Annotated in this window: 30 protein-coding genes and 1 tRNA gene (1 of these 31 cut by a window edge); 24 read left to right on the forward strand and 7 right to left on the reverse strand. The window is 35.4% G+C overall.

Annotated features, from left to right (window positions below):
- From B6A10_RS02915 to B6A10_RS02965, 11 genes are all read left to right on the forward strand, one after another.
- On the forward strand, positions 1 to 1,440 hold the 3' end of the coding sequence (locus tag B6A10_RS02915) for a glycosyl hydrolase 115 family protein (RefSeq protein WP_188219644.1). The gene continues 1,524 nt to the left of window position 1, outside the view; 1,440 of the gene's 2,964 nt are visible here — the last part of the coding sequence; the start codon falls outside the window, past its left edge; its stop codon occupies positions 1,438 to 1,440.
- A 21-nt stretch (positions 1,441 to 1,461) separates the two neighbouring features.
- Complete coding sequence (locus B6A10_RS02920; RefSeq protein WP_188219645.1) at positions 1,462 to 3,297, forward strand: metallophosphoesterase family protein; 1,836 nt, start codon at positions 1,462 to 1,464, stop codon at positions 3,295 to 3,297.
- A gap of 22 nt (positions 3,298 to 3,319) precedes the next feature.
- The gene (locus tag B6A10_RS02925; protein WP_188219646.1) at positions 3,320 to 7,351 is read left to right on the forward strand and encodes a two-component regulator propeller domain-containing protein; all 4,032 of its coding nucleotides are present in this window, start codon (positions 3,320 to 3,322) and stop codon (positions 7,349 to 7,351) included.
- 440 nt (positions 7,352 to 7,791) lie between these two features.
- Complete coding sequence (locus B6A10_RS02930) at positions 7,792 to 9,237, forward strand: MFS transporter (RefSeq protein WP_188219647.1); 1,446 nt, start codon at positions 7,792 to 7,794, stop codon at positions 9,235 to 9,237.
- Between the two features lie 141 nt (positions 9,238 to 9,378).
- Complete coding sequence (gene kduI / locus B6A10_RS02935) at positions 9,379 to 10,218, forward strand: 5-dehydro-4-deoxy-D-glucuronate isomerase (RefSeq protein ID WP_188219648.1); 840 nt, start codon at positions 9,379 to 9,381, stop codon at positions 10,216 to 10,218.
- A gap of 6 nt (positions 10,219 to 10,224) precedes the next feature.
- Positions 10,225 to 11,016, forward strand: a complete 792-nt coding sequence (locus tag B6A10_RS02940; RefSeq protein WP_055093854.1) for a gluconate 5-dehydrogenase — start codon at positions 10,225 to 10,227, stop codon at positions 11,014 to 11,016.
- A gap of 18 nt (positions 11,017 to 11,034) precedes the next feature.
- Positions 11,035 to 12,444: a glucuronate isomerase gene (gene uxaC, locus B6A10_RS02945; RefSeq protein WP_188219649.1), complete on the forward strand. Its 1,410-nt coding sequence runs from the start codon at positions 11,035 to 11,037 to the stop codon at positions 12,442 to 12,444.
- Between the two features lie 112 nt (positions 12,445 to 12,556).
- The gene (locus B6A10_RS02950) at positions 12,557 to 13,579 is read left to right on the forward strand and encodes a sugar kinase (protein ID WP_188219650.1); all 1,023 of its coding nucleotides are present in this window, start codon (positions 12,557 to 12,559) and stop codon (positions 13,577 to 13,579) included.
- An 11-nt stretch (positions 13,580 to 13,590) separates the two neighbouring features.
- On the forward strand, positions 13,591 to 14,262 hold the full coding sequence (locus B6A10_RS02955; RefSeq protein WP_055093860.1) for a bifunctional 4-hydroxy-2-oxoglutarate aldolase/2-dehydro-3-deoxy-phosphogluconate aldolase: 672 nt from the start codon (positions 13,591 to 13,593) through the stop codon (positions 14,260 to 14,262).
- Positions 14,263 to 14,293: 31 nt separating this feature from the next.
- Positions 14,294 to 15,736, forward strand: a complete 1,443-nt coding sequence (locus B6A10_RS02960) for a tagaturonate reductase (RefSeq protein ID WP_188219671.1) — start codon at positions 14,294 to 14,296, stop codon at positions 15,734 to 15,736.
- A 25-nt stretch (positions 15,737 to 15,761) separates the two neighbouring features.
- On the forward strand, positions 15,762 to 17,378 hold the full coding sequence (locus tag B6A10_RS02965) for a UxaA family hydrolase (RefSeq protein WP_188219651.1): 1,617 nt from the start codon (positions 15,762 to 15,764) through the stop codon (positions 17,376 to 17,378).
- A gap of 188 nt (positions 17,379 to 17,566) precedes the next feature.
- Here the strand turns inward: B6A10_RS02965 and B6A10_RS02970 are convergent, their stop codons facing one another.
- On the reverse strand, positions 17,567 to 18,592 hold the full coding sequence (locus B6A10_RS02970) for a LacI family DNA-binding transcriptional regulator (RefSeq protein WP_188219652.1): 1,026 nt from the start codon (positions 18,590 to 18,592) through the stop codon (positions 17,567 to 17,569).
- Positions 18,593 to 18,926: 334 nt separating this feature from the next.
- Here B6A10_RS02970 and B6A10_RS02975 point away from each other — a divergent pair, with 334 nt between their 5' ends.
- From B6A10_RS02975 to B6A10_RS02995, 5 genes are all read left to right on the forward strand, one after another.
- The gene (locus tag B6A10_RS02975) at positions 18,927 to 20,363 is read left to right on the forward strand and encodes a glycoside hydrolase family 28 protein (protein WP_188219653.1); all 1,437 of its coding nucleotides are present in this window, start codon (positions 18,927 to 18,929) and stop codon (positions 20,361 to 20,363) included.
- Positions 20,364 to 20,430: 67 nt separating this feature from the next.
- Positions 20,431 to 21,648: a glycoside hydrolase family 88/105 protein gene (locus B6A10_RS02980; RefSeq protein WP_188219654.1), complete on the forward strand. Its 1,218-nt coding sequence runs from the start codon at positions 20,431 to 20,433 to the stop codon at positions 21,646 to 21,648.
- 31 nt (positions 21,649 to 21,679) lie between these two features.
- Positions 21,680 to 22,729 (forward strand): pectinesterase family protein, encoded by a 1,050-nt coding sequence (locus B6A10_RS02985; protein WP_188219655.1) that lies wholly within the window; start codon positions 21,680 to 21,682, stop codon positions 22,727 to 22,729.
- Positions 22,730 to 22,735: 6 nt separating this feature from the next.
- Complete coding sequence (locus B6A10_RS02990; protein WP_188219656.1) at positions 22,736 to 23,467, forward strand: rhamnogalacturonan acetylesterase; 732 nt, start codon at positions 22,736 to 22,738, stop codon at positions 23,465 to 23,467.
- A gap of 9 nt (positions 23,468 to 23,476) precedes the next feature.
- The gene (locus B6A10_RS02995; protein ID WP_188219657.1) at positions 23,477 to 24,835 is read left to right on the forward strand and encodes a glycoside hydrolase family 28 protein; all 1,359 of its coding nucleotides are present in this window, start codon (positions 23,477 to 23,479) and stop codon (positions 24,833 to 24,835) included.
- 15 nt (positions 24,836 to 24,850) lie between these two features.
- On the opposite strand, the gene B6A10_RS03000 is transcribed toward B6A10_RS02995, so the two are convergent.
- On the reverse strand, positions 24,851 to 25,390 hold the full coding sequence (locus B6A10_RS03000; RefSeq protein WP_188219658.1) for a sigma-70 family RNA polymerase sigma factor: 540 nt from the start codon (positions 25,388 to 25,390) through the stop codon (positions 24,851 to 24,853).
- A 435-nt stretch (positions 25,391 to 25,825) separates the two neighbouring features.
- Here B6A10_RS03000 and B6A10_RS03005 point away from each other — a divergent pair, with 435 nt between their 5' ends.
- The 8 genes from B6A10_RS03005 (at position 25,826) to B6A10_RS03040 (ending at position 45,856) form a co-directional block, all read left to right on the forward strand.
- Positions 25,826 to 33,736 carry a pectate lyase family protein gene (locus tag B6A10_RS03005; RefSeq protein WP_188219659.1) on the forward strand — a complete coding sequence of 2,637 codons (7,911 nt, stop codon included), beginning with the start codon at positions 25,826 to 25,828 and terminating at the stop codon, positions 33,734 to 33,736.
- The gene (locus tag B6A10_RS03010) at positions 33,733 to 34,446 is read left to right on the forward strand and encodes a hypothetical protein (protein ID WP_188219660.1); all 714 of its coding nucleotides are present in this window, start codon (positions 33,733 to 33,735) and stop codon (positions 34,444 to 34,446) included. The genes B6A10_RS03005 and B6A10_RS03010 overlap by 4 nt, the downstream gene beginning before the upstream one ends.
- A gap of 246 nt (positions 34,447 to 34,692) precedes the next feature.
- Positions 34,693 to 35,832 (forward strand): FecR family protein, encoded by a 1,140-nt coding sequence (locus B6A10_RS03015; RefSeq protein ID WP_188219661.1) that lies wholly within the window; start codon positions 34,693 to 34,695, stop codon positions 35,830 to 35,832.
- Between the two features lie 168 nt (positions 35,833 to 36,000).
- On the forward strand, positions 36,001 to 39,540 hold the full coding sequence (locus tag B6A10_RS03020; RefSeq protein ID WP_238929354.1) for a TonB-dependent receptor: 3,540 nt from the start codon (positions 36,001 to 36,003) through the stop codon (positions 39,538 to 39,540).
- A gap of 17 nt (positions 39,541 to 39,557) precedes the next feature.
- The gene (locus B6A10_RS03025; protein WP_055093880.1) at positions 39,558 to 41,387 is read left to right on the forward strand and encodes a RagB/SusD family nutrient uptake outer membrane protein; all 1,830 of its coding nucleotides are present in this window, start codon (positions 39,558 to 39,560) and stop codon (positions 41,385 to 41,387) included.
- A gap of 16 nt (positions 41,388 to 41,403) precedes the next feature.
- Complete coding sequence (locus B6A10_RS03030; RefSeq protein ID WP_055093959.1) at positions 41,404 to 42,960, forward strand: DUF4957 domain-containing protein; 1,557 nt, start codon at positions 41,404 to 41,406, stop codon at positions 42,958 to 42,960.
- Between the two features lie 126 nt (positions 42,961 to 43,086).
- The gene (locus B6A10_RS03035; RefSeq protein ID WP_188219662.1) at positions 43,087 to 44,571 is read left to right on the forward strand and encodes a right-handed parallel beta-helix repeat-containing protein; all 1,485 of its coding nucleotides are present in this window, start codon (positions 43,087 to 43,089) and stop codon (positions 44,569 to 44,571) included.
- Between the two features lie 286 nt (positions 44,572 to 44,857).
- The gene (locus B6A10_RS03040; protein ID WP_084817143.1) at positions 44,858 to 45,856 is read left to right on the forward strand and encodes an alpha/beta hydrolase; all 999 of its coding nucleotides are present in this window, start codon (positions 44,858 to 44,860) and stop codon (positions 45,854 to 45,856) included.
- Between the two features lie 488 nt (positions 45,857 to 46,344).
- Here B6A10_RS03040 and B6A10_RS03045 read toward each other — a convergent pair.
- The 5 genes from B6A10_RS03045 to B6A10_RS03065 form a co-directional block, all read right to left on the reverse strand.
- Positions 46,345 to 46,418 (reverse strand) — tRNA-Trp (locus tag B6A10_RS03045).
- A gap of 365 nt (positions 46,419 to 46,783) precedes the next feature.
- Complete coding sequence (locus tag B6A10_RS03050) at positions 46,784 to 47,305, reverse strand: GNAT family N-acetyltransferase (RefSeq protein WP_188219663.1); 522 nt, start codon at positions 47,303 to 47,305, stop codon at positions 46,784 to 46,786.
- Between the two features lie 11 nt (positions 47,306 to 47,316).
- On the reverse strand, positions 47,317 to 47,784 hold the full coding sequence (locus B6A10_RS03055; protein ID WP_188219664.1) for a GNAT family N-acetyltransferase: 468 nt from the start codon (positions 47,782 to 47,784) through the stop codon (positions 47,317 to 47,319).
- 18 nt (positions 47,785 to 47,802) lie between these two features.
- On the reverse strand, positions 47,803 to 48,132 hold the full coding sequence (locus B6A10_RS03060) for a DMT family transporter (protein WP_188219665.1): 330 nt from the start codon (positions 48,130 to 48,132) through the stop codon (positions 47,803 to 47,805).
- A gap of 71 nt (positions 48,133 to 48,203) precedes the next feature.
- Entirely contained in the window at positions 48,204 to 48,767 is a 564-nt protein-coding gene (locus B6A10_RS03065) for a Crp/Fnr family transcriptional regulator (RefSeq protein ID WP_188219666.1), read from the reverse strand.
- Between the last annotated feature and the right edge of the window lie 702 nt (positions 48,768 to 49,469).

A 49,469-nucleotide genomic window follows, 5' to 3' on the forward strand; every position in this document is an offset into this window, starting at 1 on the left:
GATTATTATCATTTGGCTTTTCAGCGTCGTCCTGAGTTTATGGCTTGGAATCAGGTAGAACCGGAAACCAAATCAAAACCAACTGCGTTGACGCAAATTCATTACGGAGATGAGGTTTCCAAAAGAATTGAGGCTTACCAAAAATTAATGGATAGAGCTGAAAAATTAAAAACTGCTATTCCGGCGAATCGTCAAAATGCGTTTTATGAATTAGTTGAATATCCGGTTATTGGCGCAGCAAGTTTAAATCATAAATGGTTGTATTCGTATAAAAATAAATTTGTTGCCGAACAGGGAAGGGGAAGCGCAGCATTTTTTGCAAAAAAATCAGCAGAAGCTTTTGAAAGAATTCAGAAAGAAACGCGCTATTTTAATAACGAATTGGCCGGCGGAAAGTGGAAAAATATCATGAGTATGTCGCCACGCTTTTTGCCCGTTTTTGATCAGGCTACGTCAACAAATGCTGTTGCAGGGAAAAAGCCGGAAATGAAACTGGCTTTGGAAAGTTATGAAATGGAAGTCAACCACAAAACGGAGAATTCCTATGCTGATGTGCTGCCGGTTTTTAATGCTTATGTGAAGAATCAGTATTATATTGATGTTTTTATGAAAGGTGAGGGAACCGTAAATTGGCAGGCAAAACCGAAGGCGGATTGGATAAAAATTTCCCAACAACAAGGAACTTTAGATAATAAAGAACGTAGTCAACAACGTATTTGGGTAAGTATCGATTGGGCAAAAGTACCAAAAGGAGTAAATAAAAAAGAAGCTCCTTTAGGACACGATTACCAATTGATTCCGCCAAGTTATAAGGTGAATTCGGCAATAGAATTTGTTAGTAAAGATACTTTGATTACGATTGGTGTGAGTGTATTTAATCCTAAATTTTCTGAATTAGAAAATTACAAAGGATTTGTGGAAGACAAAGGATATGTTTCTATAAATGCGGTGAATTATTCAAATAAAAAAGAGGGAAAAGGTGCCAAATGGGAAAGTTTTGAAGGCATGGGTTATGCCGGAAAAGTGAGTGTGGCTTTGCCTCGAACAGCTGATTCTGAAGTAGATTTAAAAACGATAAAAGTTAATAGTCCCGTAATGGAATATGATTTTTATACTTTTAATTTTGGTGATGCCAAAATAAATGTACAAATCGTTCCTACCCATGCTTTTTACGAAGGCAAAGGGGTGCGATGTGCGGTAGCCATTGATGATGCTGAGCCGGTTATTTTGGATTTTCAGACTTTTGGACGTAGTGATGAATGGATGCAAAATGTGTTGAAAAATGCTGCTGTAAAATCGGCGAAACAAATTGTTAATAAGGCTGGGAAACACACTTTGAAAGTTTGGATGGTCGATCCGGGAGTAATGATTGATCAAGTTTTAATTGATTTAGGCGGATGGAAAGATTCTTATGCTTTTCCACCGGAAACGAAGATGTAAATTTTAAAAGTAAATTGGAGAATGAACTGTTTTAAGAATGTAATTTTATTGTTAGTTGCTTTTTTTGCTGTTGTTTCCTGTACTTCGGTCGGGAAATTTACACCTAAAAACGAACAAATTGCATTTTTATCCGATGTTCATTTGTTGGATATTTATGGCGAATTTTCAGATACTGATTATAAAGGAATCCTAAATCCTGCTGATGGGAAATATACTTTAGTACGAACTATGAAATCCCAACTGCAATCAACAAGATTGTTCAACGAAAATTATTTTGCTTTTATTGCTGCTTTGGATGATGTAGTGAAACGAAATATTAAAATTGTGGCTTTACCCGGTGATTTTAGTGATGATGGTCAGCCAATAAACATTAGAGGGTTAAAAAAGATTTTAAATAATTATACTAATAAATACGGTATTCAATTTATAATTACAACGGGAAATCACGACGTGGCCAAACCTTTTTTAACTGATTCCGGAAAAACGGATTTTTTGGGAAAGGAGGGAAAAAATCAGGTGATTATGAGCAAAGCGGGAATGTATGTTCCTAAAAGTTCGGACGAACTTCCGGCTGTAATTACAAAAGATATTGGAACGATAGGTTATGCTGAGGTTTTGGATGAATTAAAAGATTTTGGGTTTTATCCTAAAGCAACCGATTTGTATTGGGAAACGCCTTTTACGGATTATAAGCCTGAAAATTATAGTTTTCAATTGGCTTTGGAAAATGCAACAATTGAAAAAAGAAAATATGCTATTCCGCCTTATCAAAATCCAATTCCGGATTTAAGTTATTTGGTAGAACCTCAAAAAGGGATTTGGCTGTTAGCTATTGATGGAAATGTTTATGTGCCAAAAGCAGCAGCTCAGAATCATCCTGAAAACCCCACTAATTATAACAGCCCGAATGTTGGCTACAATCAGGTTTTAACCCATAAAAAACACTTGATAGATTGGGTAGCAAAGGTCGCTCAGGAAGCGAAAAAAAGAGGGAAAACGCTCATTGCTTTTAGTCATTATCCGATGGTGGATTTTAATGACGATGCTTCGCCAATGATGAGAAAATTATTTGGAGAAGAGAAAATGCAATTGCACAGAGTTCCTGTTGAAGAAGTGAGTGCTCTTTTTGCAAAAGCGGGAATCCAACTTCATTTTGCGGGACACATGCACATTAATGATACCGGAATCAGAAAATACAAAGATGGAAAAGCATTGTTTAATATCCAGATTCCGTCATTAGCGGCTTACATTCCGGGATATAAAATTTTGACTATTCGGAGTAGAAATAAAATGCAAATCAGTACGGTTACGATTGATTCGGTACCTGATTTTAAAACGCTTTTTCCTTTGTACGAACAGGAATATGCTTATTTGCAAAATAAAAACGATCCCAATATTTGGGACAAAAAGATTTTGGAAGCCAAAAATTATCATGAATTTACCAATTGGCATCTTAAGGAATTAGTCAGAACCCGTTTTCTTAAAAACGACTGGCCAACAGATTTCAAGAACTTTTTGTTACAAGCATCTGCAAAAAAATTGTTTGCTTTTGCAAAAGTTCCTCAGTCCAAACAGCAAAAGTACAAGAATGTATCATGGAGCGGTTATGATATGATAGTCGATTTTTACCGTCTGCATTCGGCGGATGAATTGGCTCTGAAAGATATAGGGAAAGAGCGAATTCATCAGTACGAAATACTGATTGATTCTTGTTTGGCGCATTATAAAAGTGGGCTTCATGCGTCAGAAACGGAAACTTCTTTTTATGAATTTTGTTCTATTTTTAAAAGTTCTCTAAATGGAGCGCCATCCGATAATTTTATTATAAATTTGAGGAGAAATACCATCCGAAACTAATTTTTAAAACTGATTTTTTATCATGAAATCTAAATTCATTATAGTTTTCATTCTGTTGATTTTGATGTCTCCGCTTATGGGGCAGAATATAAAATTTGAACATTATAGTGAAAATAACGGCTTGTCTTATAATTCGGTGCGACATATTGTTCAGGACAAAAATGGATTTTTGTGGTTGGGAACTTTTTTTGGACTCAATCGTTTTGATGGTTATCAGTTTAAGGCTTACATGAGTTCGGAATTGGGAAAAAATAAAATTTTCAATGACGATATTACTGCTTTAGAATTGGATAAAGCTTCTAATAATTTATGGATAGGAACCCGAAAAGGGCTTACTTTGTATAATATGGATACCCATGTTTTTAGTACTTTTTTTAACCAAAAAACAAATCCGAATAGTTTACCCGAAGACGAAATCCGCGCAGTGCATGTTGATAAATTTAAAAGAGTCTGGGTAGGAACAATGACTAAAGGATTGTCGGTTTTTAATCCCAACGAAAGGCGTTTTACTAAAATAAACATTAAGGGTTTTGAATACATCAAAGCCATTTTTCAGGATAAAAAAGGAAATATTTGGGTAGGAAGTTTTGGTAGGGGGTCAGTCGCCAAAATTATTTTGGGAGCTAATGGAGAGATTTTAAAAATAAACACTTATACCTTGTCGGTTCCAAATTCGAATCAAAAAAATCCCTATATCAATTTTATTTACGAAGACGTTAAATCGGATGTTTTTGTGGGAACGCGGGAAGGTTTATATAAATTAAACAAATCGCAAAATATTTTTGAGAATCTTTATATCAAAGATGTAGTTTTAAGGAACAAATTAGGACCTTATTTTATTGCAATAGCTCATGCGCCAGATGGTAAATATTGGCTGGGAACCTTAGGAGGGATTTTGGTTTGTGATCAGTTAGAAGATGTTGCTATTGGTAAATTTCAAAGGTATTTTTCTAAACTAACTGATGATAATTCCTTAGTTGGGAATATTGTTAATTCGCTTTATTTTGATAAGTCCGGGGTTTTATGGATTGGTACTGAAGATGGTTTGGATAAATACGATCCTTATGGGAATCAGTTTAAAATTAGTAAGGATATTTCGTTTTATAATGATAATCAAAAACCCAGTATAAGAGGTTTTTCCAAAACTTACGACGGAAAAGTTATTGTAGCCACTAGATATAACGGACTTTTTATTTCGCGGGATAAGGATTTTGTGCCATTGTATAATGATACGAATGATATTGCCAGTATTTATTCTAATGACGGAAAACTTTTTTATTGCGGTTTGTGGAACGGGAAAATATTGGTTTATAATTATTTGACGAACAGTTCCCGGTTAGTCGATATTGGAGTGAAAAGTTCTCCTTTGATTTCTTTTTTAGTAGCCGATGAGAATACTTTGGTGGCAGGTTCTTTTGGAGAAGGTGCTGTGATTTTAGATGCTAAAACACTTCAGGTTAAAATTCCCAAAGGTGTTTTGTTGCCTGATTTTCAAATTAATAAAATAAAGGTGGATCGTTTTAAAAATTTATGGTTTGCCACCGAAACCGGAGTTGCGAAGTATAATTTAAAAACCAAAAAGGTCAAATTGTATTTAGAAGCACCACATAATAAAGTTGGTTTACCGGCCAATCATGTGAGTGATATTTTGATTGATGATAATGGTGATATTTGGGTCGCAACAGTAAAAGGACTCGGGTTTTATAATGCGAAGAAAGATGCTTTTATTCCTGTTTTAGAACCAAAAGAGCTTCATGGAAAATGGATTACCGATTTGGAAATGGATAATGATGGTTATTTGTGGCTGAATATTAATAATAATAGCGTTGCCAGATATAAGAAAAAATCAAAGAAAATAAATATTTATTATGTTGACAGCGGTAACCGTTTAGATGTTTTTAGTTCCAAAGGTTTTTATAGTTTAAATAATTCGACAATTTATTTAGGAGGAAAAAATGGTGTAATTTATTTTTCGGCAGATAAAATTAAGGAGAATAAAGTCGCTCCTTCACCCATTATCACGGAGTTTAAAGTGCAAAACGAAGAGGTGTTTCCCGGTTTAGAAATTAACGGACAAATTCCGCTTTTAAAAGATATTAATACGTATAAAGAAGTAGAGCTTAATTATGATAATCGTAATTTTTCAATTCAATTTTCGGCGCCATCTTATAGCACTGAACGTCTAAATACTTTTGAATATATGTTAGAAGGTTTTGATGAAAATTGGATAACTACTACCAGTGAATCCCGGACAATTCAATATACTAACTTGAATCCGGATGATTACATTTTTAAAATCAGAGCCCGAAATAGTGACGGAATTTGGAGCAAAACTGCCGCTTATCATATCACTATTTTATCGCCTTTCTGGACTACAACTAAGATTTTCCTGTTGTTGGTTTTGATTGTTTTGATTACGTCTTATTATATTCGAAAAGAAATTAAATCCCGAATTAAATTAAGACAGGCACTTTTGCTGGAACGTGTTAAAAGAGACAGTGACGAACGTTTGTCTAACGAAAAATTGCAATTCTTTACGAATATTTCCCATGAATTAAGAACGCCTTTGACATTAATTTTAGGTCCGGCAAAACAATTGTTAGAGCAAAAAGACAGCTTTGATTATGATAAAAATAAGTTGTATTTGATTTATCAAAATGCCAGCAGATTGTTGTTATTGGTGAATCAAATTTTGGATTTTAGAAAAGCACAATCAGGGGAGTTGAAATTAAAAGTGTCTAAAACAGAAATTGTAGCCAATACACAAACGGTTTTTAATTCTTTTGCCGAATTAGCTCATGAAAAAGAGATTAATTTTAATTTTAATCACGAAGAGGAAAGTATAGAAGGTTGGGTAGATGTAGATAAATACCATAAAATACTCTATAATTTATTGTCGAATGCCTTGAAATTCACGAATAATTACGGAAATGTCGATTTGTATGTGGGAGTAAAAGAAGAAGGTGATATTCGGAAATTAATTGTTGAGGTAAGCGATGACGGAATAGGAATTCCGCTCGAGAGTCAGGAAAAAATATTTTCAAGATTTTATCAGGTAAAGGGAAGTAAAAAGAATAACACGGGTTCTGGTATTGGTCTGTCGTTAGTGATTTCTTTGGTTGACGTACACAAAGGTCATTTGGAGTTAAAGAGTGCGCCTGCTAAGGGAAGTGTCTTTATTTTAGAATTGCCAATTTCTAAAGAAAGTTATAAGAAAAATGAAGTTTTTGATATTGAATACAAAGAGGAAGAAGCAGTTTATACTGTGGTTGATAAGCTTAAAAAAGGCAATCAAAGTACCGAATTAAGACAAAATATCGTTGTGATTGAAGATAATGCCAAACTTCGTTATTTTATCGTTGACTATTTATCAGAATTTTATAAAGTGTATCAGGCCGAAAATGGAGATGAAGGACTGAATCTTTGCCGAAAAATTAAGCCGGCTCTTTGTGTAGTCGATGCCATGATGCCGGTAATGGGTGGGTTTCAGTTTGTAGAAGCTTTAAAAAGTGATGAAAATATTAGTCATACTGCTTTGATTATGCTTACCGCCTTATCTGAAAATGAAAATAAGATTAAAGGTTATAATTTAGGTGTAGATGAATATATGGTCAAACCTTTTGATCCTGCGTTGTTAAAAACCCGAATTGATAACATTATTAAAACCCGAAGCGAATTGAAACAGCGTTTTTCGGGAGAGATTGAAACGGATGTTTCGACTTTGACGCATTCGCAATTGGATATAGATTTTATTTCAGATATTACTGATTTGATTGAAAAAAATATTAGTGATCCGGAACTCACCGCTAATTATTTGTGCGCTGAATTAGGAATGAGTTCTTCCAAGTTGTATCGAAAAATAAAACAACTAACCGATTTGTCGCCTAATGAATATATAAGAACCGTTCGATTGAAAAAAGCGGCTCAGTTATTAAAATTAAAAACACTTAATGTTTCAGAAGTGGCTGATAAAGTGGGATTTAATGATCCTTTGTATTTTAGTCGATGTTTTAAAAAGCAATTTGGCTATTCGCCAAGTAAATTGATTAAGTAGTTGGTTTTTAATTTTTTAAGCTTGGTCTTTTTAAGTATTAAATATTTCTTTGTGTAAAATTACTTTTAGTTATTTTTTGATAAAAATTGTTTTTTGGCACAATTTTAGAGAATTGTGTTGGCTTATTTTGGAATTTAATATATATATTAGCAAATGTTTAAATTAATAGTCTAATTTTTGTAAAAAGTATTTATTTGAATTGGATTTTTAAAATTTTGAACAAAATAGTTGCGATTAGATTATTAAGAATTATATTTGTGCAATCGATTACAATTCTTTTGTTGTGGTTGTATATATATTGAACTAATTTTTTGATTAGTATAGTGTTGCGCTTTGTTTAGATATGGCGCTAATTTTTTTGCCTTTTTCTAAAACGATTTCGGTGAAAACAATAAGAAAGAATATTTTAACATTAAATAAAATTTATAAACATTTTAATTATGAGCCAAACAAACAAAGCTGTTGGAAATTATCGCTGGACAATTTGTTCCTTACTGTTTTTTGCAACAACGATAAATTATTTAGATAGACAGGTTCTTTCTTTGACATGGAGTGATTTTATTGCTCCTGAATTTCATTGGACAAATAACGATTACGGTAATATTACTGCTTTGTTTTCCATTTTTTATGCGGTTTCCTTGTTGTTTGCTGGTAAATTTGTAGACTGGATGGATACTAAAAAAGGATTTCTTTGGGCTATTGGAGTTTGGTCTTTAGGTGCTTGTTTACATGCGTTTGCAGGAATTGCTACTTCAGGATTATTAACGGGAAAGTGGTTTGTAGGTTTTGAAGGAGCTAAAGAAATGATTGCTACAGTTGAGGATACTTCTCTAATTATTAGTGTGAGTGTTTCATTATTTATTTTTGCAAGATTTGTTTTGGCAGTTGGTGAAGCTGGAAACTTTCCGGCAGCTATTAAAACTACTGCTGAATATTTTCCTAAAAAAGACAGGGCATTTGCAACCAGTATTTTTAATGCCGGTGCTACGGTAGGAGCTTTGGCGGCTCCTGTTACCATTCCTTTTATTGCTGAAGCTTATGGCTGGGAAATGTCTTTTATTATTATTGGTGCTTTAGGTTTCTTATGGATGGGATTTTGGACCTTTATGTATGATAAACCGGAAAATCACTCTAAAGTTGGTGAGGCTGAATTAGAGTATATTCAACAGGATGCGGTTGCTGATAGTAAAATGGAAGGATATGTTCCTGAATCAGCTGCAAAAGTATCTTTGGCTAAGTGTTTTAGTTATAAGCAAACCTGGGCTTTTGCTTTTGGTAAATTTATGACTGACGGAGTTTGGTGGTTTTTCTTGTTTTGGACTCCGGCTTATTTAAGTTCAGTTTATGATATGGATTCTACAGAAGCGGCTTTTCCGTTATTTGTATTGTATATGATTACTTTATTGTCAATCATTGGAGGTTGGTTGCCAACCTATTTTGTAGATAAAAAAGGTATGAATCCTTATGAAGGTCGTATGAAAGCGATGTTGATTTTTGCCTTTTTTCCTTTATTAGCATTAGTAGCTCAGCCATTAGGGCATATTTCTTATTGGTTGCCTGTACTTATTATTGGTATTGCGGGAGCTGCTCACCAGGCTTGGTCGGCTAATATCTTTACAACAGTTGGAGATATGTTTCCTAAAAAAGCTATCGCGACCATTACCGGTATTGGAGGTTTAGCCGGAGGTTTAGGTTCTACGTTAATTAATAAAGGATCAGGAGTTTTGTTTGATTATTCTAAAGAGAGCGAAATGATGTTTTTAGGTTTCAAAGGAATTGAAGCTGGTTATTTCATTATTTTCTCTATTTGTGCTGTTTGTTATTTGATCGGATGGGTGGTAATGAAATCATTAGTACCTAAATACGCGCCTATAACTGACTTGTAAAATATATAAAAAGCTCTCTTGTGAAATTAAGAGGGCTTTTTGTTTTTTTAACTTTTTATAGAAAACATGTTTTTTAGAAAAGTACCTTTGCAATAAAATAAATTAATACCTTTGTAATCGATTACATAAAATTAAAATATTATGACAAAATATAGTTCCAGATACGCATCGAGCCCACAGGCGGTAAAAAACTACGATACTAAACAATTAAGAGAAGAATTTCTGATTGATGATTTAATGCAGGAAGATGAAGTAGTGTTGGTTTATTCGCATTACGACCGTTATATTGCGGGGTCAGTAGTTCCTGTGAGTAAAGATTTAGTTCTTGAAACAATTGATCCGCTTAAAGCTCCTTATTTTTTAGAAAGAAGAGAGTTGGGGATTATTAATGTGGGTGGAAATGGTTCTGTTGTGGTTGAAGGAGAAACTTATGAATTAGGTCTTAAAGATGCTCTGTATATTGGTGCTGGAAATAAAGAAGTGATTTTTAAATCGGAAGATGCCAAAAATCCGGCTAAGTTCTATATCAATTCTGCGCCAGCTCACACGACTTATCCTACTGTGAAAGTTAGTTTGGCGGAAGCTAATAAATTACATTTGGGTACAATGGAAACGGCTAATCACCGTACCGTAAACCAAATGATTATTGGAAGTGTGGTGACTACTTGTCAATTACAAATGGGAATGACGGAGTTAAAACCGGGAAGTGTTTGGAATACGATGCCGGCTCACGTACACGATCGTCGTATGGAAGTTTATTTCTATTTAGATATTCCTGAAAATCAAGCGGTATGTCACTTTATGGGTGAGCCACAGGAAACAAGACATATCTGGATGAACAATCATCAGGCGGTAATTTCTCCACCATGGTCTATCCACTCAGGGGCAGGAACATCTAATTATACTTTTATCTGGGGTATGGCAGGTGAGAACTTAGATTACGGAGATATGGATGTTTGTAAAATCACTGATTTAAGATAATCAAAAATGACAAATTTATTTGATATACAAGGAAAAGTTGCCCTTATCACAGGAAGTACGCACGGACTGGGAATGGCAATGGCTAAAGGATTAGGACAGGCCGGAGCAACGATTGTGGTGAACGGAAATTCTTCACAGGAGAAAATTGATAATGCTGTAGCAGAATTAAAAAGCGAAGGAATCAATGCTGTTGGTTATAAATTTAATGTAACTGAAGAAGAGCAAGTAAAGGCTGCTGTTGCAAAAATTGAAACTGAAGTTGGTCCAATTGATATCTTGATCAACAATGCCGGAATTATTAAAAGAATTCCAATGTTGGAAATGGAGGTAGCTGATTTCCGTGAAGTAGTGGATATTGATTTAGTAAGTCCGTTTATTGTTTCTAAGCATGTGGCCAAAGGAATGATAGAAAGAAGAGCTGGGAAAATCATCAATATTTGCTCCATGATGAGTGAATTAGGTAGAAGTACCGTTTCGGCTTATGCTGCTGCAAAAGGTGGTTTGAAAATGTTAACTAAAAACATGGCGACCGAATGGGCTAAATACAATGTTCAAATCAACGGAATTGGGCCTGGATATTTTGCTACGGAACAAACAAAACCAATTAGAGTTGACGGACATCCGTTTAATGATTTTATCATTAGCAGAACACCGGCAGCTAAATGGGGTGATCCAAGTGATTTAGCTGGAGCGGCAATCTTTTTGTCGTCTAAGGCAAGTGATTTTGTAAACGGTCATATTTTATATGTTGATGGTGGAATTTTGGCTACCATTGGTAAACCATCAAATGAAGATTAATATTTTAAGGAAATTATAATGAGTACTTTTATCAACGATAACTTTTTATTAGAAAATAAATACGCAGAAGAATTATACCATAATTATTCTAAAAATCAACCTATTATTGATTATCATAACCACTTGAATCCTCAGTTTATTGCTGAAGATAAAATATTTAGTAATATTACTGATGTTTGGATTAAAGGAGATCATTACAAATGGAGAGCGATGCGTACTTTGGGTATCAACGAGCAATTTGTTACTGGAAATGGTTCAGATAAAGATAAATTTTTAAACTGGGCAAAAACAGTTCCTTATACCATGCGTAATCCATTGTACCACTGGACGCATTTAGAATTAGCTCGATATTTTGATATTTACGATTTATTAAACGAAAAATCAGCGGAAAGAATTTACGACGAAACATCTGCTAAAGTAAATTCTGCTGAATACAGTACAAGAAACTTGCTTAGAAAAGTAAATGCTGAATTAGTTTGTACTACTGAAGATCCAATTGATAGTTTAGATTTTCACGAACAATTGGCTAAAAGTGATTTCAAAACTACTGTAAGTACAGCTTTCAGACCTGATAAAGCAATCTTAATTGCTAATGACGGATACAACGAATACCTTGATATTTTAGGACAAAAAGCGTTAATTTCTATTAATACTTATGCTGATTTACAAGCTGCTTTAAGAAACAGAATCGAGTATTTTAATGCGAATGGTTGCCAACTTTGTGACCACGGATTAGACCAAATCTATTTCGAAAATTATACTGAAAGCGAAGTGGTTGCTATTTTCAAAAAGAAAAGAGAAAACCAGGCTATCAGCAATGAAGAAGCATTGAAATTCCAAAGTGCTATTTTAGTATTCTTATGTGAAACTTACCATGAATTTGGATGGGTACAACAATTTCACTTAGGTGCTTTGAGAAACAACAATGCTCGTATGCACCGTATTTTAGGGCCTGATACAGGTTGGGATTCTATTGGAGATTATCCACAAGCTCAAAAATTATCTGCATTCTTAAATGCATTGGATAGTAAAGATAAATTGACTAAAACTATTATTTACAACCTGAATCCTGCTGATAACGAAGTTATGGCTACTATGATTGGTAACTTTAACGACGGAAGTGTTAGAGGTAAAGTACAATTTGGTTCAGGATGGTGGTTCTTAGATCAAAAAGACGGTATGACAAAACAATTAAACGCATTGTCTAACATGAGTTTAATTAGCTGTTTTGTAGGGATGTTGACTGATTCAAGAAGTTTCCTGTCTTTCCCAAGACACGAATATTTCCGTCGTATTCTTTGTAACCTTTTAGGAGACGAAATCAAAAGAGGTGAATTACCTGCTTCTGAAATGGAATGGATTGGAAAAATGGTTTCTGATATCAGCTACGGTAATGCGAAGGAATATTTCAAATTTCCGGTAAAATAATTAAAGTATAATTTATAAAAATTTTTCACTTGAAATCGCCATGTTTTAATTATCAAAAATATAAATGAAGAATGGCGATAACATATTCCTTGAAAAAAAATATTAACTACATATGAAAAAAGTAGTCACTTTTGGAGAAATTCTACTGCGTTTGTCTACAGACAGACATTTGAGGTTTGCTCAGGCCGAATCGTATAAAGCGACCTATGGAGGAGGAGAATTTAATGTTGCTGTTTCGCTTGTAAATTACGGGATGAAGGCAGAATTTGTTACTAAAGTACCTAATAATGAATTAGGGAATTGTGCAATTCACGAAATGCGCAAACTGGATGTAGATTGTCAAAATGTAATGAAAGGTGGGGATCGTTTAGGGATTTATTTCCTTGAAACAGGAACCAGTACCCGTGCCAGTAATGTAATTTACGATAGAGCTAACAGTTCAATGTCGACTTTGAAAAAAGGAGAATTTGACTGGAAAGAAATTTTCAAAGGAGCAACCTGGTTTCACTGGAGCGGAATTACTCCGGCTCTTTCAGAAACTGCTGCCGAAGCTTGTATGGAAGCGATAAAAGTGGCACACGAATTAGGTTTGACTATTTCAACTGATTTGAATTACCGTTCAAAATTGTGGAATTATGGGAAACAACCTAAAGATGTGATGCCGGAAATGTTAAAGTACAGTAATATTATCTTAGGAGACATAGATACTGCTAACTTTATGTTGGGTTTAGATAAAGTAGATCCTGATTATCAAGAAGTTAATATGTTGCCGGCTTTGTATAATGAAGTGTTTAAACTTTGTCCTGAATTAAAATACATGTCAACTACTTTACGTTATTCTGTTAGTGCTTCTCATCAGCGTATTGGAGGAATTCTTTATGATGGTAAGGAAGTTTACAAAGCTGCAGTCCAAGAAGTAACTCCGGTCGTGGACAGAGTAGGTAGTGGAGATGCTTTCATGGGAGGTTTAATCTATGGTTTAAACGAAGAGCCATTGGATAAACAAAGAGCCTTAAACTTTGCTGTTGCCGCTTGTTGCTTAAAACACACCATCTACGGAGATTATAATTTAATTACTAAAAATGAAATTGAAAAATTACTTGATGGAGATTTCACAGGTAAGGTTTCTAGATAAAAAAAGATAAAATGGCTCAATTTACACGTATAGAAGTTGCATCTGCAATGAAAGAAACAGGGATGATTCCTTTGTTTTTTAGCAATGATTTGGAATTAAGTAAAAATGTTTTGAAAGCTTGTTATGATGGTGGTGCCCGTTTGATGGAGTTTACTGCCAGAGGAGATTTTGCTCACGAAGTTTTTGCTGAATTGACAAAATACGCTATCAAAGAATTGCCTGGAATGATTATGGGAGTAGGATCAGTAACTGATGCCGCTGCTGCTTCATTATATATGCAATTAGGGGCTAACTTTATTGTGACTCCGGTATTCAGAGAAGATATTGCAATTGCATGTAACCGTAGAAAAGTGTTATGGTCTCCTGGTTGTGGTACGCTTTCTGAAATTGCCAGAGCGGAAGAATTAGGATGTGAGATAGTTAAATTGTTCCCTGGAGAAATCTACGGACCTCAATTTATCAAAGGAGTAAAAGGACCGTGTCCTTGGACAAATATCATGCCTACAGGAGGGGTTTCTACAGAGAGAGAGAACTTAAAATCTTGGTTTGATGCTGGTGCTTACTGTGTTGGTATTGGTTCTCAGTTAATTTCTGCTGCCGTTTTGCAATCTAAAGATTATGCTGGTTTGACTCAAAAAGTAAAAGAAACAATCGCAATTATTGCTGATTTACGTAAAAAATAAAAAAAATACACAACCGATTATGTCAGAAGTAATGGAAAAATTAAATAGAAAAAACAGAGGTTTAGAAAAATTAAACCCAATAAAAGTAGTTCAGTTTGGTGAAGGAAACTTTTTGAGAGCTTTCGTTGATTACGCTTTTCAAAGATTGAACAATGAAGTAGATTTCAATGCCGGTATTGCTATGGTTCAGCCTTTGGCAGGTGGTATGGTGAACATGATTAATGAGCAGGATGGTCTTTATACTCTGTTTATGAACGGAATCAAAAAAGGGGAGAAAATTCAAGACATTCAGTTAATTTCTAATGTTGTTAAAGGAATCAATCCTTATACTGATTTTGCTGATTATTTAGCTTTAGCAAAAGAAGAAGAATTACAATTTATTGTTTCCAATACTACTGAGGCTGGAATTGAATTCGTTTCAACGGATACTCCGGATATGCAACCACCAGCTGCATTCCCAGCAAAGTTAACTCTTTTATTACACGAAAGATTCAAACATTTCAACGGAGATGCTTCTAAAGCAGTTACAATTATTCCTTGTGAATTAATTGATTATAATTCAGAAGCCTTGAAAAAATGTATCTTGCAATATTGTGATCTATGGAATTTAGATCCTGCATTTAAAAAATGGGTTTCTGAAGATTGTACGTATCACAGTACTTTGGTGGACAGAATTGTTCCAGGATATCCAAGAGCTGAAATTGAAGAGTACAACAGCAAATTAGATTATCAAGATAATTTAATTGTTGCTGCTGAGCCATTCTTCCTTTGGGCTATCGAAGGTGGTGAGGATTTGAAAGCAAAATTACCATTCCATAAAACGGATTTGAATGTTAAGATTGTTGACGATATTCGTCCTTTCAAAATGATTAAAGTTCGTATTTTGAATGGTGCGCATACCGCAATGGTTCCTGTTTCTCTTTTATTTGGTAACAAATTAGTTATGGAAACTGTGAATGGTGATTTTACTGGGCCATTTGTAGACAATGTAATCAGTGAAATTAGCGAAACGCTTCCGATGGATAAGAATGAAATCACTGCTTATGCTGAAGAAGTAATGGACCGTTTTAAAAATCCATTTATCAAGCATGCTTTAGCTGATATTGCTTTAAACTCAATCTCAAAATTCAAAGTTAGAGTATTGCCTAGTTTATTAGGATATTATGATGCAAATAAAAAATTGCCTGTTAGTTTGACTTTTTCATTAGCTTGTTTAATTCAATTCTACAAAGGAATTTGGAATAACGAAACTTTACCGGTAAAAGATACTCCTGAGTTAGTGGAAGCATTCAAAAAAGCTTGGGAATTAGGTAACTTAGAATCAGTAGTAACTACAGTGTTAGCTAATACAGATTTCTGGGATCAGGATTTAAATAAAATCGATGGATTGTCACAAGCTTTAGTGCTTGCTTTAACTGAAATTGAAGCCAACGGTATTCAACAAGGCTATATCAATTTTTCTCAAAAAAACTAAGAAATAAAAAAATTAAGTTAGTAAGATGCAAAAGAAATTAATAAAAGTAGATCCTTCGGATAACGTAGCTGTTGCTTTAGTTGACCTAAAGGCAGGTGAAGTAATTCCATTTGAAGGACAGGATGTTTTAGTTGTTTCCGACACTAAAATGAAGCATAAAATTGCCATGAAAGATTTTGAAGTTGGTGACAAAATCTACATGTACGGTGTTATCGTGGGGAAAGCGAGTCAAAAAATCGCTAAAGGTGATGTAATCGCAACTACGAACGTAAAACACGAAAGTGCTAAAGTAACCGGAAAAACGGATTCTATTGGTTGGGAAGTTCCTAATGTTGACAAATGGAAAGACAAAACTTTCATGGGATACCAACGTGAAGACGGTCAGGTAGGAACTGAAAATGTTTGGTTGTTTTTCCCGTTAGTTTTTTGTGAAAACAGAAATATCGAAATCTTAAAAGATATTTTTGAAAAAGAATTAATGAAACCAAAAGAAAACGATTACCAATTGTTATTGCGTTCATTAGTGAAATCAGAAACAGGAGGTGCTGGAAACGAAGCGGCTTCCAACGATGCTGATTTATTCAATAATATTGAAGTTAAATTCATCACGCACCAGGGTGGTTGTGGAGGAATTCGTCAAGATGCGCACAGTTTGGCTAAATTGTTAGCCGGATATGTAAACAATCCTAACGTTGCCGGAGCTACTGTATTGAGTTTAGGTTGTCAAAACTTACAAATCTCAATCTTCAAAGAAGCTTTAGAAGCAATTAATCCAAATAACCAAAAACCGGTATTAATTTACGACCAACAATCAATTGGTACAATTGAAGCGATGTTGAACTCTGTGGTTAAAGATTCATTTGAAGCCATTAAAAAAGCAAATCAAATTAAAAGAACTCCGGCTCCATTATCTAAATTAAGAATTGGATTGGAATGTGGTGGTTCTGATGGATTCTCAGGAATTTCTGCTAACCCAACATTAGGAGTATTATCTGATAAATTAGTTGCTCTTGGAGGAACTACTATTCTTTCTGAATTCCCTGAATTATGTGGAGTTGAGCAAGAATTAGTAAACCGTTGTATTGATGATAAGGACGGACAACGTTTCTTAGAATTAATGAAATGGTACGAAAAAACAGTTGTTGATGCAGGATCAGGATTTGATATGAACCCTTCCCCGGGTAACATCAAAGACGGTTTGATTACCGATGCTATGAAATCAGCAGGTGCTTCTAAAAAAGGTGGAACTTCTCCTATCGTAGGTGTTTACGATTACGGTGAATACATCAACGAACCAGGTTTTACTTTATTATGTACTCCTGGAAATGACGTTGAATGTACTACTGCCATGGTAGGTTCAGGTGCTAATATGGTATTGTTTACAACAGGTTTAGGAACTCCAACAGGAAATCCAATTGCGCCGGTTGTAAAAGTATCTTCTAACACGCAATTAGCTCAAAAAATGTCTGATATTATCGATTTCAACACAGGTGAAATCATCACAGGTGATAAAACGATTGAGCAAACAGCTGACGAAATGTTAGAGTTTATTATTAAAGTAGCGAGTGGTGAAGTAAAAACCAAAGCTGCTATTTTGAATCAAAATGACTTTATTCCTTGGAAACGAGGAGTATCTTTATAAAGATTGTTTTTAGATTTTGTTTTTAGTTGAAAAGGGAGGTTGTTTTTTTAAAACGCCTCCCTTTTTTTATGTTGTTATTTGAAGTAAAAAAGACACTGCAGATTGCTTCGCCTATTCGCTATCGCTCGGGTCACAGATTTTTGTTTTTATAATCTGCGATCTGCGGTAATTTTTTGATTAGTCGAATATTAAGCTATTCTGGTAGAAGATTGTCTGATCAATAACTTAGGCATTAAAACCACCTGACTTTCTGTTTTCTTTTTGTCACGGTTATTTATTTTATCTAAAAAGACCTGAGCGGCTACTTTTCCCATTTCTAAAGGCGATTGGTCAACAGTAGAGATAGATAATTCCATAAATTTGGTAAAAGGTTCGTTTCCAAAACCAAAAACACAAAAATCTTCCGGAATTTTAATCCCATGCTCTTTTAGTTTTTGGATAGCTCCCAAGGCCGCAAAATCACTCGTAGAAAAAATGGCATTCGGAGGTGTGGCAAGAGCAAGTAGTTTCTCGGCAGCTTCCTGACCTTCCTGAACGTTACTTTTGATATTGATAATGTAATCGGGATTAATGGCTATATTATTGTCCAGTAAAGCCTGTTCGTATCCGCGGTAACGCTCTTCGTATATTTCTAACGAACGGTCTCCTGAAAAATAAGCAATTTTATCACAACCTTGCGCAATTAGGTGCTCAGTAGTTTGGTATGAAGCCTGATAATCATCGATGGTAACCGAGCTGACGTTATTGATTTCTTTTTTTCGGTCAAAAAAGATTAAAGGTATTTTTTTTTGAATAACACGTTCAATATAATGATTGTTTTCTTCGCTTAGATTAGAAATCGACATCAAAATACCGTCAACCTGAGCGTTTAAAAGTGTATTAATATTTTCAATTTCGCGGTTTTCTTCTTCATGAGTTTGACAAATAATAACCTGATAACCCTCAGGATGTAATCCTTCTTCGATGCCTCGAATTACTGAAGCGAAAAAATTGGTGTTGATACGAGGTACAATAACGCCTACATTATTGCTTCTTCCGCTTCTTAATGCTAATGCTAATCGGTTTTGCTTGTAGTTCATTCGGTTAGCAGTTTCAAGAACGAGTTTTCGGGTGCTCTGGCTAATTTTTGGGTTGTTGTTTAAAGCTCTTGAAACAGTTGCAGCCGTAATGTTTAGCTCTTTAGCAATGTCATAAATGGTTGTTTTTTCACTCATTATAAATATTCTATCAGGGTAAAAATACTATATTTTTTCAATTATTTATAGGTTTCCTTTTGATATTGATGTGATTTTGAAATAAAATCTGCTTTTTTGATAAATTTTTTGTTTTAAGAATGTGTTTCTTAGAATAGTTTGCTAATTAATGGTTAATTTTTTTAATAAATGAAATAAATATTCTTTTTTTTGTGTAAATCTAATTTTTTTGAGGAAATTTATAGCTTAATAAAAAAAATAATTGATAGATTTGTGTAATCGATTGCATTCTTTTGTTGGAATAAGGAATTTCAATCGTATCGATTCTTAATTTAACCTCTTTAAATTTTTGTCTATGAAAAATAAACTGTTTCGGTTGTTTTCGGGTATTTCTGCGATAGCGGTTTCAGTAATGTTCTATAATTGTGCTGCGCAAAAAAAAACCGATGTGTTGTCAAATCCCTGGAAGCTGAAAAAACAGATTGAAGCCACGGTTGTTGCTCCGGTTTTTATCAATAAGAATTATAGTATTGTTGATTTTGGTGCGAAAAGTGGCGGAGTCGTAAATAATTCAGAAGCTTTTAAAAAAGCTATCGAAGCCTGTACGAAAAATGGAGGAGGAAAAGTTGTTGTGCCGACCGGAAAATTTTTAACCGGACCGATTCATTTGGATAACAATGTGGATTTGCATTTGGAAGATGGAGCAGAAATTTTATTTAGTACCAAATCTTCTGATTATCCTTTGGTGAAAACTACTTTTGAAGGAACAGAATGCATGAATCATTCGCCGTTAATTTATGCTTATAACAAAAAAAATATTGCCGTTACCGGAAAAGGAATCCTGAACGGTCAGGCAGATAATGAAAATTGGTGGTATTGGTGTGGTGCTAAAAGATACGGTTGGTCAGAAGGAAAAGGAAATCAGAATGACCCGCAAAATCGTGTTCGTTTAGTAGAATCGGGCGAGAAAAATGTACCGGTTGAACAACGAATTTATGGTGAAGGTTCGTATTTAAGACCAAGTTTTGTCGAGTTTTTTGAATGTACGGATGCTTTGATTAAAGATGTGAAAATTATCAATGCCCCTTTTTGGGTGATTCATCCGATGAAATCGGTCAATGTAACAGTTGATGGAGTTACGGTGGAAAGTCACGGACCAAACAATGACGGCTGTGATCCGGAATATTCTAAAAATGTAATCATTAAGAATTGTATTTTTAATACGGGAGATGATTGTATAGCTATTAAAGCGGGTAAAGATGGTGACGGAAGGCGTGTGGCGATGAAAAGTGAAAATATTATTGTGAGAGATTGCAAAATGCTTGACGGACACGGTGGTGTGGTAATGGGAAGCGAAATGACGGGTGGAATTAAAAATGTTTTCGTAGAAAACTGCGAAATGGATAGTCCTAATTTAGACAGAGCGATTCGTATTAAATCTAATTCCAGAAGAGGCGGAATTGTTGAAAATGTTTTTGTTCGAAATATCAATGTAGGTCAGGTGGGAGAATGCGTGCTGCGTATTAATATGTTTTATAATGTTTATGGAAATCAAACCGGAAATTTTATTCCTCAGGTGAAAAATGTGACTTTAGAGAATGTAAAAGTTAAAGATGGCGGTAAATATGGAATTTTAGCCAAAGGTTACAAGGAATTGCCTATTGAAAATGTAACTTTCAAAAATGTAACCATTGACAAGGTGAAAGAACCTTTTTCTGTTGAAAATGTAAGCAATCTTCAATTGATAAATACCTTTATCAATGGCAAGAAAGTTGATAGTCCTAAGTTGTAAAAAAACGAAGGATTAATTTCGAATTAAATTTTAAAATTAAAAAAAAAACAATAACGTAAAAAATAACATGATGAAAGCAAACCGATTTATTCTCACTTTTATTTTAATTGGAGCATTGGGTTTTACAAGTTGTAAATCACAATCAGCATCATCTTCGGCTAAGAATGAATTAACCTCTTCAAAGTTGAAATGGTCTGAAAAAATGGCTTTAACACTGATGATGCGTCATCCTAATGCCTATGAAATTGATGATCGGACCACCCCAAAATGGGATTATGTGCATGGTTTAGTAGCAAGTTCTATTGAAGAATTGTATAAAAAAACCAAAGATGAAAAGTATTATAACTACGTTAAAGGATATGCTGATGCTTTGATTGACGAAAATGGTAAAATTGCTACTTATGAAATGGATAAGTACAATATTGATATGGTAGTAGCGGCTAATATTTTGTTTGACATTTATGATCGAACAAAAGAGAATAAGTATTTAATCGCCATGCAAACCATCAGAAAACAATTAGATGATCAGCCAAGAACAGCAAGCGGAGGATTTTGGCATAAAAAGATTTATCCTAACCAAATGTGGTTAGACGGTTTATACATGGGGCAGCCTTTTTATGCTCAATTTACCACTACGTTTGAAAATGGAAAGAATCTTGATGATGTTGCAAAACAATTTGAATTATTAGAGAAAAATGATAAAGATCCTAAAACAGGATTATTGTATCATGCTTGGGATGAAAGCAGAAAAATGCCATGGGCTGATAAAGTAACTGGAAAATCACCTAATTTCTGGTCTCGTGCTTTAGGCTGGTATGCTATGGCATTAGTTGATGTTTTGGATAATTTCCCAAAAGAACACCCAAAACAAAAAGAATTAGTAGGTTATTTGAACGAATTAGCGGTAGCCTTGGAAAAAGTACAGGACAAAAAAACAGGGCTTTGGTATCAGGTAACCGATATGGGAGGCAGAGAAGGGAATTACTTAGAAGCTTCCGGATCTTCAATGTTTGCTTATGCTTTGGCAAAAGGAGTAAACAAAGGGTATTTGCCTGCTAAATTTAAAAAAGTGGCTAATCATGCTTTTGACGGATTAACCACTAAATTAATCAAAGTGGATGCTGACGGCGGAATTACCTTGACACAATGTTGTCAGGTGGCTGGTTTAGGTGGAAATCCATACAGAGACGGTTCTTATGAATATTATGTAAATGAAAAAAAGAAAGATAATGATCCTAAAGCGACTGGACCATTTATCTTAGCGGCAATTGAATTGAACCGTTAATTTTTTGTTTCTAAATTAATCAATAATAAGAATGAAATTTTTAAATAAAGCCATTGCAATCGGATTAGTTATTTGCACCAATTCGATTGCAATGACCCCAAAAACGGCTACAGTTTCCGGAGCAATTGTTGCTTCTTCAAAAGAAATTGCAGTAAAAAAAATGTATTTGGCTCCAAAAGACGAATACAATATTGTGGTTGCCCAGGATGGCAGCGGCGATTATAAAAGTATTCAGGAAGCTATTTACAATTCGCCTTCTTTTCCTTATAAAAGAGTGATCATTATCGTTAAAAACGGAATTTATAAAGAAAAAGTTCATGTGCCGGAATGGAATACTAATCTTTCTTTGATTGGTGAAAGCAAGGAAAAAACCATTATCACTTTTGATGATTATTTTGGGAAAATCAATCTGGGGCGCAACAGTACTTTTATGACTCCTACGGTTTTAGTAGAAGGAAATGATTTTAAAGCGGCCAATTTAACGATTCAAAATTCAGCCGGTCCTGTTGGTCAGGCGGTTGCTTTGTCAGTGGTGGCTGACAGAGTGGTAATCTCAAATTGTAATCTTTTAGGGAATCAGGATACTTTATATACTTCCGGCGAAGGGTTTAAAAACTATTTTAAGGATTGTTTTATAGAAGGAACAGTCGATTTTATTTTTGGCGGAGCTACTGCGGTTTTTGAAAATTGCGAGATTCATGCTAAAAGCAATGCTTATCTAACGGCAGCTTCAACTCCTGAGAGTTCAAAATATGGTTTTGTATTTTTAAATTGCAAATTGACTGCCGGCGAAAAAGCTACGGAAGTGTATTTAGGACGTCCGTGGCGAATTTATGCTAAAACTGTTTTTCTAAATTGCGAAATGGGAAGTCATATTCGAAAAGAAGGATGGAACAACTGGTCTAAACCCGATGCCGAAAAAACTTCTTTATATGCGGAATACAATTGTTCTGGTCCGGGATTTCAACCGGAATCCAGAGCCAAATGGTCGCATCAGTTGAACAAATCTCAGGCCAAGAAATATACGTTGAAAAATATTTTTGGAGATTCTAAATCAAATTGGTATTCAAGTTCTAAATAAGATACTATGAAAATAAAGTGCTTACTTTTTTTATTGATAGCAACGAGTTGCTTTGCTCAAAAAACGACGGTTTATACCATTGGCGACTCGACAATGGCGAATAAATCCAATCCTGCTGAAAATCCGGAACACGGCTGGGCTCAGGTTTTGCAACAATTTTTTGATGATAAAGTGGTAGTGGACAACCGTGCGATGAATGGTCGTAGTACCCGCAGTTTTATCAATGAGAAGCGTTGGGATTCGGTTTTGGAAACTTTGAAAAAAGGAGATTATGTTTTTATGCAGTTTGGGCATAACGATGAAAAAGAGAATAAACCTGCTGTCTATGCTAATCCGCATACGGCATATCGTCAAAATTTGATTCGTTTTGTGACGGAAACCCGAGCCAAAGGAGCGACTCCGGTTATTTTGTCTTCTATTGTGAGAAGAAATTTTAATGAGCAGGGAACTTTGGTAGATACGCACGGTTTGTATCCAATGGAAGCCCGATTGGTAGCGGTGGATTATAAAGTGCCCTTTATCGATTTGCAATATTTGACAGAATTATTGGAAGAATCCTATGGAGTAGAAGGTTCTAAAAAATTGCATTTGCATTTTGCGGCCGGTGAAAGTTCTTTTTATAAAACCGAAAAACATGACGATACGCATTTGTCATTGTTAGGCGCTACTGAAATTTCAAAATTGGTTATCGCCGAATTGAAAAAAACCGATTTGGATTTGAAAAATCACATTAAATAAAGAAAAAATATGAAAAGCAATTCTTTCTGTGTCCTTTTGTTATTAAGTTTTACGGTGTTGTTTTCGCAAGCAAAAGTTGAAAATAAAACGGCAGCCATAGAAAGAATTGTCAATCGTATTCAGTTGCCGGTCATTCCGGCTTATGCCGTTAAAGTTACTGATTTTGGTGCCAAAGGTGATTCGGTAACTAACTGCAAGCCGGCTTTTGATAAGGCAATGAAAGCCTGTGCTAAAAAAAACGGCGGAACAATTGTGGTTCCAAAAGGGCTTTACACCATCAATGGCCCGATTCATTTTGTGAGTAATGTGAAATTGCATTTGGAAGATGGGGCTAAAATTCGTTTCGGTTCTAATCCAAAAGATTATCCTTTGGTTTTAACCAGTTGGGAAGGAACCATGTTGTACAATTATAGTCCGTTGATTTACGGGAATAATGTGCAAAATGTAGCCATTACCGGAAATGGAATTATTGACGGCGAAGGGCATAACGGCTGGGTAAAATGGAAGCCATTAGAAGAAAAGGATAAATTACTAAGCCGTGAAATGAATCATAACAATGTGCCTTTACAAGATAGGATTTTTGGAAAAGGACATTATTTAAGACCGCAATTGATTCAGTTTTTGAATTCTACAGCTATTTTGATTGAAGATGTAAAAATTGAAGATTCTCCTTTTTGGTGTGTGCATTTGTTAAAATCAAAAAGTATTACCCTTAGCGGTTTAAAATACGATGCGCAGAATTATAATAATGACGGTATTGATCCCGAATATTCCAGTGATATTTTAATTGAAAACATTCAGTTTAATAATGGGGATGATAATGTGGCTATAAAAGCCGGACGCGATGATGAAGGACGAGGAAATGCAGCCAGTCCATCTGAAAATATTGTTGTTAGAAATTGCAATTTCAAAGGTTTGCACGCCGTGGTTATTGGTAGTGAAATGTCGGCCGGAGTACGCAATGTTTATGTAGATAATTGTAAAGCCAGTGGCTATTTGAAAAGAGTAATTTATATAAAAACCAATTCGGATCGGGGTGGTTATGTGAGAGATTTGTCTTTTTCGAATATTGCTTTAGGAAAAGTGGAAGATTGTATTTACATGACGGCTAATTATCACGGAGAAGGCAGCGGGAAGTTCCCTTCTAAGATTTCTGATATTTCTATTTCAAATATAAGTTGCGAAAGTGCTTCGAATGCCGCAATTATCATAGAAGGTTTTCCGGAAAAAAAGGTGGAGAATATTGTATTGGATAATATAACGGTGAAGTCGGCTAAAAACGGCATGAGCCTGACTCATACACAAAATGTGAGTGTTAACGAAATCGTAATTGGTGAAAAAGGAGGAGTTCCCAGTTCGGTTAAATAATAAAAATTTACGGGTTTAATTTCTCAACAGAAAATAAATGGCAGTAATAAGGATGCTGCTTTTTTCGCTTTCTCTTAAAAAAGCATAAGCTCTTTTCATCTGGGTTTTTACAGTGTTGATGGAGATGTTGTGCATTTCGGCAATTTCCGCATAGCTATGTCCTTCTACTACATGGGACATAAAGATTTCTCTCCTGGCTTGCGGGATTTTATCAACTAAATTAAAAATTTTCGGTTTTTTAGTTTCTTCAGTTTTTTCAAAAACAAGCTGTTCTTCCTCTTTAGGCAAAGCAATTTTTTTAGTGTTTAAACTTATGGTTGTGCTTTTCTCTAAATGCTGAAGACTTAAGTTTTTTACGGCTCTTGTGGCGTAAGCTTTAAACGAAATCGTAAAGTTGATGCTCTCTTCTTTTTCCCATAGATAAATAAAAAAATCCTGAACCACATCTTTTGCTACATCTTTATCCTTAGTAATATTAAAAGAAACTAAAGATAAATAAGTAAAATGCTCTTTATACAGGCTTTCGAATATTTTTAAATCTTTATGTGTTGACATGCGGATATTGATTTTGTATAGCTTGTAATGGATTGCACGAAGCAAATGTAAAATAAAAGATTACTTTTTTTTTGTTATATGTAAAAATAGATAAAATTTTTTAAGAATACTGTCACCCTGAAATGATTTTTTTCTAACAAATATTTAACACCTAAGAAATTTTGGAATTGTATAAGAAATTATTGGTGAACAAATTTTCTCCGGAAATAGCATGCTGACTTTGTTTTTAGAATTGAAGATAAATCAGAAGTTGTTTGAAAAGAGAGTAAAAAGCGAAGCAATTTATTAACATTTAAAATAAATTATTTATGAAGTGAACCCATAATTAAACAATGGGACATTTGAAAATCAGAAAGCAGTACCAGCATTTTCAGATTTAGTCATCTGTTTCAAAAGACGTATCGAAATTTAATCATTTAAAACCAACCAAAAATTATGAAAAGAATTTTACTTTATCTGACCATGATGTTTGCATCTTTACAGATGTTTTCACAGTCGGTAACAATTACGGAGTCTGTAGGATGGTTAGAATCAGCTTATGTGAAATGGCAAACTGTTTCCGGAGCACAAAGCTATAATGTGTATTATAGTGGTAATGGTTTGACTAACCAAAAAATTGACAATCAATTAATTCGTAGTTATGGTTCTTATTTTCGTGCCGACGTTTTAGGTTTGGCAGCAGGAACTTATACGATAACTGTTAAACCGGTTATAAGCGGATCAGAAACATCGGGGGCTACCACACAAAGTTTGACTGTTTTAGCTCATGACCGAAATGGTTTTGCTTTTCAGGGTGGAAGAATACCGGGAGCTTATAATATGGACGGAACGCCCAAAGCTAATGCGGTAATAGTATATGTTAGTGAAAATACTAAAAATACAGTATCTCTAAATGTTACCGGAGCAACCACCAATCCTTGCGTGGGTTTGCAAACCATCTTAGACGGATTTAAAAAAGGAAATGATTCTCGTCCATTAATCGTTCGCTTAATCGGTCAGGTTAAGGATTTGAGCTATATGTTGGCAGGAGATATTGTTGTTGAAAATAAAAGCGGAGCTAATTCGATTACATTAGAAGGTGTAGGAGATGATGCTGTTGCAGACGGATGGGGTATTCGTATTAAAAACGCAGCTAATATTGAAATTCGCAATATTGCAACCATTAACTGTAATAGTGACGAAGGGGATAATATTGGGTTACAACAGGATAATGAATGTGTTTGGGTTCATAACTGCGACTTTTTTTATGGAAATGCAGGTAGTGATGCCGATCAGATAAAAGGGGACGGAGCTTTAGATAGTAAAAGATCAAATTGGGTTACTTTCTCATACAATCATTTTTGGGATTCAGGAAAGTCAAATTTATTAGGTTTAAGTGAAGGGGTTAATCCTGGCTATATCACGTATCATCATAATTGGTATGATCATTCTGATTCCCGTCATCCGCGTGTGCGATTTTATTCGGCACATATTTATAATAATTATTATGATGGAGTTGCCAAATATGGCGCGGGTTCAACAATGGGTTCTTCGTTATTTGTTGAGGGAAATTATTATAGAAATGCCAAATATCCAATGCTGATTTCATTGCAGGGAACAGATGTTTGGAGTAGCTCTAAACAAGCCAATGATCCCGCTAATATGGGAACTTTTTCAGGTGAAAACGGGGGAGTAATTAAAGCGTTCAATAATACTTTTGACGCTGATTTAGCTACAAATAATATGCGTTTTGTGGCTTATGGAGATACGAATCCTTTGTATAATATTTCGGGAAAAATTAGCTCAACGATTGATTTTGATGCTTATGTGGGAGCAACAAGAAGCGAGCAGGTTCCGGCTACGGTAAAATCCTATGCAGGAGCTAATACTTATAATAATTTTGATACCGATCCGTCATTATATGTAAATGCTTTAGTGCCAGATTCGCCGGAAACTGCTAAAACGAAAGTGATACAGTATGCCGGTCGTGTAGGTGGTGGTGATTTTAAATGGACTTTTAATAATAATTCTGATGATACTTCCTCAGCAGTAATTACAGCATTAAAAACAGCTGTTACGAATTATACATCTTCTTTGGTAGCAATACAGGGTGAAACGGTTGTTTCGAGTCAGACTTTAGTAGCAACCACAAATAACAACAGCCAAACCGTGACGAGTGGTTCAGCAATTGCAAGCATTGTATTTACCTGGGGAGGAGACGCCACCGATGCAACGGTTACAGGGTTGCCGGCTTCGGGACTTAGTTTTGTGAAAGATTCCAATGCTAAAACAATTACGATTTCCGGAACTCCTACAGCTAATGTTACTTATTCCATTGCAACAACAGGAGCAACTGGAAATCCGGCTACAGCTACTGGGACAATTACGGTTGTGCAACCGGGTACGACAACAGGAGGAGAGGTTCATAATTTTACAGTGTCAGGAAAAACAAGTAGTTTTTATACCATCACAGGAACTATGAACTCTACCAATGGTTCTCAGACTTATGATGGTTTGACATTGACTTCCCGTTTGAAAATTGAATCAGCAACATCAATTACTTATACAACAACCGGAGTTTCTACTTTGACTTTGGTTTTTGATAGTACTTTTTCAGGAGCTATTAAATTAAATGGAAGTTCATATACTGCAAGTGCTGGTATTGTTATAATTCCTTCTTTAGCTGCTGGAAGTTATTCTATAACTAAAGGAGATCCAACTAATTTGTATTATATTAAAACAGCGTATGATACACCAACCTTAGTAAATCCGAGTATTTCTAATTTTTCTGTAGCTAATAAAACAGTTGGTGATGCTGCATTTAATTTAACAGCTCCTACGTCTAATAGTGATGGAGTATTTAGTTATACTAGTAGTAATACAAGTGTAGCGACTATTAGTGGAAGTACAGTAACCATTGTAGGAGCAGGAACGACGACTATAACAGCAAATCAGGCTGCTACTGCAACTTATGCGGCAGGTAGCATTGCTACTACTCTAACGGTAAATTCAGCAGCTGTTTCTAATCCAACTCCAACATTTTCTAATTTCTCAATTCCTAATAAAACAGTAGGAGATGCTGCTTTTACCTTGACAGCGCCAACATCCAATAGTGATGGAGTATTTAGTTATACTAGTAGTGATACTAATGTGGCAACTATAAGCGGTAGTACGGTGACTATTGTAGGAGCAGGAACAACAATAATTACAGCAAATCAAGAGGCTACTGCAACTTACGGGGCAGGAAGTATTGCTGTTAATTTTATTGTTTCATCAGCTGCTACTTCATCTAAAATGGATGTTTGGGATTTTGGTGCAGAACAATTGGATACATCTTTGTATAATAATATGTTAGATGTAACTACAATTAACGGTTGGTATCCAAGTACTACTGTTGCAGGTTCTATAAGTACATCTAATACGATGCCTACAGCTTTTACCGTAGGTGCATTGTCTTGGGTAGGTAATGCAAGTGATAGATTAAGAACTACAAATACAAGTATTACACGTTACGATGCTAATATTGCGAGTGTAACAAATTATACCGGAAGGGTATATTGTAATGGAACGCCAACACTTTCTTCCGGAGTTCCAACAAATCGATTCATGAGAATTGTTTTGGATAAAGATGATGAAGTAACGATTATAACCAGAACAGATGCGGATGCAGTTCTTAGTTTTGTTGATGAAAATAATCCAACTTTACAAACAGAAACATTAAATGTTTTAGCAGCCGATTTGACTACAACAGCGATTTTTGTAGCTAAAAATTCTAGTACGTTCAAAATTTATTCAAATGGTAAAACCAGTTTCTATAGAATTTTAAGAAAATCGGCTTCAACGTCAACAGTGAGTTTAACTGCTCCAACACTTTCAAATTTTAGTATGGCTAATAAAAAAGTTGGTGATGCTGCTTTTGCATTAACGGCTCCAACTTCAACAAGTGATGGCGCATTTACTTATACAAGTAGCAATACAAGTGTAGCCACTATTAGTGGTAATACCGTAACGATAGTGGGTGCGGGAACAACAACTATTACGGCAAATCAGGAGGCAACCTCAACTTATGCTTCTGGAAGTATAGCTGCAACTTTAACGGTTACTGCACCGCTAACGACTCCAATACTTTCTAATTTTACCATTTCAAATAAAACAGTAGGAGACGCTGCTTTTACTTTGACAGCACCTGTGTCGAATAGTGATGGTACTTTTACTTATACGAGCAGTAATACAGCTGTGGCAACCATCAATGGAAATACAGTTACAATTGTAGGTGAAGGTTCAACAACAATAACAGCCAATCAGGCGGCTACAGTAACTTATGCGGCCGGAAGTATTACGGCTGATTTGACTGTAGTATCAGCGCCTGTTGCTAGTTCTGTTATCTATGATTTTAGGGATGGGGTGATTATTGCCGCCGGGAAAAGTGCTGATAATGTGGTTACTTTGAGTGGAGGAAACTACAAATTACACGGTGCAACTTATGGTCTTAACATGAAAGTCGATGGTCAAATTGATATTGCTGTAACCGGAAGTTGTACGGTTCGATTTCTAGGGTCGCAATATTCTTCATTACAAATGGAAGGTACTGCTACTTCGACAGGAGATTTAGGAACAAAAGCGACTAAAGTGGTTGTAGATCGCGTAGATACTTTTGAATTTGCATATATCGGCGGACCAAGAACTTTACGCTTTAAACTAGTGGCTCCGGGGACTGATTTGTACTTGCCATTACTTGAGATTATACCAAATAATGTTACTATAGCCAAAGCCGATGTTTGGGATTTTGGAGGGGTACAACTTGACGAAGTTTTGTACAATAATAAATTAGATGTAAATACTATCAATGCCTGGTATTCCAGTACTATTACAGCAGGAAGTACAGGTGTTGTATTGCCTTCTTCGTTTACTGCCGGTGATTTAGGATGGGTTGGTGGAACCAATGACCGTCTTAGAACTTCTAATACGGCAATTACCAGATATGATACCAATTTGGGTTCTGGAGCAGCTGCAGGATTTACCGGAAGGATTTATGTAAACGGAACGGCTCAAACAGGGCGTTACTTAAGTTTTAACCTGAAAGAAGACGATGAGTTAACTGTGTTTGCTAATAGTGATGCAGCAGGAAAATTGAACTTTGTTTTTGTTTCAGATGCAAACGTACAATCTGATTTAGTAGAGACTACGACAACTACTACAGAATATAAATTTGTAGCTAAAAAAACAGGTTCATACAAAATATTTGATCCGGTAAATAAACCAAGTTATTACAGAGTATTGCGAAAGTCAGCTACTTATGTTACCGTTTCAGGAGCTATTGATATTACTAAAGCCGCTGATATTCCGGATGGCTACACAGTTGATTTTACAAATGAAGTCGGTAAAACCTGGAGTGCGACAGTTTCTAATGGGAAGTATAGCGTGATAGTTCCGGCTGATTATACTTATACCTTAAGCATTGGAAATGCAAATGGCTATTTGATTACCAGCGGAGATACCTTTGCAGTAACTGCCGATGCAACAACGAATGATATTGCTGTATCTAAAATTACATTATATACTGTAACAGGAAATGTAGCAGGGTTAGGAACGGATATTACTAATTTAAGTCTGAAATATACTCCGGATCCGGCTGCTAATAGTGCTTATGTGCCTGCTTCAGTTGTGAATACTACGACTGCTCAATATTCCGTGAAATTAGAAGCGGGAGTTGCTTATACAATTTCAGGTATCGGAGTTAATGAATATGAAATTTTAGCCAATACAATTACGGCTAATGCTAATGCAACTGCAGATGTTGCTTTTACGTTGAAACCTAAATATAAGGTTACAATTACAGCACCAACTTTGGATGCAACACAATTGTCTAAATTAGGATTGAAGTTTAGCAATAGCAATGAAACAGGTGTAAGCTATACTTTTACTGATGTAAATAATATTAATTTAAGAAACGGTACCTATTCGGTTACAGCTTTAGGTTTAGATGAATATCCTATAGAATTAGCTTTAACTTCTAATTTGGTGGTTTCCAATGCAGCGGTTTCCAAAGAGTTAACATTTAAACCAGTATCGGTTTGGTCTTTTGATGATAAAGTAATTTCAAATGGAACAACAAGTTATAAAGGAATGCTTTTTACAGGTTCGGTAGTTAATGAAATTGCCAAAGGGCATTTGAATGCTGCAGCAGGATCAACCATTTCTGTTCCGGTGTCGCCTAATCAAAAAGTGATAGTTACGTATTATTATGCCGCTAATTTTTCAGTCGCAGGAGGAAATGCGGTAACAACTACCAGCGGAAGTACTTCTCTTTTGGAAAAAACAGAATATGTTTATACAGGAACTTCAGCAGGAAATGTAGTAATTGCTGTAAACGGAACTACCTATTTTACAGAAATATCGGTAGAGCAAATTGTAGCTTACGCTCCGGTAATTACTGTTGGGGTTGATAAAGATTACCAAACCATTAATGCCGCTTTAAAAGCGATTTCCAGAATGGTGCGTACTTCATCACAAAGAGTTTCAGTAGTAATCGATCCGGGGAACTACGAGGAAATGATTGTGGTAAATAGTCCAAATGTAACTTTCAGAAATGCATCGAGTACACCTAGTATCGCCTTAAAAAATAAAGGAGTGGATATTGATGCTAATGCGGTGCGTATTACATCTTACTATGGTTACGGATATAGCTATTACAGTCAGGGGAATGATAATAAATGGAATGCTGAGGTTTTGGCGGTAAACAAAGCGAACAATAGTTATACTTACGAAAATGTGAGTGGTACAACCAATGGTTCTTATTGGGATGCTACAGCGGTAATTGCTGCCAATGGTTTTGAGGCCGAGAATATTATTTTTGAAAATTCATTCAACCAATACATTTCTAAAAAAGAATCTCAGGACAAAGTAGTAATGTGGGCCGTTGGAAACAAAGGTTTACGCCCGACAGATTACGGAAATACTGCGGTTCAAAACAGAAGTTTTGTAGAAAGAGCAGCAGCTATCGCAATTCCAAACGGAGTTGATAAAACTATTTTAAAGAATTGTAGAGTAGTGGGACGTCAGGATTCTTTCTATGGAGGTCAGGGTTCAAGAGTTGCCATTTACAAAGGAGTAATGATGGGGGCTGTTGATTATATTTTTGGAGGAATGACGGCGGTATTCTATAAAACAGATTTTGCAATGAATGTAAGTGATGTTGCCGGAGATGCTGCTTATTTAACAGCTCCGCAACAAAGCAGCGGAAGAGGTTATTTATTGTATGAATGTAAAGTGACGTCTGCTGAACCTGGAGTGGAAACAGCCTCGGCTTACAGAGCAAAACCGGGATATTTCGGTCGTCCTTGGGCGGCTAATACCAGTGAAGTAGTGGTTTATAAAGCAACTGTTGAAACTTCCAATTACCCAGGTTCAGAAGGATTGTCGCTGATTTCTCCGGAAGCTTGGTCTAATTCTTTAAGTGGAACATCTGATAATATTTACGAATTCGGCACGATTGAAAATTCTGGGGTGAATAATTCCGGAAATCGTGCAAGTTGGTCTAAAGTTTTGTCAACTCCGGTTTTAACTGATGGTACTGAAATTACACCATTCAATTTTACCAAAGGAACTGACGGTTGGGATCCATTCCCAATTTTGGAAACTATTACAACTTTGCCAAATAATAATTTTACGGTAAAAGTAAATAGTGCTACTTGTAACGGAATGCAAAATGGTTCGATTGTAGTTTCTTCTAAGGAGCAAACATTGAATTATAATGTGAGTATTAATTTGACGAATCTGACTTTGAACAGTACTGCAGGATATACACAAGCTATTGAAAATCTAGCTGCCGGAGTGTATAATGTATGTTTTACAACGCCGGATATAGCAGGCTATTCACAATGTTTTGAAGTAAAAATCGAAGAGCCTGAGAAGATTGTAGTGAGTTCATTTGTTTCTAAAAATTCTAACACGGTTAGATTAGCTTTGAAAGGAGCTGCAACCTATAAAGTAGCTGTCAATGGTGTAGAAGAAATCGTTTCGGCATCCGAGTATAGTGCTAAATTAACCTCCGGATTGAATACAATTGCTGTAAGTACTGATTTAGAGTGCCAGGGAACGTATAATGAAACTGTTTTTCTTTCAGAAGATATTCAGTATTTTCCAAATCCAACTAGCGGTCCGGTTGAAATATATTTGGCTGGTAATGATGCTCAGGTTAGGGTTCGCGTTTTTGACATGGCAGGAAATAGAATATTTGATATGGAAAAATCCATTGCTGCTGACAGAAATGTAGGCGTTGATTTATCGGCCTATGTTTCGGGAGTGTATCTGGTGGAATTAGAAGGGAAAACAATTAGTAAAACATTTAAAATTGTAAAAAAATGAGAAAATCATTAATTTATTTTGTGCTTTCATTGGCGATTCTGAATACTGCCTGCAGTAATGATAAAAATGATGATAATGAAAACAGCGCTCCTGTAGTGGGAGAGCTTTATCTGGCAAGCCCTTTGGATGCTTCCACCTGCGAAGGTGTCTCGACCTCATCTTCTAAATGTGAGGTGACTTTGAATTGGGAACCAATAAGCGAAAATGAAAGTTATGTGCTTACGGTAACCAATTTGAATACAAACAAGGTGGTGCTTATTCAAAATGATATTAAAACAACGTCTTATAAAATTGTTTTAGAGAAAAAAGTACCTTTTTCCTGGAAAGTTTCTTCAAGAAATAAGGTGACCAAAAAGATAAACTATGAGAGTCCTGTTTGGCAGTTTTATGCTTCGGCAGGAGAAAGTGTTGCTAATTACGCGCCTTTTCCGGCTAGTTTAATTGCTCCAATTCAGGATAAAACAGTTACTGCTGTTGATGGTAAAATAGTTTTGAAATGGGCCGGAGCCGATACCGACGGAGACAGCCTGAAATATACGGTGTACATTGATAAAGTGGACGGAATGCAAACTCCTGCTGCTGAATTGACCAATATTAGCGCAACACAGGCTAGTGTCAACGTAAGTGCCGGAGTCTATTATTGGAGGGTAAAATCTTCTGATGCAAATAGTAGCTCTTTTTCGCAAATTGTGAAGTTTACGGTAAACTAATTTAGTGTTTAAATAAAATTTTGAGTTGAAAAAGCCTGAAGAAATTCAGGCTTTTTTTGTTATAAAAGTGGTTGTTTTGTTTTCTAAGTTGTTGACTTTTTAGGATTTAAAAGATTTTATTAATCAATAATAATGAAATAAATAATCTGATTTTTTTTGTTATTGGTAAAAAAAACTAAAAAAAGTAACAATGTTGTCACCCTAAAATCCTTTTTTCAGAACATATAATTAAATATAACTACAAATATGAAATCGAGCGCTCATTTGATAAATATATTACAAGAAATTGTAAGCAACGGAAGTGTTGATCCTTCCAAGTTTAAATTGCTGTCTCCGGAAGAGCAGGAATTGATTAAGGAATTGGAGGCAAATAACCGACTTCAGGAGGCTTTGGCTTTTGTGGAGTCTATTGATGAAGAACAAAATTGGGAAGAATTCAAAGAGCGAATCCATATTAAGAAGCAACCTATTGTGATTAATTGGAAAACACTGCTTCAATATGCCGCCGTTTTTGTGGCATTGTTGGGTATTGTTGCTGTTTTTCAATTTCAAAATAAAAAAGAAACTAAGGTTGAAATTCCAAGTGATGCTATTCAATTGGTTTTGGAAAACGGAGATATTGAGGTGTTGAGTCCTAATGGTGACAAGCAAATCATTAAGAAAAACGGGGAAGTCGTTGCTTCTCAAAAGGAAAATGAAATTAGCTATCGTTCGGATAAATCAATGGATAAATTGGTGTACAATGAAATCAAAATTCCTTACGGTAAAACCTTTCATATCGCGCTTTCTGACGGAACTACGGTGTATATGAATGCCGGATCTTCGTTGAAATTTCCGGTGCAGTTTATCAAAGGGCACAATAGAGAAGTGACATTGGAAGGTGAAGCTTTTTTTGAAGTAACTAAAGACAAAAAACATCCGTTTGTTGTAAAAACCAGAGGAGTTGATGTTAGGGTTTTGGGGACCAAATTTAATGTGAGTTCCTATAAAGAAGATGCCGAAATCAATACTGTTTTGGTGGAAGGTTCTGTTAGTTTGTCAAATGGAGCTAATCCAAAGCAAAAAACACTTTTAGTTCCGGGTGAAAAAGGAAGCTGGAGTGCCGGAAAGCAGGCTATTGCGGTTGAAAAAGTAGATACCCGAATTTATACCGAATGGATGACAGGAGAAATTGTTTTCAGAAAAGCCACATTCAAAGAAATGGTTACAAAATTAGAGCGCAGCTACAATGTGTCTATTGAAAGTAATAATCAGGCTCTTTTGGATAAGAAATTCAATGCCAGCTTTAATAAGAATATCGAAAGCATTGATGAGGTTTTAGATGCAATGAGTAAGATTCAGCAATTCTCTTATCAAAGAAAAGGCAATGAAATAAAAATAAACTAAATAACCTTTTAACTAACTAAAAATAAATAATTTATGAAATGAATATGTGATTTTTTTATTTAAAAGAAAGACATAAAAAAAATCGGAAAATAGTACCAGTATTTCCCGATTTAGTAATGTGTTTCAAACGACGTATCGAATCTAATCATTTAAAAACGAATCAAAAATATGAAAAAAAACACTAACGGCAGTGGACTCTGTCCGTATTTGCCTAAAATTAGCCTAAAAATGAAATTGACCACCTTGTTATTGATTTTGTCTTTGGTTAGAATCCAAGCAAGTAGTTATTCTCAAAATACCAAACTTTCCTTAAATTTTAAGGAGGCAACAGTGGAACAGGTTTTCAATAAAATCGAAGCGGTTTCTGAATACCGATTCCTTTTTGAAAGCAATCAAATTGATTTGAACAGAAAACTGAGTTTAAGTGTTGAGAAACAAAATATCGCGAATATTTTGAATTTAATGTTTAAAGGAACTAATGTTTCTTATAATGTTAATGACCGACAAATTATTTTGACAAAGTCCAAAGGAATTTCCAATACGGATACCGCCGTAGAGGTTAAAAAAGTAGCCGAACAGGGAATTCAGATTTCCGGTGTCGTTACTGATGCCAGTAATATGCCTGTACCCGGTGTAAATATTATAGAAAAAGGAACTAAAAATGGAGTTCAGACTGATTTTGACGGGAAATTTTCTATAAAAGTAAGTAGTTCAAGTAGCGAATTAGTGTTTTCATTTATCGGTTATGAAACCATTACTAAGGTTGTTGGTAACAGTAAAACAATGAATGTTGTTTTAAAAGATGAGAGTGCCAAATTGAACGAAGTGGTTGTAATTGGTTACGGAACTACTAAAAAGAAAGATTTAACCGGATCGGTTGTTGCAATTACGGGAGAAGAGTTAAGAAAACAGCCTATTTCAAATGTGGCTGAAACTTTAACCGGACGTTTGGCCGGGGTACAGGTAGCTTCAGCGGAAGGTTCACCGGATGCGGATATTAAAATCCGTGTCAGAGGTGGTGGTTCTTTAACTCAGGATGCTTCTCCGTTGATCATTGTAGATGGTTTTCCGGTAAATAGTATCAATGATATTTCACCTTCTGATATTGAGAATATTACCGTTTTAAAAGATGCCTCTTCAACTGCAATTTATGGTTCCCGTGGCGCTAACGGAGTTATTATTGTAACTACTAAATCAGGGAAAGACGGGAAAATATCAGCCAGCTTTAATACATTTTACGGAATTAAAAATTTGGCCAAAACTATTGATGTTTTAAATCCGGAAGATTACGTAAAATGGCAGTATGAATATGCTTTGTTGGCTAAAAGTGATGTGAGCTCTTATGAAAAATATTTTGGTTCCTGGCAGGATTACGATCAGTATATTGGTTTAAAAGGAAACAATTGGCAAAAACAAATTTACGGTCGTACCGGGGAAGTACAGAGCCGTGATTTAGGAATTCGCGGAGGTTCGGATAAAGTTAATTTTAATTTCAATTATGCACATTATGATGAAAAAACCATCATGTTGGGCTCCAAATTTAAAAGAGATAATATCTCTTTAGCGATGAAAGCTAAAGCGACTGATAAAGTTGATATAAATCTTACTTTCCGTTATTCAGATACTCAAATTAATGGTGGTGGTACTAACGAGCAAAATGAAATCTCAGCTTCTGATGCCCGTTTACGTCATAGTGTGGGATATTCGCCAATTCCATTGCCGGGTTTAACTACGGATAATACTGATGAAGCGCTTTCCAGTTATCTGGTAAATCCTTTTGTAGCGGTAGATGATAATCAGCGTTTACAATTGAGAAAGAATTTTAATATGTTGGGAAGTTTTGCCTGGAAAACATTTAAAAATTTTCAATTTAAATCGGATTTAGGATTGGATAACTATAATAATCTGGATTATCGTTTTTACGGTCGTTCGACTTATTATGCTAATAACAGACCGTCAGCCGAAAATCAGGGACTACCTTCTTTGGTGATGAGTGATGAAAAAAGAGTACGTTTTAGAAATGCCAATACTTTAAATTTTGATTTTAAAGACCTGATTGGCGAAAATCATAGATTAAAACTTCTTTTGGGAGAAGAAATGATTGTGTCTCATACCAATGAAGTGACTAGCGAAATTCAGGGTTTTCCAAAAACTTTTGATTTTGAAAGAGCTAAAAATTTAACTTCTCAGGGTACACCTTTAACAGTTGATAATTATTACAGTCCGGATGATAAACTGTTGTCTTTTTTCGGTCGTGTAAATTATGATATTCTGGATCGTTACTTGTTTACGGCTACTTACCGTATGGATGGCTCGAGTAAGTTTTTAGGAAATAACCGTTGGGGATATTTCCCTTCGGCAGCGGTAGCCTGGAAAATTAATGAAGAAAACTTTTTAAAAGATGTTTCCTGGATTAATGCTTTGAAAGTAAGAGTGAGTTATGGTGAAGCGGGGAATAATAATATTCCATCCGGACAAACGATTCAAACGTTTCAGTCTAAAACTACTACTTATGTAAATGATGTGTCTAATTATTGGGCAGCTGCTAATACGATGGTAAATCCTGATTTAAAATGGGAGACTACGGTTACTCAAAACATAGGTCTTGATTTTGATTTGTTCAGAGGAAGAATCACAGGAGCTTTAGAGGTTTATAATAATAAAACGAAAGATTTGTTATTGGAGTTTCCTGTTCCAGGTTCTGGTTATGGATCTCAATTTAGAAATTTTGGTTCCACACAAAATAGAGGAGTTGAGGCTTCTTTAAATTTAGTGGCTTTAGATCATAAAGATTATGGTTTGAATTTCTCTTTTAATATTGGAGTAAATAAAAACAAAGTAACTTCTTTGGGAACCCTGCCATATTATATTGCTAATACAGGTTGGGCATCGACTCAAATTGCCGATGATTTTATTGTAAATATTGGTCAGCCTTTAGGTTTGATGAATGGCTATGTTAGTGATGGAAGATATGAGATTTCAGATTTTAATTATGATGCGGCAACCGGAAAATATACTTTAAGAGAAGGAGTCGCTGATGCAACTGCTATTGTAGGTGTTTTAAGACCGGGTATGATGAAATTGAAAAATATAGACGGTTCTACAGATAATAAAATAACGACTTCAGATAAAAAAATAATCGGAAGAGCTTTGCCAAAACATACAGGTGGTATGACTATTAATGCGAATGCGTATGGATTTGATTTCTCAGCTGCTTTTAACTGGAGTTTTGGAAATGATATCTACAATGCAAATAAAGTAGAGTTCAATACGTCTAATGATAATGGACAATACCGAAATCTATCTACAGTTATGGCTGATGGGAAAAGATGGACAAACCTAGACCCGACTACGGGTGCTTTAGTAACCGATCCGGCAGAGTTGGAAGCTTTAAATGCCAATACAACGATGTGGTCACCTTACTCTAAGAATTTTGTTTTTAGTGACTGGGCGGTAGAAGACGGCTCTTTCTTAAGATTAAACAATCTTACCGTAGGTTATACAATTCCTGAAAAATTAATTGCTAAAACGGGAATTACTAAATTAAGATTTTACGCAACGGGTACTAATGTTTTTGTTCTTACTAAATATTCTGGACCGGATCCTGAAGTTTCCACAAGAAGTAGAACGCCGCTTACACCAGGAGTAGATTACTCTGCGTTTCCTCGAAGCAGACAATTAACTTTAGGATTAAACCTTAATTTTTAATTAAAGAGAATTTCAAAATGAAAAAATATATAATAATTACAGGATTAATTATTGCAGGAATTTTTAGTTCCTGTCAGGAATTGGGTTCCGATTTTTTAGATACCGAATCTACATCCACTTTGGATGAATCAGTGATTTTTTCGGATGCAACTTTAGCTAAAGGAGCCGTAGATGGAATCAAAGATCAGTTTGGACAAACCAACTCTTACAGAGGACGTTTCTTGCCTTATTACGGTTTGAATACTGATGTAGAGTGGAATCTTAATTTAGGTGCTGGTGATGCCGGAGCAGAATTGAGTAATTATGCTGCGACGCCCACTAATACTATTATGAATATTGATCCGGGTTCAAATTTAAATTCTTTGAGTACCTGGGGAATTATGTATTCCGGAATCGAAAGAGCTAATATTTGTATCAGAGGATTGCGTTTATATGGAAATCCACAACCGGGAACTGATACCGGTTATCTTTTAGGTGAGGCTTTAACTTTAAGAGCTATTTATTATGCCGATTTATTGAAAGCTTTTGGGGATGTAGTGGCTCGTTTTGAACCTATTACTACAGAAACTTTATATTTAGCTAAATCAAGTCGTGATGTAGTATATAAACAATTGCTTGCTGATTTGGAAGAAGCAGCCACTTTAGTACCTTGGCCAAATGAAACCTCAAGAACCGTTTCAGTAGAACAGGTAAATAAAGCTTTTGTTAAAGCATTTCGCGCCCGTTTAGCGATGGCAGCCAGTGGTTTTCAAAGATATCCTGATGCAGTTCGCAGAAGCACAGATCCGGATTTATCCGTTGCTAAAATGTATCAGTTAGCTTTAGACGAATGTAGAAGTGTTATCAGTAGTGGTTCGGCGCATTTAGAATCCTCTTTTGAAACTTTATGGAAAAAGTATAACGCTGAGGTGGTAACAGCTGGAGGAGAATCACTTTGGGAAATTCCATTCTCTTCTGGTCGTGGTCGTATGCTGTTTACTTTTGCTGTTAAACATTCCGGAGTAGATCAATTTCAGGCGCAAGGTGCCAGAGGAGGTTCAGCAGGACCGCTTCCAACAGTTTTTTATGATTATGATCAGGCCGATAGCCGTAGAGATGTAACCTGCGTGCCTTATAAGTGGGGTACACCAGTTAACGAAATAGCCAAACAGGAATTGGTAAAATCGGATACCTGGTATTTTGGAAAATTCCGTTACGAATGGATGACCAGAAGAGTAACTTCTACTAATGATGACGGGGTGAATAAAATCTATATGCGTTATGCCGAAGTGCTTTTGATAGCTGCCGAAGCTGCTAATGAATTAGAAGGACCTGCTGCAGCGGCTCCTTATCTGAAAGAAATTCGAAGAAGAGCTTTTGCTTCTGAGGTGCAAGCTGTAAAAGTAGATGCTTATGTAAATACTTTAACTACTAAAGAAGCCATGTTCAATGCAATTGTAAATGAACATAAATTTGAGTTTACCGGAGAAATGGAACGTAAACAGGCTTTGATTCGTTGGAATTTATTGAAAACCAATTTAGAACAGGCTAAAGTCAAAATGACCAACTTTAAAGACCGTGTTGGCGAATATGCCGATGTGCCAACCACTTTGTATTATAAATATAAAGAGGATGGTATTACCTTAGATATCTATGGGTTAAACAGAGGGGAAACTACTAATCCGGGAGCCGCTTATTCCAACTTCAATTGGACCAAGTTTGATGATGAGGCAGCAAAACCAAAGGTTATTAATTTATTCAAAGAAGGCGTTAATCCTGATGACAGACAGTTCTGGCCGATATGGCAGGTTTTCATTACCGCTAGTAATGGAAAATTAGTTAACGATTATGGTTACGGGGACAATTAATTAAATGGACGAAATTATGAACAAAATAAAATATATAGTAAAAGGACTGTTGGCTTCACTTCTTTTAGTGTTGTCCGTAAGCAGTTGTGACAGTTATAATGTCGATTTGATTGACGAATTGTTAGTTGACAGAGCTTTTTCACCAATAGATCTAAAGGCAACTGTTAGAAACCAAACGAATGTGGAGTTAAATTGGACTACCCGTGAGGATGTGGATCATTATGTGGTGGAGTTTAGTGCCGATGATGAAACTTTTGCAACAATTTATAAAACGGTTAATGTTCAGGCAACAGAATTACCGGTAACCGTAGCATTAGAAGGAGAAACCAAATATTCAATTCGGGTAAAAGCAGTTAGCGCCAGAGGATTAGAAGATTCAAAATGGTCGGTGGTTACTGCAACCACACTTTCGGAGCAAATATTTACCAGTATTATTGATGGAGATATTTTGGCTAAAGAAGCTACATTGCGTTGGATTCCTAATAGTAGCGTGACTCAAATAACGATTGCTCCAGGCGATATTACGCATGTAATTACCGCTCAGGAAAAAATGGATGGTGTGGCAACAATTACCGGATTATCAGGTGAAACAGCTTATACCGCCACCTTGTGGAACGGAACTAAAAAGAGAGGTGTGTTGACTTTTACAACCGGAATTGATGTAGGAGATGCGACTTTAATTTCTCCAACTGATGATTTACTGCAAAAAATAGCCGATGCTGCTTCTGGCGATGTTTTAGTGTTGGAACCTGGAGATTATACCGCTCAAGTAGGAACTGTTTCACTGGCTAAATCAATTACATTGAGAGGATTGAGAAGTTTTGATAAACCAAAATTAAAACTTGGTTTTTTAGTGAATCCTGGATTAGCTAATTTAAGTTTGATTGATTTAGATTTAACTGGAAATGCGGCTTATACAGATGTTATTAAGTTTGAAGCAGCTATGACCTGCGGAGATATTTTGATTAGCGGTTGTGAAATAAGAGATTATAATCGTTCCTTAATAACGGTAAATAGTTTAGCTGTAAAAATGAATTCATTTACGGTTGAAAATTCTATTATTTCTAAAGGAACAACAACTAGTGGAGATTTTATTGATTTAAGATCAGGTTTTGTTGCTTCTTTAATGTTGAAAAATAGTACATTTAATGATTGTGTGAATGGACGTGATTTTATCCGGGAAGATAATGGTTCTTCAAATAGTTTTACAGGAACCGGATTAACGTCAAACATTAGCATAGAGTCCTGTACATTGTATTTGCCAAGAATGACAAATTCTAATCGAATTTTGTATGTTCGTCTTGCAACAAATACAAGTACGGTAAATAAAAATTTATTTATAGATACTCCTGCAATTTATTCCAATCAAAGTACAACAACAGATCCTGTTTGTAATAGTAATAATTATTATAATTCACCAAATTTATTTAGCAGTACAATTGCTAAGTATGATAAATCCAGTAATTATACCACACTTGATCCACAGGTTTTAAGTAAAGCTACTGGCGATTTCACCATTAGTAATCAAACCTTAAAAGATAATCTGATAGGTGATCCGCGTTGGATTAAATAACAAATAGAGAATAATCTGCTGAGAGGCATGCGTCAGGCATGCCTCTTTAGTTTAATGACTTTTCAAAAGCGAATATAATTTTTAGCATTTTGAGAAAAGTCAGCTATTGAAATAATAAAAATAATTATGAAAAATATTTTGAAAATAGTGTTTCTGCTGACACTTTTTGCCTGCTCAAAAGATGAAGCAACGGCTAATGAAAACAACAGTAATAACGAGAATAATAATCGGGTGTATGTCTCTTCTGTGGCGATTAGCGGAACAGATATTACTTCCGGAACAACTACGCAACTTTCGGCAACGGTTTTACCGGCTGAGGCAACTTCTAAAACGCTGGTTTGGAGTTCGTCGGATAATAGTATTGCTACGGTTTCGTCAACGGGTTTAGTTACGGCTCTTAAAAATGGAACGGTAACTATTACTGCAACAGCATCGGATAAAAATATAATTAAAGCCACAAAAACGATAACAATTTCGTCTTTTACTACTGCGCCAACATATACTTATACCGTTTCTAACGCAACAGAATTGCTGACTGCTTTGTCCAAAGTAAAAGCGGGAGAAAGCATTTTTCTCAACGGAGGAACTTATACCATGAATGCCAGAATAACACTAAGTGCTTCCGGAAGTGCCGGAAATGAGATAAAAATTCTGGGTCAGTTAGACGGAACCCGAGCTAAATTAGATTTTTCTGCCATGCCTGAAAGTTCTTCTAATCAGGGAATCGTTCTTTCCGGAAGTTATTGGAACATCAAAGGAATTGATATTTACAATGCCGGAGATAATGGTATGCAAATAAAAGGAAGCAATAATACGATTGAATTCTGTTCGTTTTCAGAATGTTCTGATTCCGGTTTACAATTGGATAACGGAGCTTCAAACAATACGATTTTAAACTGTGATTCCTATTTTAATGCCGATTCTTCTTTGGAAAATGCCGATGGATTTGCCTGTAAATTAAATGTGGGAACCGGAAATAAATTTATCGGTTGTCGCGCCTGGCAAAATCTCGATGACGGTTGGGACGGTTATTTGAGAGGAGCCGATAATGTGACTACGACTTATACCAATTGCTGGTCGATTAAGAACGGTTATTTGAAAGACGGAACAAAAGGAGCCGGTGACGGTAATGGTTTTAAAACCGGAGGTAGTGATGATAAATTGTTAAAACATAACGGAATTTACAAAAACTGTATCGCTGCCGGAAACGTGGCAGATGGTTTTGATCACAACAGTAATCGCGGGAATGTCGAAATATACAATTGTTCGGCTTACAGCAATGGAAACAATTACAACTTTAGTTCGACCAATCCATTGGCTAAATTAACGCTTAAAAATTCCTGTGCAATTGGTGCTTACGGAAGTGTTAAAGCCGATGTTTTGGATGTGACTAATAATGGCTGGCAAAATGGATTAGTAACGGATGCTACCGATTTTGAAAGTACAGATATTAGTCAGTTGATTCAGGCTCGAAAAGCAGATGGAAGTTTACCTGACGTGACTTTTATGAAATTGAAAGCTACCAGCGATTTGATTGACAAAGGAGTGGTGATTGACGGAATTCCTTATTTGGGTACAGCTCCTGATTTAGGTGCGTTTGAGTTAAAATAATATGACTTCCTTTTTTTGTATTAATTCAGAAAATAGCCCACGGATGTTACCGATTCTACGGATTATCACAGATTTGAATTTTAAAAAAAAAAATAGTTATGAAAAATCCGTTTTTTATCTGTTCAATCCGTTTCATCCGTGGACGATTATTTAGTCCGTTAAGCGGACCGATTTCTAAATAAAATCTAAACTATTCCTAAAAAGGCAACTATTGAAAAAGTAGTGGTGTTTTTAGGAATAGTTTTTTTAAATTCATCTTTTCTAATAAAGAAATCAAAACGATAAAATGGAAAAAATAAAATGTTGTATTAAAAGTGTGAGCTTAGTGTTTTTGGGGATTCTTTCTTTCCAAAATCTAAATGCCCAATATTTAAAAGGAATTACCCATGTCCGTGATACTTCTTATGCCAATTATAGTGCTTTTCAAAAAACATTGAAATATTACCCCAATTGTACATTGGTACCCGAAGTAGATTCTGATTTGGTGGTTGAGAAAAAAAATGTGGTTTATGCCACTTACGGAAAGCGCAGGATGCTTTTGGATGTTTTTAGCAATAAGCAAAAAAAAGAAAAGCAAACGGCAATTATCATTATTCATGGCGGGGGCTGGCGTTCCGGAAACCGAACACAGCATTATCCGATGGCGCAAAAACTGGCTAGTCTGGGTTATGTGTGTTTCACTCCGGAATACCGACTGTCCACCGAAGCGCTTTTTCCGGCTGCCATTTATGATGTAAAAGCCGTTATTCGTTGGCTACGTGAAAATGCAGCCAAATACAATGTTGATCCCAACAGAATTGTAGCGCTCGGATTTTCTGCCGGTGGCGAAATGGCTGCTTTTATGGGAACGACTGGAAATATGCCTTTATTTGAAGGGGTGGTGACTAATTCCGATTCGCAATCGCAGGTCAATGCCGTGGTAGATATTGATGGAACTTTGTCTTTTGTACATCCGGAAGGTGGTGAGGGTGATGATTCTAAAAATATTTCGGCGGGGACTTATTGGTTTGGCTATTCCAAAAAAGAGCAACCCAAACTTTGGGAAGCTGCTTCTCCCTTAAGTTATGTGAGTGCCCAAACGCCGCCTTTTGTTTTTATCAATAGTTCTGTGGCGAGAATGCATGCCGGAAGAGATGATTTTAGAAAAGTTTTGGATGCAAACGGAATCTATTCGGAAGTGCATGAGTTTGAAAATTCTCCACATTCCTTTTGTCTATTCGAACCTTGGTTTAGTCCTACAATTCAATACATCGATGGATTTTTGAAGAAGGTTTTTAAGAATTAAAAGTAGTTTTAAAACCTGTCCTTAGCTTTCGCAGTCGAGTGTCAAATATTTGAAGAATACGTAAAAAGAAAATCTGTTTGAGCGATAGCGAAATCGAAGATTCGTGAATTCCATAAAAATGATTAGAGTATGAACAGTTATTTTCTTTTAGACCCGAGCCAAAGGCGAACGGAGCGTAGCTAATTCGAAAACTAATTTGACCGACGAGGAAGCGCAAGACTTGAAATCGAAGATTCATGAATACCGAAAAACATTTTTAATGATGAATATTTTTTTGTTTCTTTTTTGATCAAGGCAAATTGAAGATTCAGCGAATACCAAATAAAATAAAAGTTAGATGAGCTAAAAAAGAAAATTATTAATTTAATTTTTCCGTGTAGTAAAAATGTCATTAATAGTGTAGTTGTCATATTTAATGAGTTGAAAATTCTCATTTATATAATAAAAGAGTCAAAAACAAATTTTGTACACAGTTAATTTTTTTGTGTTGGCACGGGCGGAGGGATTCGAACCCCCATCAACGGTTTTGGAGACCGCTATTCTACCCTTGAACTACGCCCGTAGTTTAAGGCTTTGTGGGCGCAAATATAGCCTTATTTGGCAAAATAACTAACGGCAAAGCCAACAATCGCGAATAAAATTGAGTTGTTTTTTATAATCGATTGGTTGCCAGTAAAATATTTTTTAATCCAAAAGAAAGAATTTTTCCAAAGCTGTAATTATTGATTCTGAGTGAAGTCTCCTGACATGCTGTGGTAACGTCCCGCCGGCTTTATGAAGTGGCGGATTTTTGTTACTGATGTTTACAAATATACCGAAAAGTTTGAAAGAAAAAAGTTGAAAAATAGGAGAGAAGTGCAAGCACTAACCTTTCCAAATAAATCCCCAAACCCGCCATTTCATAAAACCGCTGTTAGCTGTAGCCTTTTATTTCAGTTTCAATTTCATCATTATGTCGGTCTGCTCATCATTTCCCAGTTTGAAAATATGTTTGTCAAAAGCTACAAAGCCGTTTTTTTCATAAAATCTTATTGCTCTTGGATTTTGTTCCCATACTCCCAACCAAACATATTCAGAACCTTTCTGTTCAGCAACTTCGATTGCTTTATTATATAGTAATTGGCCAACATTTTTTCCATGAAATTCTTTTAAAACATAGATTCTCTCAATTTCAAGTGCTTTATTGTCTTTCAATTCGGTTTGGGATTCTCCAAAATTGACTTTTAGATAACCAATTACTTCATTATCAATCTTTGCAAAGTAAAACTCAGAATATTCATTGTTTACTTCTTTTATCAATTTTTCGAGTGAGAAATCTTCTTCTAAATAAGATTTCATGTTTTCCTCGGAATTTGAATCTGCAAATGTTTCTTTGAAAGTTTGTCGCCCAATTCTTTGTAATTCCGTTATATCACTTATTGTTATTTTTATAATTTCTATTGAATTCATTTTAAATTGTTTTAATCATTATTTACTATATTCCATTCATAGTTTAGCCAATCGTTGTTTTCTTTTGCACCTAGTTTATTGTAAAATCGTATTCCTCCCTCGTTCCAAGGTGCAACAGTCCATTTTATTTGTCCACAATTATTATTAACCGCTTCTTCTTTAAGAGCCAACATTAATTTTTCGCCAATTTTATGCCCTCTGTATGTTGTGTCTACATAAAGTTCTTTTATGAAAAGCGAAGGTTTGTTTTGTGCTGTAAAAGGCAAATAATAATAAACCAAAATACCTGCTATTTTTTGATTGTCATCTGCAACCAAGCAATAAAAGTCTGGTGGATTTTTTTTAAATCCATTTGCTCTTACTATTTCAGGCGTAATAACAAATGAGTTAATATATTTTTCATAAATGGCTAACTCTTTCATCAGACTCCAGATGCCGCCTGAATCTGATTCTATAGCTTTTCTTATAATTATGTTCATTTACTTTTGAAATATTATTTAATGTGATGATACTGCTTTTAATCCAACAATAGAAGCGATTAAAGTTGTGAGAAATAGAATTCTTAAAAATGTTGCAGGTTCTTTAAAAACCAATATCCCAACAAGAACAGTGCCTACTGCACCAATTCCTGTCCAAATAGCATAAGCAGTGCCTATTGGCAATGATTGTGTAGCTTTAATTAAAAGCCCCATACTAATTACAAGTGCGACTAAAAAACCAGCATACCATAGATACATTTCATTTCCTGAAGTTGTTTTAGCTTTTCCCAAACAAAATGCAAAAGCAACTTCAAATAAACCTGCAATAACCAAAATTATCCAATTCATTATTTTTAACTTTTGGACAAAGGTCTTAATAAGGTTTCAAGAAAAATTTATCAAATGATAAAAAAGGGATTCTATTTAATATTTGTTCTAATACGGCTTAAGCTTACTTGTGTTATTCCTAAATATGAAGCAATGTGTCCAAGTTGGACTCTTTGAATTAAATCTGGATAATTTTTTAAAAGTTCGTTATATCTTTCTGTTGCCGTCCCGAGTTGTCTTGAAATAAGTCTTTCTTCCGCTTTAATAAGTTCTTGCTCCGCGAATTTTCTACCCCAGTTAGCAATTTCTATATTTTCATTGAAAAGATTTTGAAGGTTTTCTGTGTTTAGTTCATAAAGTTCACAATCTTCCAAAAGTTCAATATTTTCATATCCTTTTTGATTGGCAATGTAGCTTTTCAAGGAAGCAATTGTATCTCCTTCTTTTCCAAACGAAAAAGTAATTTCGTTGTCATCAATTCTAGAAAAAGTTCGAGCAATACCTTTTTTGATAAAATAGATGTTTTTCTCAACCTTGTCTGCACGTATTATAATGAGATGTTTTGGAAAACTTACTTCAATAAAATTTTCTTTAAGCACAAGTTTTGATTTGGCTGAAAGTGGATATATTTTATCAAGTATTTGGTCGATATTCATTTTGTTGACAAGGCTGGTTTTAAGGTTACAGCTAACGTTTCGCCGCTAACCGACTGTTGCGAAGCCAGCGAACTGCGTACTGTCTGCTAAGATAATAGTTTTACGTGAAAAATAGAGTAGAAGCCACGAAAATCCAGCAATAGCGGTTAACGGCTGTGTGTGCCCTGCATGAGCAGGACACACGCTGTAAGCTTAGATAAAAATTCGAAAATACAAATTTGGGATTAGAAAACAAATCTTACAGCGTGTTATTTTTCCAGAGGGTGTAAGTCCCTTATGGGCGGATTAACAACCCGAACCATTAGTACGTCGCAAGGTTGTTAACTGTGAAGTTAGAACTGAAGGAAGCGAGACGACAAAAGTCTGTACCGACGAATAGAAATTGCATAAGAGGCATAGCAATAAGGATGAGTATCCACAGCAATACGAAGTCCAAAACAGTGTTCTGAACATGCTAACAAATCAGATTATTGTTATGTAGATGCAGCGGGGATAGATCGAAGGAAAAAGCTCTTACCAGGGGAGGTCTTGGCAACCACGAGTTGGTTAAGTCAAGAAGTCAGCAGAAGTCATAGTACTTGTTAGGAAACGAGCCATAGACAAAGTGGAGGACTCACCAATAAGGAAGGACTGAACGTAAAATGGTTCTTAATTTTCAACGGAATAGCGCAAGTTATAGCCCTGAAAAACGAGAACAGCTTA

The sequence above is a fragment of the Flavobacterium pokkalii genome, assembly GCF_014596575.1.
In the GTDB taxonomy this organism is placed as follows: domain Bacteria; phylum Bacteroidota; class Bacteroidia; order Flavobacteriales; family Flavobacteriaceae; genus Flavobacterium; species Flavobacterium pokkalii.

Bases quoted from the DNA above. Each gene is read 5' to 3' on its own strand.
- B6A10_RS02920 (WP_188219645.1), top strand. From the start codon at position 1,462: ATGAACTGTTTTAAGAATGTAATTTTATTGTTAGTTGCTTTTTTTGCT.
- B6A10_RS02925 (WP_188219646.1), top strand. From the start codon at position 3,320: ATGAAATCTAAATTCATTATAGTTTTCATTCTGTTGATTTTGATGTCT.
- B6A10_RS02930 (WP_188219647.1), top strand. From the start codon at position 7,792: ATGAGCCAAACAAACAAAGCTGTTGGAAATTATCGCTGGACAATTTGT.
- kduI (WP_188219648.1), top strand. From the start codon at position 9,379: ATGACAAAATATAGTTCCAGATACGCATCGAGCCCACAGGCGGTAAAA.
- B6A10_RS02940 (WP_055093854.1), top strand. From the start codon at position 10,225: ATGACAAATTTATTTGATATACAAGGAAAAGTTGCCCTTATCACAGGA.
- uxaC (WP_188219649.1), top strand. From the start codon at position 11,035: ATGAGTACTTTTATCAACGATAACTTTTTATTAGAAAATAAATACGCA.
- B6A10_RS02950 (WP_188219650.1), top strand. From the start codon at position 12,557: ATGAAAAAAGTAGTCACTTTTGGAGAAATTCTACTGCGTTTGTCTACA.
- B6A10_RS02955 (WP_055093860.1), top strand. From the start codon at position 13,591: ATGGCTCAATTTACACGTATAGAAGTTGCATCTGCAATGAAAGAAACA.
- B6A10_RS02960 (WP_188219671.1), top strand. From the start codon at position 14,294: ATGGAAAAATTAAATAGAAAAAACAGAGGTTTAGAAAAATTAAACCCA.
- B6A10_RS02965 (WP_188219651.1), top strand. From the start codon at position 15,762: ATGCAAAAGAAATTAATAAAAGTAGATCCTTCGGATAACGTAGCTGTT.
- B6A10_RS02970 (WP_188219652.1), bottom strand. From the start codon at position 18,592: ATGAGTGAAAAAACAACCATTTATGACATTGCTAAAGAGCTAAACATT.
- B6A10_RS02975 (WP_188219653.1), top strand. From the start codon at position 18,927: ATGAAAAATAAACTGTTTCGGTTGTTTTCGGGTATTTCTGCGATAGCG.
- B6A10_RS02980 (WP_188219654.1), top strand. From the start codon at position 20,431: ATGATGAAAGCAAACCGATTTATTCTCACTTTTATTTTAATTGGAGCA.
- B6A10_RS02985 (WP_188219655.1), top strand. From the start codon at position 21,680: ATGAAATTTTTAAATAAAGCCATTGCAATCGGATTAGTTATTTGCACC.
- B6A10_RS02990 (WP_188219656.1), top strand. From the start codon at position 22,736: ATGAAAATAAAGTGCTTACTTTTTTTATTGATAGCAACGAGTTGCTTT.
- B6A10_RS02995 (WP_188219657.1), top strand. From the start codon at position 23,477: ATGAAAAGCAATTCTTTCTGTGTCCTTTTGTTATTAAGTTTTACGGTG.
- B6A10_RS03000 (WP_188219658.1), bottom strand. From the start codon at position 25,390: ATGTCAACACATAAAGATTTAAAAATATTCGAAAGCCTGTATAAAGAG.
- B6A10_RS03005 (WP_188219659.1), top strand. From the start codon at position 25,826: ATGAAAAGAATTTTACTTTATCTGACCATGATGTTTGCATCTTTACAG.
- B6A10_RS03010 (WP_188219660.1), top strand. From the start codon at position 33,733: ATGAGAAAATCATTAATTTATTTTGTGCTTTCATTGGCGATTCTGAAT.
- B6A10_RS03015 (WP_188219661.1), top strand. From the start codon at position 34,693: ATGAAATCGAGCGCTCATTTGATAAATATATTACAAGAAATTGTAAGC.
- B6A10_RS03020 (WP_238929354.1), top strand. From the start codon at position 36,001: ATGAAAAAAAACACTAACGGCAGTGGACTCTGTCCGTATTTGCCTAAA.
- B6A10_RS03025 (WP_055093880.1), top strand. From the start codon at position 39,558: ATGAAAAAATATATAATAATTACAGGATTAATTATTGCAGGAATTTTT.
- B6A10_RS03030 (WP_055093959.1), top strand. From the start codon at position 41,404: ATGAACAAAATAAAATATATAGTAAAAGGACTGTTGGCTTCACTTCTT.
- B6A10_RS03035 (WP_188219662.1), top strand. From the start codon at position 43,087: ATGAAAAATATTTTGAAAATAGTGTTTCTGCTGACACTTTTTGCCTGC.
- B6A10_RS03040 (WP_084817143.1), top strand. From the start codon at position 44,858: ATGGAAAAAATAAAATGTTGTATTAAAAGTGTGAGCTTAGTGTTTTTG.
- B6A10_RS03050 (WP_188219663.1), bottom strand. From the start codon at position 47,305: ATGAATTCAATAGAAATTATAAAAATAACAATAAGTGATATAACGGAA.
- B6A10_RS03055 (WP_188219664.1), bottom strand. From the start codon at position 47,784: ATGAACATAATTATAAGAAAAGCTATAGAATCAGATTCAGGCGGCATC.
- B6A10_RS03060 (WP_188219665.1), bottom strand. From the start codon at position 48,132: ATGAATTGGATAATTTTGGTTATTGCAGGTTTATTTGAAGTTGCTTTT.
- B6A10_RS03065 (WP_188219666.1), bottom strand. From the start codon at position 48,767: ATGAATATCGACCAAATACTTGATAAAATATATCCACTTTCAGCCAAA.